Origin of the sequence: Dysgonomonas sp. BGC7 (genome assembly GCF_001261735.1) — a bacterium.
Taxonomy (GTDB): domain Bacteria; phylum Bacteroidota; class Bacteroidia; order Bacteroidales; family Dysgonomonadaceae; genus Dysgonomonas.
In genome coordinates this window covers 1-57,671 of sequence record NZ_CVRP01000009.1, presented here as the reverse complement: position 1 = coordinate 57,671, position 57,671 = coordinate 1, and the positions used below count along the sequence as shown (strand labels likewise).

Genomic DNA, 57,671 nt, shown 5'->3' with positions numbered 1-57,671 from the left:
AGGCAGCTCGGGCTATTCTACAGTTTTCTCTTTCAATCAAAGCACAGGAGACAATCAGGGGTGGAGCGGAACAAATCAGATCTGGCACGAAACCAGAACAACAAACTATGTTCATCAAGGTATTGGTAAAAATTACGGCTTAGGGATCTCTTACAGGCAAAATGGAGGTGCTGCCGCCACAAGAACACAAGCACAATATCACGATGGTATAGCCAGAACGACAGCAATAGCAGCAAACTATTTGGGAGCACAAGGAAATGCTCAGGCTGTAATAGGTAATTCTACTCTAACATCTACAGAGCCTTTCTTTGGTGAAGTGCAGGAAATAATAGTTCTTTCTGCTTCAGGAAACTCTGCTATTGATCTCACAGAGTTAAACAAGGTTCAATCATACTTGGCCATAAAATACGGAATAACCATTGGCAGCACATTCAATTATACCAGTTCTGACGGAAATATTATATGGAACAAAACTGTAACTCCATCATTTAACAATGACATTTTAGGCATCGGGAGAGATGATGCTACAGGGTTGTACCAAAAGCAATCGGTGAGTGCCGATAATAGTCAACTTATAATGTTTGTGGGAGATCAATTGGCTAACTTGAATGCAAATAACACAAGCAATTTATTAAATGATAAAGATTTTCTGCTTCTAGGATCTAATTTAAGTAAGCAGTTTATTCCTTATAAATATGAGCCGGGAGAACCATTCCTAGGGGGGGACCTTCCGGGAAACCTACTAGACAAAGAGATAAATCAAAGAAAAGGATTGACCTACAAGGCTCAGACAGGAGTTTCGAGAACAAATTTCACTAATGTAAAATTAGTAGTAGATGCGATGTACGTATTGGTTTGCGGAGATACTAATTTTTCTCCTTCAAATACAAGGATTTACACTGTAGATCCAACCACACATATTGCGTCTATCGAGGTCAACAATGGAGAATATATTAGTTTCGCCTTTTTTGAAGGTGTTCCGGGTGGATTTAAATCTAATCTGGAATTATGGCTTTCTTCTGATTTCTTAAATGGAAAATCCGCTAGCTTACCCGCTAATGAGAATAATATAACCAGTTGGACAGACTTATCGGGCAATGATCGAAACTTTATACAGAGCGGAACAGTTTCTGTTCCTAAGATAAGCTACGAAGGTCTGAATTTCAATCCTGCTGTAGATTTCTATCAGGATTTATCATCCACAAGCACCAGTGATGATGAGCCCGATCTGGTAACAGCAGACAGACAAAGAAAGCTGATATCCGAAAGTAATTTTACTGTAGACGCATCTAAATCTTATTATACATTTTGGGTTTCGGAGGTTGATCCCGAAATAGCTGGGGCAGGCAGTAACAGCTTACCAAGTAATGGTACAGACCTTAGAGGTGTAGTCTTTACTCTTAATGGAAATGCAGCCGGATCGAATAACCATGGATGGAATCTTACACGTGCTACAGGAAACTCTCCGGTAGTAGCAATGGAGACTTCGACTGCGACAACTTATACAAAGCACTCCGCAGAAGGAATGAAAGCTGCAATTGGCTCTATTATCAGACCCAACAATACATCTGTAATGCAGGAGCAATATATGAATGGGATTAAGAATACTATTGCCGCCCGAGCTATGACCAACGGCTCATTTCCGGCAGTAATAGGTAATTCAAGATCTACAACTTATTCCGACAGTCCATTTTTTGGGCATGTGCAAGAGATTATAGTATATAGTGGAGCTCAAGGGGCAACTATGCAAAGTGAAGATATCCAAAAAATACATACATATCTGGCAGTAAAATATGGTATTTCTTTAGATGGACAAGACTATATAACATCGAAAGGAATAAAGGTATGGAATGGTACAGATAGTAAGAACGATGGTTACAAAAACCACATATTTGGTCTGGGACGGGACAACCCATCGGCTCTCTACGTAAAGCAATCTACAAGTAGCAGCTCACCTGTATTTACAGCCTATGTAGGAGATAATCTGACTGAATTAAATATTGATAATACTGGTACAATCTCAGACGATACATATATCATGTTCGGGTCGAATGGCTTAAGTGGATTAACAGATTATCGTTATAAAGCCGAGGACAATCCTATATTTTTAGAAGGAACCCTAGATGAAGATGTCAATTTTAGAGATAAAAATGTATGGAAAGTGCAATTAACAAATACATCAACTTTTACCCTAAACATAAATGCACCCGGAAAATATGTATTGATCTCTGATAATGACCCGACCTTTCAACCGACAAATACAAGAATCTATAAAATAGACCCCAAAGAAGGCAATATTCAGCTAACTCTCAAAGATGGACAGTATATAAGTTTTGCCTATTTTGCAAAAGGGCCGGGAGGAGTTATTGACGGATTGAGAATGTGGCTTGATGCGGGAGATAAGGATTTTATAAATATCAATAATGGAAATGTAGCTGCATGGAAAGATAAAAGCCAGATTAGTAATACTCAATATTCATTTCAGGCGGTAAATACAGAAAATAAGATACCAGGATATGACACGGCTTCTGTACATACAAACTTCTATCCTGCGGTAGATTACCGTGTACAAGGAGAATATTTGTCAACAAACAAAGGGCCTGCATCTGTTAACTCACCTATGGGTTATACTGTATTTCACGTTATATTCAATGACTTTATCAAAGCCAACAGGTCTTATTTCATGTCCTTTGGCTCCAAGATATCAGGCAGTTCGGCACGTCGTCCGGTATTTGGCATGAGAGGATATGACAATGGTGTACGTGGACGCTTATGGGAAACCGGAGGAGCCGGCTCTGTTCAGGGAGCGTTACCTTTGTTCAAACCCGGTGCCACTTCCATTAATATTCAGGCTGTAAATCGAACAACAAAACAAATTCGCTTCGAATCTAACGGTCTTAGCGAGACCCTCGTAGACAATGCAATAGGTAATGGTTCTAGAATGTCCGGAGTAGGAGTATTAGGAGGAGGTTCCGGTGCTAGTTACCAAATGCAGGGAGTTATGGCACAATCCATTTTCTACGAGAAAGTATTGACAGACACAGAAAAGGATAAAATTTATTCTTATCTGGCATTGAAGTATGCAGTAACCCTTAGAATGCCTACTGTATATAATTATAAATTCTCTGATGGCTCCTCTCTTTGGAATGGAAATATAGCCCCATATAGTAGTTATCACAATAATGTAGCAGCATTGGTTAATGATGAAACTTCAGATCTATATAACAATGTCGCTCGTTCTACAGACGAAGGAACTATTATAACTATGATGCTACGCAATCACAAAGAAGGTACTACAGGACAGGGAGATAAATCTCTATTACCGGAAGACCTGAGTGCATTAATATGGGGAAATAACGGAAACAATAATATATATAGTTTCACTGATGCCGAAAAAGAAGTTCTATGTGGCTCTGTCGATTCAAAAACAGACAAGATATGGATGGTCAAAAAGACCAACAATCTGGACAAAGTAGATGTATCTATTCGTATTCGACAAGGTGATTTTGGATATTATGTATCTCCGGGATATCAGATAATATTATTAGTAGCCGATGATCCAAGCAAACTGACAAGCAACAACTGGGACTTAGCAATTCCATCATCATATCTAAAAGATGAACAACAGCAATCTATAAATTTCACATTCTCGTCAGAGTTCACTTACTTTTCTTTGGGAGTAAAAGCCCTTCCGGGAGCTTGTGAAGCATGCGATTTTGAAGGAACTAAAAAAATATCATTTACCACACAGACATGGAATCCTCGTGGTATGAAAGAAAAACTATTTGATCTTGGAGATGACGGAAGTGGTAATAATACTAATTTTACTGTAAATGTAAAAACAGATGTAAACCCTTCTATTACATGGTATAGCAGATATCCAAGAAATTCATCTCAGTATTCTTTGCGATTGTCACGAAGAAGAGATGCTTTGGCAGAACAAATTACAGAAATAACTCCGAATGTTGCAGCAGCTTCTAAATTCCAGATTTTCAATCTAGACAGAGAAGGACGCAGATACAAACAAATTGAGGTTTATGGGTTATGTGAATCAGGAGTAGTAATGCCAAAATTGACAGAAGCATCCAACAGAAGTTCATTCTCAATTTCAGGCAATGTAGCTCAGGCAAAAAGAACACCTACTTCTTCTTATACTAACAACAGAGGTAAGCTGAATGTAGCATTCGATTTTCCTGTAGAAAAAATAGTTATAAAAGAGAAAGCCATTGGAGCTACAACAGGATCTCAGACCATAGGTATCAGTCCTTTTGAGTTTTCATGTCCCGCTCCTATTCCTCCCTACAATGAAGCAGGAATAGCATTCTCCAAACAAGCTACAGACACGGTTGTGTACTGCGGACCAGCTCCTGTTGTAGATTATGTATTTCGCATATATAGTGCAAACTGTGACCGAAAAGGAGTAGCAATCTCAGATACACTACCAGAGTATTTATATTGGGATCCGGAACTCGTTGCCCTCTCAGATATAGCCAAAGGAGATGCTAACTTTAGTTTGACAGTCTCAGACTATCTCGTAGCCGGAGATAAAAGAATTCTTCAGATTGACAATATGACTGTACCCGGAAGTTCCGAACCATTTATATTTACTGCTCAGGCTAAATTCATTGATGATGAAATAATTGTCGATAAGTCGTATGAAAATCAGGCATGGTTAAGGACTTCAATTATACAAAACAATATACCTGTTGAGATAGATCCTTTACCTAGTGCCGACTTTTATAGAGGTGACGGATTTAAATCTTTGACTTATGTAAAAGATGGAGGAGCAAGACTGAAAGCAGTAACGATTAAAATAGAGAAGAGTAGCGATTGTTATGGGCCATCAAATGAAATTCTTGTTACTTTAAAAGTCAATAATCCGAATCCGGATAACGTAACGGATATGATATTGGATATCGACTATAACGAAGAATTTGAATATATAAACAACAGCCTTTCTTCAAGTATATCGGGAATTGGTAACAATCCTAGTTTCGAAACAGATGGAGGCACAAGGTTACCGGGATTATTCTATATAGAAGGGTTTACGTTACCGGGAGGAAGCGAGTCTACGATAAGCTTCAAGATAAAAGCCCCTCTAAAAAGCGGGCTGATTGGAGAAACAGATGAAAATGGAAATGCTATAGACTGGGATGGAAATATTCTAACACCTCCTTTCGACCCGGAAGAGCAAGCTATAGTTGATTTAACCATCGGATACACATTCGATACGGATATGAATGACTTCTGTATATCATCATCTCTTATCAATGCTAACGGAGATATTATATTACCATTCTGTCGATCTAAAGACTGTATTATAACAAACCGAATGTTGCAGAACCGAATAAGATAAGTTAAGAAATATACTTTTAAGTAAAAGGAGGTGCTTTTTGGCATCTCCTTTTATATTTTCACCACCATAAAAATATTAAGATATCTGTCGGTTTGGCATATTTATCTTATTGGTATGGTCTTTGTTTTAGAACGGGTATGAATGATAAAATTAAAGTATTAGAAAACGATAGGAATCAGCATACTGATGATTTCTATCTGAGATTTAAGCAAAGACTGGAAGAAACACATTCGTTTCCTTCAGACTATATGTTTAAATATATTGTTCCGGCAGAACAGAGTATAATTGCTAAATTACATTCTATATTTAGCAGTGCAAATCCAAGTATTTCCAGCCGCGACAGCAAGAATGGAAAATATACGAGCGTAACAGTAAAAGTTCCGGTAAATGATGCTGATGATATTGTAATCTACTATCGGCAAGCAGCAGCTATCGAAGGAATTGTAATGCTATAAGGTACTATTGTAGAAAATTGTATCTTTTCTAATAATTATAGAAATTAAATAAAGGGGTTGATTGTATCATCATCAATCAACTCTTTTTATTACATTTCTTGCTAACTCTATCTTATACTTTTTACCCTTCATCTTTTCATCTTTTATATTACCGAGAAGGTTTTTCACAACAGATGAGCGAACAGCCACAAAAGAGATAAAATCCTTGACTTCGATTAGCCCTAAATCAAATTTATCGAGTTTTCCTTTTTGCAAAAAGAAACCAACAATATCACTCTTATTCAATTTATTTTTCTTACCTCCGCTTACATATATTGTCTGATATTCGGGACGATTGGGTAATGGCTTTCCTATTGGAACCCGTAAAATATCTAAACCATCTGTAATGTAATCCGGTGCTTTTTCTTCTTTGAATTGTATAATATACGCTGTTCCTGAAGCATGCATACGGGCGGTACGCCCATTACGATGAGTAAATTCACTCTCTTTAGCAGGAAGATGATAATGTATCACATGATTCATTTCAGGAATATCCAAACCTCTTGCCGCCAAATCTGTTGTTACTAAATAGTTTAAACTACCATTTCTAAACTGAACAAGAACCCTTTCTCTGTCATCCTGATCCATGCCTCCATGATAGTAGCCTGTTTGTATTCCTTTCTTATTCAGCAAATCACTGATTCTTTCAGTAACCTCTCTGTGATTACAGAAAATAAGAGCCGGTTCAGAATTTAAAGAGCATATAAGAAAAAATAAAGATTCAATTTTATCTTTTTCGGGAGATAAAACGAGCTTAACAGCAAGAGTGTCATTTCTTTCTTCTTCGATATAATCAAGCGTCACCGGCGATTTCAATTTCACAAAATCAGGTATTTCTACATCGGACGTAGCCGAAAGCAGAACTCTTTTCTGCAAGTTTGGTAATTGACCGATGATAGTATTCATTTCATCCTGGAAGCCCAACTGTAAGGATTTATCAAATTCATCTAACACCAATGTTTTAATGGCACTTGTATCAAATGATTTCCTCTCCAGATGATCGGTCAGTCGTCCGGGCGTTCCGATAAGCAAAGCAGGAGGATTACTTAAATTTTTAAGTTCGGTCTCAATAGCATGCCCGCCATAGCAAACATTTACTTTGAATCCGGTTCCCATCTTTTTCCAAACCTGCTCTATCTGAAGAGCGAGTTCTCTCGATGGCACAACTATCAGACATTGCACTTTTGTTATATTATTATCCAATAGTTGAAGAATAGGAAGAAGAAAAGCAAGTGTCTTCCCTGAACCTGTCGGAGATAATAATAATACATTTTGTTCTTTTGTTATAGCATCCTGAGCCGCTATTTGCATCTCATTCAGGCTATCAATAGCAAGATTCGATAATATTTTTGTTTGTTGGCTTTCTGTTCTCATTTTGCAAAGGTAAGACATTATAGCTCACGGTTTTTCTTTTCCCATATTTTTACAACAATTAAATATCTATATCCGCAAGATATGCAAAGACAGATATTTAGATATACTGTATATTTGTAAATTTGTATTATTATGGATTATAAGGATTTAAGCAAACAGGAATATACAGCTCGCATCAATAGGGTAATGGATTATATCGGTCAGAATCTGGATAAGACTATTGATTTATCTATGATGGCCGATATTGCCTCATTCTCACCATATCACTTTCACAGAATCTTTACATTCATTACAGGTGAGACGCCTAACAATTTTGTATCACGTATCAAGTTGGAAAGGGCAGCTGTATTATTACAGGACAGACCAAAAACATCTATTAGTGAGATTGCCTTCCAATGCGGCTTTATCAACATCTCATCATTCAGCAGAGCATTCAAATCATTCTTTGGAGTAAGTGCAAAAGAATTTCGTCAATTAAGTAAAGCCATATACATCAAAAATGGAATAAGATACAGCAAGAATTGCAAACCGATTAGCAAAATCGGTAAAAATGTACAACACATAAATGATCAAATTTGCAGTGTCGAACTAAATGAAATAATAATTATGGACACAAAAATTGAAATCAAACAAATGCCTGAATTAAAACTTATCTATTGTCGCCATATGGGTGCATTCAATATGATAGGGCAGGCTTACGAAAAACTATTTAGATGGGCTGCACCGAGAGGCCTTGTAACCTCTACTACCAAGACAGTAACTGTCTATCATGACGACCCGGCAATCACAGGAGTTGAGAAGGTACGTCAGGATGCCAGTCTCACGGTAGAAGAAGATGTAAAAGTAGAAGGAGAGATTGGCAAATCAACCATTCCCGCCGGGAAGTATGCTGTCGGACATTTCGAAATAAAAGAAACCGAATTTGAACAAGCATGGAATACTATGTGTCTATGGTTGACCGAAAGCGGTTATCAACCTGGAGATGGCTCCACTTACGAATTGTATCACAACGACTACAACGAGCATCCTGAACACAGATTCATTGTAGATATATGTATTCCGGTAAAGCCGTTGTAAGAGGTAAATAAAAAAGCTGAATAGCATAAGGTTATTCAGCTTTTTATTTATAGAGATATCTCATAAATTCTCGAATGTTCCTCCCAAGGATGATAACCGTCTCCAATATACGACCACCCGTATTTTTCGTAATATCCAATATGGTTTGTACATAAATACAGCTTTTAAATCCTGCATCCGTTGCATCTTCTTTTGCTTTCTCGACAAGCAACTGAGCATACGAATTTCCTCTGAATTGCTCATCAATAAAAAGTGCAGCCAGCCAAGGATACAAATCCATTCGACTGATGAAATCATTTGTTATCAGCCCTGCACAACCAATAAATTGACCATCAGCTTCCAAAACATACCATTGCGGAAGAGGGCTTGTAGCGTCAATACAATGCTCAAGACAGTCTCTATATATTTCAGGAGAGACCTGAGACCAGCTTTTTTGCAAGAAAGCAATGATTTGGTCTTTATATTCAGGTTGTTCTCGTACAGATATTATTTTCATTTCAAAGATAATAATTATAGAAAAAAAGAGAGTTATTCAATTCCTACCCACCACTTAGAAAAAACTTGTGTGTTATCTTTTAGGTTCACTACTTCTCCAATCATTGGAGTAATTGTCTGCTGATTCTTCTCTTCTGCTATTCGGGTAACTTCTATCAAAGGTTCATCCCACGGATGATTAGCCAATTTGAACTTAGAAGAATGCACAGGCAGCAATATTTTCGCATTTAAGTCTTTAACAGCTTGTACTACCTGATCAGGCATCATGTGTATAAACTTCCACCCCGACCCATATTGTCCATTTTCAAGAATTGCCAGATCTATCTCATCAAATTGTGTGCCTATTCGCTCAAAATGCGTATCATATCCACTATCTCCTCCAATATATATTTTCATAGAAGGCGCTTGTAATAAGAATGATGCCCACAAAGATTGATTTGGAGATAACCCTCTTCCCGAAAAGTGGCGCGAAGGCAAACAATAAACCATAAAGTTATCTTCTAACGCAGCATTTTCCTCCCAATCCAACTCTATAATTTTACTTTTATCGAAGCCCCATTTCTCGAAATGCTCACCAACTCCAAGACCACAGACTATTTTACCAACCTTGTCTTTCAACGCCATCACACTTCCGTAATCAAGATGATCCCAATGATCGTGAGAAATGAAAAGATAATCTACATCAGGAATATCTGATGTCTTATACAGATCACTACCCTTGAAAGGCTTATTTACAAACGAAACAGGCGAAGCAGCTCCATCAAGTACAGGGTCTACCAATATTCGTTTACCATCTATCTGTATAAAGTATGATGAATGTCCAAACCAAACAAGCATATCCTGCTTGCGATCAAGGCTTAATAAATCTGTTTTTACAGAAGGAATTTCTCCTATCGGCGTCACTCGCTTATAATCTCCAAAGAGGAAATCATACATCATACCCATCATTCCTTTGTCTCCTGTGAGCTGAGGAGTTTCACTCAGGTTCTGAAACTTTCCATCACGATAATTAGGTGAATTCTGTACTCTTTCTTTTCGCTCTCCGGTAGGTGTACTACCAAAGTTAGCCTGATTCAGAAATACAATTATAGCAATAGCAAGTATACCCAGAATAGATAGTGTAATTATCATTGTCGTCTTCAGTTTCTTTTTTATTTTAGATGTCATATAGATCTTTTAGAGTACTAAAACAAAATCTATGCCAAGAAAATACTCAATATTTAAACATAATTTATCAACACATCATACATTAGGAATAAAGCTATTAAAACATAGTTTTATTTCAAAAACAAAAAAACAAGTCCCTTAAATCTTAAAACACGATAAAGCTAGTCTAAGTTAATAATAAAACATCTTACTTATCACTATAACATATATTTCCAAAATAGCTCCAACTATCAAACATATGCAATACAACTATATTTATTTAGACATTTTGCTATAAAAAATACACAAAAAACTATTAAGTAAGTTTTTTTTATTAATTTCGCAGCAATATATCTCACACCCTATTCATATAGGGAAACACTATATAAAAAAGACAATATAACATATCTGATTATCAGACGTATGAGAAAAAGGAAATCTTATTGCCCACAGCTACATTCAGTCAAGCTTGGAACAACTATTCAAACAACATGAAGATGCATATAAATTACGCTTCATATAGTCCTTCTATAAGGATCGTATTCTCCAAATAATAGCAAAATTCATCCTCCATATATTAATAATATGGGGTAACAGTTAATGAAATAACATCAATGTTTGGGAAGTAGAAAACAACTTTATGAAGACTAATAGGTTAAAAGGCAACTACTGGAATCGGTATAAACTTACAAAGCTTATCCCTACAATAACAAAAAATATAAAACACAAAACATATTAATTTAATTTTTTATCCTCTATGAAAAAAGTCATTTTTTGTTTAATACTTACTGTAATGACTGGATTATTTTCCTATCTTCAAGCACAAGTGACAATAGGATCTGGAATAGCGCCCGATCAAAATGCTTTGTTAGACTTAAAAGAAAATGGTTCTGGTTCATCTTCTAAAGGACTTTTACTTCCTCGCGTAGCACTTTCATCCATAATATCATCGAGCCCTTTATCTGCTCATATAAAAGGTATGACTGTTTATAACACAGCGACTACCTCTGTCGGCAATGGATACGATGTTAGTCCGGGATTTTATTACAACGATGGAGCTAGATGGATTTCTCTTCCTCTGGGTTATACCAAATGGTTTTATATGCCTTCAATATCCATTAACACTGCTACTACAGGAGCCGGAAGAACGCTGGATTTATATGCTTTATATAAAGCACAATTTTCAACACCTAAAATAAAGAGTACAGGTGCGCCCACATCTATACATTTTCTACCTCTTGCCACAGACCTCTACTACTACATAACGGATTATGATGCATCTGTATTCAGCAACCTGAGCATCAATGCCAACGGTTTATTGACATACGATGTAACAGCTACAGCCACAGAGTGTTCGTTTATCAACATTGTATTTGTTATTAGATAAGATCCCTAATATAATCATGCGATATGCGTAAACTTATTCTTATCACTAATATACTACTCCTTTTTATACTATCAGCAAAGGCTCAATTCATTGTCACCGAAAGCTTTAAAGGAGGAACTAGCCCTGGAATCATAACAGGAGGAAGTGCAACTCTGACATCAGGTTATGCAGACCCGATAAATGATGGTTGGTTAAGGCTGACTTCTGCAACAAAAAACCAATCAGGATATGCTTATGTGAATACACCCTTTCCTTCATCTCTGGGAGTAATTATGGAATTCGAATATAAATCATGGAGAGATACTGATGACGCTACTTACTATGGGGCCGACGGTTTTTGTGTTTTCCTATTCGATGCAGCTACAACCTCTTTTAAGATTGGAGGATATGGAGGCTCTCTTGGTTATGCACCAAATTCAGAGCAGGGAGTGACAACCGGGTTATCGGGAGGCTATATTGGAATAGGATTTGATGAATATGGTAATTTTGCTCGTAGTACAGAAGGCCGAATTGAAGGAACTAGCAGCCTAAAACCAAACTCAGTTACACTAAGAGGACCTACTACAGCAAGCGCATCGACAACAAACAAATACCTAAAACACAACCAACTACAACCCGACCCTAAGCTTAACGGAAATTCGATAGATTATAATACTGTTACATCCACTCGTCCAAAAGATGCAGATTTTTATCGTAAAATAAAAATAACAATTGTCCCTACAGGCACCGGTTTTTATAAAATAGACGTTTATTGGCAAACGACCAAATTTGGAGTATATGAATCAATAATATCTTACACGACATCTACTCCTCCACCACCAAATTTAAAATTAGGTTTCGCGGGGGCAACTGGAGGAGGATTCAATTATCATGAAATTAGGAATATATATATTACAACCACAGGAAATGCTCGCGTAAACAAAGAAGTTGACAAAGCAAATATAAATGTGGGCGATCAGCTTACCTATACAGTAGATGTAACTAACGAAAACGATGCGGTGCTAAACGGTATTCTTTTAGGCGATACATTGAAATCTACAAACGGAACAAATTTAGTCTTAGGAACTGATTTTAATATAACATCCATCACATTCAACAATCAAGGTAATAGCGGGACTACAGCAAGCGGATATACTTCGGGTGTAGCCAAAACAACTGGCTTCACAAACCCATGGAGTACGTCTCTGAATATGGCTAAAGGCAGTAAAGCAACCTTTACAGTAGTAGGAACAGTTCGCTCCCGGCCGGAAGGAAATTATATAAAAAACTCTGTTGGCATTAACACTATTCCATCAGGAATTACAGATCTCGATCCCACTAATAATTATGCGACAGTGTCGAATATGGTATTGTCTCCCAATGTAGATTTTGTAGTGAGTAAAACTCTGGACAGCTATTGCGCCGATCCTGTTAAAGGAAATACGTTTACCATTACAGTTTCCAATATAGGAGCTACCGCATCTGAGCAGAATAAACAAGTTACTGTAACAGATGTTATTCCATCAGGCTTAACAATAGATAGTATTAGAGGAGAAGGATGGACTATAAACTCAAACAACAACTCTTACACCATCACACGAAGCACTTCATTGAAGTCGGCCTATTCATATCCTCCTATAAAAATCAGCGTAAAAGCCCCTTCCACAAAGGGACTATCGTGGACAAATACAGCGAATGTTACTTATGCCGGCACCGAAAGTAATACAACTAACAACAGTAGTTCTACTACTTTATATACAACGCCAAATCTAGTTATTACTAACCCTCCTGAGGCATGTAGCCCGGGTACTGTAAATTTAACAGCCTCAGCTGTTACGGCCGGCAGTACCAGTAATCTGAAGTATGCTTATTATACGGATGCGGCGGCTACGACGGTTTTGAGTAACCCCGCAGCAGTAGCAACAAGCGGAACTTATTATATACGAGCAACCAATGTTGTAGGATGTACTTCTGCAATAATGCCGGTTACAGTAAAAATAAACTATTCACTCTCAGGAACGGTATTTAACGACCGAAACGGGATGGCAGACAATATTGTAAATGGGATTGGTACCAATGCAGGCAACACATTACGCATTGTTGTATACAACAATACTACATCAAAAGTAGAAAACGTGGTCAGTGTAGCCAGTGACGGAACATATAGTAGTTGTACCTCAACAATAGGCAATAGCTACACCCTTTATCTTACAACAGCAGCCCTTACAGCAGTAGGGCAAACAGCAGTACCTTTGCTAACACTAGCTACTTTAGCGCGTTACACAGGTGAACATATTGGGATGGGAGCAGGAAGTGACGGCGCTGTTGATGGAAAAGTTCCATTAGGTACTATAAGCAACAATATTTCTGATATAAACTTTGGAATAAGATTTATGAGATCATGCGTTATATCAAACAAAAATGTAACTAAAGAGCTATAAATAGGTAAATAAATTTAAAGAGTAGCTTCTTAATCAAGTAGACAAATCCTTAGTTAAAGATTAACTAAGGATTTGTTGTATAAAGAGGTTAACTTTATTTCAATATATTTTGATTTAACATACCCATTGGGTAACTTTGCAATAAGTTTTGGTGTCATAGATCCGATACGGAAATATGATGAAAAGGGAATCAGGTGAAAATCCTGAACAGACCCGCTGCTGTAAGCTCCACCAAGGTTTTTGAACAATCTCAACACCACTGTTTCTAAAAGAATGGGAAGGACGTTCAAAGATGGAGTAAGTCAGAAGACCTGCCAGAATAATTAGTTTTCAAAGCTTTCGGGAAATAAAGCAAAAGGACAAAAGACATTTCTTATAAACCAATAATTATTTTTGTGTTTTTAGAATTGTATTCTTTATCACACTCGTCTTAACAATCAGTTTCCTGTAAGCTTTTTTGATAATTTAATCATTCAGGCTTAAATGCAATTATTGACTCTAAAAGAGAAATTAACCTTCTCCTCTTCTCAAGAGGACTGCCCCTTATCAACCCTTCTTATAGAATCAGCACCACTATACAGAAATAATCATGTAAATAATCTTAAATACAAAAAGATCAACGACGTTGTGTTTTTGAATAAATCTAAATATTTATACTAATTATGAACTTTTTAAAATGTATTATTTTGTTCGTCCTTTGCCTGTTTATCACAACAAGCTGTTCTGATAGTGACAAAGACGAAGTTATCCCAACTCTGCCATCATCCATTAAAACAATAGATGATGTTAATTCTGCATTAAATTTCTATGCAGTAACATTGAACGGCACCTCTACCAAAGAAATCGTCATTGAAGCAAATGAAGAAATCACTTCCGATGGAGACATAATGATTCCTTCAAAACTATCTACTATGCAAAACCTGACTATTAATTTAAAATTCAAGAAAGGCATAGCCAATAAAAAAACAGTTACGATAAAAGATGATAATAAATCTTCTTATTCAGGTAAAGCAATAATATCATTGCCGGAAGAAAAAACAGAAGGAATACTTAATATATTCCTCTCTAAAGCCGACACAGAGCTGTCAGGAACATATTCTGAAGTAAAATCAGATGTCGGTACAAAAACATTAAAAATAAATAAAGGTGCAATCGTAGACTCACTCAACATTGTAAGCGGCAATATCACTTCGGCAGGCTTATTAAACAATGTAAAAGTTATTTCAGAAACACCTGTAACAATCAAAATTGAACAAGAAGGAGACTTTATTGGAAAATATGAAGATGAAGTAAATAAATCCACTCTTATTATGGGGCGAGAAGTAACAGATCAATCCTCTAAATGGATCAGTAAAATTATTGAATATCGTCCGGCTCCAGGACAGTTCATCAACGAATATTCCTTCAATTCTACAAATAGGGTCAGACAAGAATATGGATGGGGGCTCCAAAGTTCAGGTGAAAATATCGTTGGAGGTAAGTCTGCCAACACATTAGGCACAGGTATATCCTTAGGTGCGTGGGGCGGTTATGTAATCTACTCTTTCGATCATTCTATTGTGAACAAAGAAGGATATGACTTCGTAATATTCCAAAATTCGAGAAATGCAGAACCCGGAATAGTACAGGTATCTTATGATAAGAATGGTAACGGGCTTCCTGATGACGAATGGTATGAAATATATGGAAGCTGGCACAACGATAAGTCTACAATAAAAGATTATAAGATAAGCTATAAGAATCCTAATAATTATACCGATGCCATCAATATAGACTATGTAGGAAATGATAAGACTGGCATATATTATGCAGCACAAGGCACTAATCAGTGGGCTCCTGAATGTGGACACTCAGGACACTCTCATTGGCCGATTTGGATAAAGAATGAAACGATAGAGTTTACAGGAACACTTATCGACTGGACATTCGCGTCAGCCAACCTATCTAACTCATATGGATATGCAAAAGCAGGAGCAGGAGGAACAGATTTTTCTGTAGCCGCAGATGGAGATGTAGACACCGCATCGAGCAACAAGATGGATCTTGATTGGGCTAGAAGACTTGACGGAAGCAGCATAAACCTCAAAAGAGTCGACTTTGTACGTATATATACTGGCATTATAGATTATAGTACGCCTGCCACAGGAGAAAAATCGACAGAGGTTTTAGGCTCTATATCTTTAACTCCTAACTATGTTTTATCAAACAAATAAATATAATCAAATATGAAGATTTCAAGTTTATTAATCATTCCATGTATAGCTTTCGTATATGCATGTACAGACAATTCCTTAGAAGGAATTGATGAATCTAAAAAAACCGAGCCTGATGATATTGCAACAATATCATATACCGACAATCCTTCTCAGTCTTACTTTCTAGTCAAGGCTACCGATGAAACTCTAGATGGAGAAGTTGCAATAATAAATTGGAGCAATCAGGATACGGGGACAAAAGCAACAAGTATCAGCGATGGATTAAGCAATACCTTCGAGCTAAGCAGAGTTGCAAACAGCCGTTGGACATTCCCTGCAGCACAATTTGCTTTAGATCTAAACAAAACAGGAGCTAAAAGTGCCGATGAAGAAGGCTTCGACTGGTATCTTCCTTCCAAAAGCGAATTAATGCTGATTAACATCTATAACGGATGCCTTAATCTGTCAGAGTATGCATATTGGAGTAGTACCGAAAATGTTAATTTCAGCTATTACAGAGATCATGCGTGGCTAATAGTACCCAACACCAGTTTACCGGGACTTTCCACTATGAAGAAAAGTGATGGATTCCATTACGCTGATGCCAAAAAGAAAGGAGCATCTGTCCGTATCGTAAAGAAAAACAATGTGGAAGGAAAAAAATATCCATATGTAAAATCTAAAACAGAACCTATAATTGTCAGCCGAGACAAAGATGGCGGAGTAAAAGAAGAAGCTCTAAGAAAAGAGTTTCCTCTGACAACTACATCTAGCCTGGAAGACAGCAAAGTTTCCCGCAGCTTCGAGGTAGACATGAGTAACTCAGGCTGGGCTTCATTGACAGAAGCTAAGACTTTATGTGCATCGAAAGGAGCCAACTGGCGTGTGCCTACCCTAAAAGAAATGCAACTAATCTGGGCTATGGGTGGTAGTGGAAACCAAGATTGGAAAGTATATGTAGCCAATGAAGGCCTCAATCTCCGTGATGTGGAAGGATTCACTCCTCTTTCTGCTTACGGAGACTATATGATCAGTAATCCTAACTATCAGGATTGTGATCAGGCCGGACATGAACCTCATATCGTTGGGTGGCGTTTTGAGAGTGCCATGGGAACTATTATTGGAGGCAACGACAAGGATGGGAAAGAAACGGTACGCTGTGTAAGGGATGTAGAAGTGAATTAACTCCTTTCTAAAAGGAATATAAATAACAGGAGAGGATATATTGAATATAAAGTCAACATATCCTCTCTTATTTTTAGTATAAAAAGAGGTTGAAAAAGGACTAAGCCAAATTCTTTTTAGTTTCTGTTTTGCGAAATATATCAGTTTAATTTCGGGGGAAATAATAAATGATGCAGACCCCCAACAAAGCGATCAAAGCACCAATAACATCATATTTATCAGGAGAATAATCATCAAATTTCATCGCCCACAATATCGACATAACTATAAAAAAACCACCATAGGTAGCATACACCCGAGCAAAATTAGAAGTTTGCCAAGTAGCTACTACACCATAAAAAGCAAGTATTAGCCCACCAAGGACTCCATACCACCAAGGTTTATCTTCTTTCAGGCAAAGCCAAACCAGATACCCTCCCCCTATTTCGCACAAACCGGCTAGTATAAAAATAGGGATTGATTTTAATATCAACATGCGTTTCTATTCTAATTAAATTAAATCTACTTTAGTTTATGTTTTGGCTTTCTACATTTACCACAATAGCCTTTTATTACCAGGTTTACACTTTCAACCGCCATTCCTTCCGATAGGCTAAAAGCAGGGACAGCTATATTTTCCAGACAAAAAGCCTTTTTGCAGTAATTACAGTAGAAATGCGCATGCAGCTCATCGACACTACAAGTACAGCCTCTACTGCATACCGAATATTTGACTGAACCCGAGCCATCTTCAAAGCTGTGAATAAGCTGATGTTCATGAAATAGATGTATAGTTCTTGATATAGTCGATTTATCAACACTATCCAGAGCTATTTCCAGATCGGACAAGCTAAATGCAGCATCAAAACCGGACATTGTTTTCAGAATGAGGATACGTATTGCAGTAGCTTTAATATTCCGTTCGTTCAGAATTTTTAGATAGTATTCATTCATTTGCGACAACATATCTATGAATATCCGAAGTTATGAATAATTTTTTAATTGCTTACTTAATAAAATTTATTAGTTTTGAAACAGCGTATAATCCTTACTTAAGCGAATAATATTATAAAAAAGTTTTATAACAATTCTTATATTGAAAACTAACAGCTGTCTAGAATTTTTCTTTCTTTATATAAGAAGAAAAGTATATTACGAAATGACGAACAAAATATTAATTCAGCAATAATATAAATATAAAAAAGACTACCTTTGAATGTAATATAATGATATATTTTTTCACAAATTTAGTATAACATTACAATCTTATGCACAGCGAGATTCTGATATCTAAAGACTCTAAAACTCCGATATATAAACAACTGATGCAGTCGATATATTCTCTTATAGATAGCAATATCTATAAGCCTGGAGATAGTCTGCCTTCATTAAACGAACTCGCAAAAGAACTGGATATATCAAAAGAGACTGTAAAGAAAGCATATCTGCATCTGAAAGAAGAAGGAACTATTGAGCCAGTACAGGGTAAAGGATTCTTTTTTGCGAAGAAAGACCGGAAAACTAAGATTCTGATCTTATTCGACAAGATAAGCACCTATAAACAAGTGCTATTCAGCTCATTTGCTTCCAATATAGGCAATAGTGTTGAGATGACTATACGATTACATAATCAGGATATAGCTTTATTTGAACACTTTATAGATGAAAACCTAGACGATTTTGACTATTATATTATAGCACCTCACTTTCCTCTAACACCAAAGATACAGTCGCGTCTGTTACAGAGCTTAAAACGAATATCCAGTAATAAACTGATCATTTTGGACAGACATGTGGACAATCTGAGCGGAAATTTTGGCTGTGTATACCAAGATTTCGAAAATGATGTATACGATGGACTTAGTCAGGGGCTGGCCGAAATAAAAAAGTTTAATAAACTAAATATATTATCTACCAAAGGCAGCTTATATGCTCAGTATATAAAAAAAGGAATCGAACGATTTTGCAAAGAATACCAGATAGATTATAAAATTCACACCAAGCTGAGTTCCGACATTATAGCAAAGCAGGAAATATATCTAATTCTCAACGGCCAATTAGACACTGAACTTATAGATCTTGTAAAAATAGCCCAGGCAAAAAACTGTGAGATAGGAAAAGATATAGGCCTAATCTCATACAATGAGTCTCCAATCAATGAAATAATTTTAAATGGGCTGACAGTTTTATCTACCGATTTTGAGATGATGGGAGCTTTAAGCGCAAAAATGATTGTAGAAAAAGATTTTAAGAAAATAAAATGTGACTTTAATCTAATAAAAAGAAATACTTTTTGAAAAAACATTGTTCTTATTTTTCTCTAAGAATGTTTCAGTCTCTATTAAAGACCAGACTCCAAATCAAAGTCCCGACCGGTAGAATATAATATCAGACAGACAATTTCTTTGTCTCGTTCATTTGATATTTACAAACACCTTCCACACCCTTTATTTCTGCACTATATACCCGCTGTATAAAGCGTTTATATGGTATCTTCCATTCTTACTGCGTATTAATTAATTGTTAAGAACCTAATTTTTAGCGTCAATTATTTGGTACATAGAAATTATTTGAATAAGTTTACACCACACTACAGTACACCACACTTATGTGCTGTAATAAAAATGGATAAAAAGCGCGATATATAAGGATTACAACCAATTTTTTAATTATGAAAATTACTTATTCGTTAATTTACAACTAACTTTAAATGGAAAAGCATCTTACACTATCCAAAAAGACGAAGCAGTTTTCGTGTAAATTTCGAGCTGTTTTGATTCTCATGTTTGTCTTGACAGGCAGCATAAATCTAATTGCCCAAAATCTGAACTTAACTGGAAATGTAAAATTTACTTCAGGAGAAACCGTCATCGGAGCCACCGTCCTACTAAAAGGAACACACAACGGTACAACCACAGACGTTGAAGGAAATTACATATTAAGGAATGTACCTGCTAACGGAACTCTTGAAATTTCTTATGTAGGAATAGAAAAACAAGAAATAAAAATAGAGGGAAGAAGCCGTATTGATATTACTCTGAAAGAAGAATCTATTGTTCTCGACGAATTTGTTGCAGTAGGATATGGAACTATGAAAAAAAGCGATCTTACCGGATCTGTATCTTCCATCTCCGGTGACAAAATGAGAGAAATACCAAGCTCAACAATAAGTCAGGCTCTGCAAGGACGCACAGCCGGAGTCGTTGTACAGCAAAATACAGGAACACCCGGAGGAACTGTTCAAATTCGCATCAGAGGAAACAACTCTATAATGGGAGATAACGAACCTCTATGGGTGGTTGATGGTTTTCCTCTATCAAATGCTAACATGCTCAACCTGGCAGATATTGAAACCATAGACGTCTTAAAAGATGCGTCTGCGACAGCAATCTTTGGAGCACGTGGAGCCAATGGCGTTGTCATTGTAACAACAAAGAAGGGTAAAGCCGGAAGAACAAAGGTCACTTATGAAGGTCGTTTGAGTATTCAAAAAATCATTAAAAAGTTTGATATGCTGAATGCAAGCGAATATATGCAACTGATGAATATTCAACAAGAAAATGACTTTGGTACAAAATATTTTTCCGAAACAGATATAACAAATGCAGGAACAGGAACAGACTGGCAAGATCTGGTATACAGAAGTGCCCCACTGCACGAACACTCTGTAAATATCAGTGGAGGTAATGACAAAACTAAATTTTCGATAGGAGCGAGCTTCTTCGATCAACTAGGAATCTTACGCAATACCGACTACGACAGAATAACACTTCGTACAGGTATAGACCACGAAATAAATAAAATATTCAGCGTATCGGTAAACACTATATTAAGTAGAGCTACTACCAAAACAAAAACTACAGTAGGAGGGCAACGCGGAAATAGCATATTACATTCAGCCATAGCAGCACCACCAACAGTAGGCCCATACAACGATGATGGCTCATATCACAGACTAGATGAAGATTATCCGTTTAGTGCAACCGGGTTTGTAAATCCCGTAGCATATCTGAATGAGAAAAACAGACAGTGGTTTAGAAACAGAGTTATGACCAATCTGAGCCTTACCATCAAACCAATACAGGATATATCTATAGTAACTGCGGCCAATATACAAAACAGTGAATACAGATGGGACAGATATGATACCAGAAAATACCCGGAATCGACAGGCTCTGCTGGTATTGAAGTAAGCAATACTCTCGAGCTAAGTACGAATAATACTATATCTTACAACAAGACGATAGGCTTACATAGTATATCTGCTATGGCAGGAACCACTTACGAACAAATGACCTATAAGCCATTCAGCACAACAGGCGACGGATACATACATGACATACTTGAATCTTACGATATAGGTGCCGCTACAACACCGGGAGTACCATCTTCTGACTATAGTAAATGGCAAATATTATCATTTTTGGGACGCTTCAATTATTCCTATGACAGCAAATATTTAGCAACTTTCAGCATAAGAAGAGATGGCTCTTCCAGATATTCGGAAGGCCAGAAGTGGGGAACATTTCCTTCAGCAGCACTTGCATGGAGAGTTTCGAATGAGAACTTTATGAAAAATCTCAAATTCGTTTCCAATTTGAAACTCAGAGCCGGATATGGAGTAACAGGGAATACTTCAATCTCCCCGTACCAAACTATAAACTATCTGGCTTCGGGAACAGCGGTGCTCAACAAACAACTATATCCCGGTTTTGACCCGAAAGACAATTATCCCGGCAGCCTGAAATGGGAATCGACCGCACAAACGAATGTCGGAATAGACTTAGGCCTATTCGATCACAGAATACAAGTCACAGCCGACTATTATGTAAAGAATACTAAAGACCTATTGAACAATGTTCAGCTTCCTCCGTCTGCGGGTTATGGCAGCACGGTCAAAAATATAGGAAAAATAAAAAATCAAGGATTTGAGTTTCAAATCGATGCATTTGCCATAAATTCTAAAGATTTTAAATGGAACATATCGGGCAACATATCATTCAACAAAAACAAAGTAAAAGAACTTTCAGGACATCAGGACATTCCCGGCACATGGTACTCATTATCGTGGATGGGAGATTATATAAATCTGATAAGAGAAGGCCAACCTTTCGGTATATTTTATGGGTATAAAGAAAATGGATACGATGAAAACGGAAATATATTGTATGTGAATAAAGCCGGCGAAAATGTATTAAAAGCCGGATTAAAAGAAGAGGATAAGACATATATAGGAGATCCAAATCCGGATTTCACTTACAGTTTCAATTCTACCTTAGACTATAAAGATTTTTCTTTCAGTTTCTTCCTTCAAGGAGTGCAAGGAAACGATATCTACAATCTAAGCATGGGAACAACAAACTATGACTACGGATGGGGACTAAACACATTTAAGGAAGTACTTTACAACCATTGGACACCAGAAACACCCAATGCCAAGTATCCTAAAATATCAAATAAGAATACATATGTAGTCTCAGACAGATTTGTATATAATGGATCTTATATCCGACTTAAAAACATCGAGCTAGCTTACTCTATACCAACAAAGAAACTCGGTGCTGCATGGATTAGCAAAGCACAGGTATATGTAAGTGCACAGAACTTGTTCACAATAACAGACTACCCTTGGTACGATCCGGATGTAAATAGTAGAGGAGGCTCTACCTCTGTAAATCAGGGAATAGACCACTATTCATACCCTAGTGCCAAATCATACACTTTCGGTGTCCGGTTAGAATTTTAAAAAAGTATTATCATGAAAAAAATAATATATCTATTACTTGTATTACTAGGTTTTTCATCGTGCGAACTAATAGAAGAGCCTAAAAGAGTCGCTGTAGAGACATTTTATAACAATGCAGAAGAGATCGATGCAGCAATCATGCCTATCTATAGTCAGTTGCAGCAAGGTATGAGACGAAATATACATACAATCCCGGAATCACAGATCGACTATGGATATGCTCAAGGTTCGTATCTAGTAGTCAATCAGTTTCAAGGTTTCGACAATACGAATATAAACAGAATGTCGGATGTATGGAATCGTATCTATCGGGCTATAAGAGATGCGAACCTTGTGATAGAGTATGCGCCAAAGGCAAAAGAAGCAACACAAGACGAAATAAAAGGATTTGTTGCCGAAGCCAAATTTATGAGAGCATTCTGCTACTTCTTCTTAATACGGTATTGGGGAGACGTACCTTTAAGAACAGAAAAAAACATGGAGGAACTAGGAGTATCCAGAGAACCAATAGCAAATATTTACAATTTTATAATCGAAGATTTAGAATATGCCGAAAAGAACTTAATAGATGGAGACCCAAAAATGTGGGGCAGACCGACTGTTGGTTCAGCCAAAACAGTACTGGCCGATGTCTACCTCAACATGGAAAAATGGAAAGAAGCTCGCGATAAAGCTCTGGAAGTAATCAAATCAGGAAAATATTCTTTACTTCCAATTTCCGTATCTGATGATTATTACAAAATTTTTGGCATTGATGCCAACGGAACCAAAGAAGAAATATTTTATCTGAAATATAACATAAACTATGGAAATGAGTATGCTGTAATGGGACATTACAACAAATGTAAATATCTTAATTTCAGAGGAAATAACGGACTTTTCACAGATTCGGTTAAGAACAAGTTCATTAAAGAATGGGACTACAAAGATCTAAGAAAAGACTTTAATCTCTACAGCTATAATAAAGACTTTAACAAGCCTACAACAGTGATTAATGGCTCGAAAACAACTTTATTCTATAAAAAATTCAAGAATGAAGCGGCAATTACTAATTACTGTGGTACAGATAATACTTTCTATCGGTATGCAGACTTGTTACTATTGTATTCTGAGGCTGAGTGCCGCTTAAACAATGGCCCAACGGACGAAGCTGTAGAAAAGCTCAACATGATACACAGAAGGGCCTACGGATATGCAACCAACACGTCTTCTCCTGTCGATTTTAAGAAGGCAAATTATAGCAAAGACACATTCCTTGACCTTATATTGAAAGAACGTGGATACGAAACTTTCTATGAAGGCAAGAGATTCCTTGATCTGAAAAGAATGGGCAAGTACGAACAAGCAATTATGGATGCTCATGGCATTAAAATAGATTCTAAAATATTACTATACCCTATTCCATTGGATGAAATAAATTATAATGAAGCCCTAGACAACTCGGACCAGAATCCGGGATATTAGGAAACTACAGAATTGGGCGGGTAATAGCCAGCCTGCCCAATACTAATTCTCCGCCAAAATCAATTAAATTATGAAAACAATTTTAGTCAATATTTCACTCATTATCTTCATTTTATTAGGTTGTAGCAGTTCCGATGAAGTAGAAACACCTAATAAACCGGGAAATAATGGTGATAACTATACAATAAAGGGATCTGTAAAATCATCTAATACAGGTATTGCCAATGTAGTAGTCACAGATGGGGCAAACTTTACTACAACAGACAAAGATGGTAACTATTCATTCAAAATCAGTGAAACTGCTACTCATGTTTATATTTCCTCTCCTTCGGGATACACTGTTCCTGTACAAAACAGCGTACCGATTTTCTACACAAAATTGACTCCGAGCATAAGAGAAAAAGCTGTAAATTTTGAACTCATAAAACTAAGTTCGGCAGACGAAAAGCATTACTTCATTGCAGTAGGAGATCCACAGGTAAGAAACGAAACCGAACTGAAAAAGCTGAAACCAATTCTTGACTTTATGAAGACTGATATTGCTTCCAGTTCCTTTAACCCCGTACACCTGATGGTGACAGGCGATATTGTTTTCGACACACCCAATATGCATGATTTAAGTAAGCAGTACTTTACTGCTGTAGGGCAGGCTGTTTATTATTCTATCGGAAACCATGACCACTTACAAAGAAAAGATGCTCCTGCAACAGATCAATGGGATGGTCCGTCTGCTAAAACATATATAGAGCATTATGGGCCTACATATTATTCTTTCAACAGAGGAAAAGCTCACTATATAATCTTCGACAATATATTATATGCAGGAGGACCAAACACAGAATATTCTGTATTTATAACACAAGAGCAATTAGACTGGATAAAGAAAGATTTGGAATTTGTACCAAAAGACCATGTGCTAATCTTAATGACACATAGCCCTACAAAATCGAGATATAAAAGTAATTATGGAAACAGTAGTGCTCTATATGCTCTCCTCGATGGGTATAAGAATGTCCATATCATAACAGGACATACACATTACAACTCGGTAATGGCAGATCAGACAAATATAACGGATCACATAATAGGAGCAGCATGTGGTGGCTGGTGGGAAGGACCGGTTTGCCCTGATGGTGCATATCTGGGATATAAGATTTTTGAAATAAACGGCACTAATGTAAAATGGAAATACAGATCTTATGAATTTCCGAAGAAACAGTTCTCTGTCTTTAAACCCGGAAAACGAGAATCTGAGCTCATACGTCCGAGTCAGGAGTTACTGGTAAATGTATGGGATTGGGATATACATTGGAAGGTAGAATGGTCTGAAAACGGAGGGACATTTAAAGAAATGCCACGATATACAAGCAGAACTTACGATCCTATATCATTTGAATATTTCGGTGCAGAAGGAGATACTGCGTTTCCTCCCGGTAGAACCTGGATAGGAGCTAGTCCTACAGATCATATTTTCACAGGAGTGCCATCTGCCACAACCACAACAGTAACAATAAAAGCAACAAATCCTTTTGGAGAAGAATTCATTGAAGATATCCAACTGTAATACATAATTAACAGAAATCATCAAATGACTAAAATTAAGAATTACAAATGGGAAGTACTTGGACTGCTATGGTTTGCATATCTTCTGAATCAAGCAGACAGACAAGTATTCAATGTTGTTTTGCCTCTAATGAAGGAAGACCTGGTTTTATCTGACTTCCAAATAGGTATAATTGCTACCATATTCAATTTTATATATGCACTTTTAGTCCCTGTTGCGGGATACGTAGGCGACAGATTCAGTAAAAAGTGGATACTCACATTGAGTGTTCTTTTTTGGAGCTTAGCAACAATGCTGACAGGGCTAAGTTCAGGTATAATTATGCTAATCGTAACACGAAGTCTGGCGACCGGTGGCGGCGAAGCTTTTTTCGGGCCTGCAAACTATACCATGCTGGCTAACTATCATAAAGAAGACACACGTTCTTTCGCCATGTCTATTCATCAGACTGCATATTATATAGGTATCATCGTCAGCGGCTTGCTAGCCGGCTATATCGGGCAGCACTACGGATGGCAAAAAGCATTCTATGTATTTGGAGCCATTGGCGTGATACATGCTATTGTTATGGTATTCAGGCTAAAGGATAAAAAGGACGAAGCAGATGTGGATACCAAACATCCCAATTTGCCAAAAGAAAAAATCGGATTTTTCGATGGATTTAAGGTGGTTCTTTCCACCCCCAGCGCTTTAGCTCTTACAATAGGATTCAGTGGATTGATATTCGTACTAACAGGATATCTTACATGGATGCCAACATATCTGTATGAAAATTTTGAAATGAGCTTAACCTCTGCCGGATTCAATTCTATGTTCTATACTCATCTGTTTGCCTTTGTAGGGGTACTCGTTGCCGGAAGATTATCCGATAAGCTGGCCCAAAAGAAGGGGGCATCTGTCAGAATACTGATGCAGGGGATAAGCCTTCTAGTTGCAGCACCATTTATTGTACTGATGAGTAATTCTACTGCAATAATAGCCATATATATTGGCTTTGCAGGATTCGGTTTTGCCCGGGCTTTTTTCGATGCCAACACCTATACAGTCCTTTACAGCGTAATTCCTGAAAAATATCGAGCCTCTGCTTCAGGTGTCATGATTATGACAGGCTTTCTGATAGGCTCTCTAGCTCCGGCCGTACTAGGGTATTTGAAACCGATATTGGGACTTTCTACAGGAATATCAATGTTGTCAATTATATGGGTAGCCTGCGGACTGCTGCTGGTTTTGACGTCAAAATATCGTTTCAAAAAAGATTATGCAAAAATACACAGTGCAGAAGGAGTTGAGTAAAAAAAAACAAAAAATCCATCAATAAACTATTCCGAAAGGCTATTACTAAATAAAATGAAAATAAGAAATACATAAGAAACATCAGATTGAGCTTTTAAAAACTCTGACATGATAAGCAAAAACGACAAAAAGCGCTGAAAATAATGGTTGTAAACAAATAGTCGTGTATCAGTCTTGTCAGATCTATATACATATGAAAAAAACGAAAAGAAATAGTAATACCCGATCAGATTAAATGCAAGTATGGTAATTTCCTAGTATCAGGAAGTGGAACCTAAGAGACTCGTTAGCAGACAGATTTTTTTCCTGTTGCAACTTATGAGGGAAAGTAATTTTTTATACTAACAGAGGATCATACTCTAGTAAAGTTCACCCCGCTGAAGGGATCTGTCTATTCTTAGACAGATCCCTTGGTTGGGGAGGGTTGTAAAACATAAATTTAAAATAAAATGAACAGTAAAAAATTTGAAAGAGCTAAAGCCGGACTACTTCTCATTGCTTCTCCCAGATTTAAAGATTTAGGAGCCGGACTTTCACGCGGTACATATCACGAAAGAAAGCTGAAAGACGTAGAAGCAATAGTCGCATCTCTGGAAGGCTCGTTAGACCTTGTTAATAAAGAAATTATATATGACAACAAGGATATGGAGAAGGCAATGCATCTGTTTTTCACCGAAAAAGTGGATTTTATAATTGCTAATTTTCTTTCATGGTCTGAAGATTTTGCATGGATTCGCTTTTTGAGAGACATGCCCGATACTCCTATCCTTTTTGTCAATGTGGCGGTAGACAAAGTATCTTTTCACGACACGTTGGATGAAGATGACTTCATTGATTATCTCTGTGCCGGAACTTTAGTCGGATCATTAGAAGGATCGGGGTCAATTCCCCGAATCGGTCGTGAGAGATTAACCACGGTGATGGGAACCAAGGAAGAGATTCATGAAAAGATACTTCTGTATGCAAAAGCAGCCAGAGTTAGAAGTATTTTACGAAATTCCACAGTTGGCTTATTGGCCAACTATAACGAAGCCATGTGGTCTACCTATATGGATCCGTATAATCTGTTTGTCCGCATAGGCCCCGAGCTCCGATTTATTACATACACAGCATTAGTAGAAGAAACAAACAACGTAACGGACGAAGAAATACAATCGTACAAAAAAGAGTTGGAAAAGAGCCATCCTGTAATGGCTGATGTAGAGGAAGAAAAATTCTATGCCGCTGTACGTGGCTCTATCGCTCTGGCAAAACTTACCGAAAGGCTTGGGATAGACGTTATGGTTTTTAACGATATAGATGTTGCTATGTTCGAACTGATGGGACATCGTCCAAGTTTTTATCCGGCAATATATGAACGTTTAAAATCCGTTTTAGTACCCGAAGCTGATATAGGTGCAGGACTCATCACTTATATATTAAAGTTGATGAGTGGGAAAAGAGTCAACTTTATAGAGCCATTCCATATAGAAGCTGAACAAGGAACGTTTGCCGCAGGTCATGCTGGCCCTAACGACCATACCGATCCCGATTTTCAGAAAAATGTTGTTATCTCCCGTGATGTACGTTTTGCCAAAACCAAATACAAATATGCAGGAGCACCTTTTGCATGGTACAGAATATCAGCAGGACGAAAAACGATGGCACAACTGATAGAAACAAACGGAAAATATAAGATTGTATCTACTTTGGTCGATTCTCTCGAAGGAGAACACCTGTTGGCAACATACTCACATAGCATTTTCAAACCCGTAGTCCCCGTAAAAGAACTATTCGAAAGAATATTGAAAATAGGAACTACACAACATTTTGCTTTAGTAGACGGAGATTACCGTGAAGAACTATCCGTATTCGCAGAAATAATGGGCTTCGAATATTATCAAATAGATTAATTTATCATCGTATTATATATGTAAAGACTATTCAAGACTGAATTTACAACAAGGGTTACCCCCCTACGAAATACGACAATAATTATTACAAATTAGTTAAACTAAAAATAAGAAAAAGATGAGTTTTATGTTCAATCCGTATCCTTTTGATGATACGACAGCTATTAACAGCCCTAAATTAAGTACAGAAACAATAGACTCCATTGTCTGCGGAACAACAGAAACAGCTAAAAGTCTGAGCAAAGCAATTCAGGAGAAGCAAGTGGCGAACCCGAAAGGAAATCTAATTATTGCTTTAGATGGTTATGTAGGAGCACAATTCGACCGGGTAATCAATCTTATATCTCAGAATTTAAGCACTCAGAATGTCCGAGTTACCTCATACGATATTGCAGGCATACTGAAATCGGCAAAAGAATTGGACAAACAATTTGCAGAGAACTTACCAACCGATTTAGAAAAAGATCCAGTAAGCCTTTTTGGGAAATTATATGAAGGAGGCTTCGAAGGTTTGATAGATAGTTCCAAATTAGAAATCTTTGAAAAAACTCTAAATACAGTTAAGAATGAAAACAAGAGTGAAATAATCATTGTATATGGTTGTGGTAGTACAATTAAAACATTACGCCCATTGTACGACCTCATCTGCTACTTCGATGTTACACCAAAAAATGTAATGCTGAGGGCCCGTAAGGGAGAGTTCAAAAATATAGGAGACGTAGAAGCCAAACCTATAAAAGCGATATTGAGACGTTGCTATTATGTAGATTTCGAAATAACACAAGCTCTGAGAAAAGAGCTCTTGGATACAAAAGCAATAGACTTTTACATAGCAAGTAGCGAGCCCGACAAGTTGACTTTAGTACCATCAAAAGCTCTTTTCGAGACGATGGATTCCCTGTCTCAATATCCTATGAGGTGCAAGCCTGTATATCTGGAAGGAGTATGGGGCGGATATTATATCCAGAAGCTACGCAATCTTCCCGATAGTATGAAAAACTGTGCATGGGTTTTCGATCTTATCCCAATGGAGGTAAGTATTGTAGTAGCTGCGGGTGAGAAAAATATAGAATTTCCTTTCTATACTTTTGTCCAAACAAAAGGAACTGCTATAATGGGAAAAGAGTGTGTAGAAAAATTCGGTGGATATTTCCCTATCCGCTTCAATTATGATGACTCTTTCCATAGCAACGGCAACATGTCTATCCAGGTACATTCAGGGCATGAATACAATGTCAAAAATTACAATGAACTTGGACGTCAGGACGAAAGCTACTATGTAGTTTCTACAGGGCACGATGCAAAAACATATCTTGGATTTAAAGAAGATTCAGATCCTGAAGAATTTGTATCACAAATAAAGAAATCGGAAAAAGAAAATACACCTGTCGATTATCAGAAATATGTAGATCATGTAAATTCTATGCCGGGGCTGCAAGTAATGATTCCTGCGGGAACAATACACTCTTCGGGACGCAACCAGCTTGTTCTCGAAATAGGAAGTTTGACTGTCGGATCTTATACATACAAGCTTTATGACTATCTCCGTAAAGATTTGGACGGGAATCCTCGCCCAATTCATACCTATCATGGAGATAAGGTGTTGGCAAAAGACAGGAAAACCAACTGGGTAAAGCAAAACCTGATAAATGAGCCTCAACTGCTAAGAAACGGAGAAGGATGGGCTGAATATAAGATCGGAGAAAATAATATGATGTATTTCTGCACCAGACGTCTTGAATTTGAAAATTCGATAGAAGATGACACACAAGGCAAGTTTCATGTATTAGCTCTTGTCGATGGCAGATCAATCAGAGTAGAATCGCTCGATCACCCCGAAAGGAGTTTTACAGCCAAATATCTTGATCTGGTATTAGTACCATCTAGTATCGGACGATACGTAATCAAAAATCTGGGCGATCAGCCTGTGCGTATTCATAAAACAATGTTAAAAGATAATTTCGTAGATGACAGACCATAAGAATGTATTTTTGATACTCGATGCAGGAGGTACTTTCTTCAAGTCTGCGGTAATGAATAAAGACGGCCTCGTACTTGAGGGGTCGTCTTTTACTACCGAATCTCATTCTGACGGAACGAAAGAAGAAGCTCTCAACGCTCTAAAAAAAACAATAGACAAAGGTCTTTCTTTCATAAAAGATGCAGGTTTAGTGACGAGCGACATCGGAATATGTATTCCGGGGCCTTTCGATTACAACAAGGGTGTATCGCTCATGGAGCATAAATATAAATGTCTGAAAGGAGTGGATCTGAGAAGCTTTATATATCAAGCCACAGATATTCCTTCGAGTACAAATATTATTTTCAGACACGATGTCAATTCCTTAGTAGCAGGAGAGCAATGGAAAGGAAATGCAGCGGGTTATAAAAATATAGCAGTACTTACTCTTGGCACAGGTCTGGGGTTTTCGTTTTCTATAAACAACATTATACAATGTAACGAAATAGGCGGCCCTCTTATTTCGATGTATAAGAAGCCTTATCGAAACGGTATACTCGAAGATTATGTTTCTAAGAGAGGCATCTCAGAGCTATACAATGCTATTAGCGGACTCGAAGCAGATATAGAGATAGTAGAAATAGCCAATCTTGCTCAGGGAGGAAATAAACAGGCTATTGAAACTTTCGAAGAGGTAAGTAGAATTATAGCAGAAAATCTGGAAGAAATATTAACAGAAAAGCAAATAGAATGTCTCCTTTTTGGAGGGCAAATATCTCGCTCTTTCAAATTTATGGAACATATCTTAAGAAACAGATTAGAAAATATCCGTAGCTTAGAGAAGATTTCAACAGTCAGTAGTATAGACCACTCGGCACTGCTCGGAGTACTAAATGCAATTCTGACTAAAGAATAAACACCAATTCTAAAAACGATTGATAATGAAAAACATAACATCACTTTTAGTTGTATTACTATTTTTCGCTATGAATAATATTTCAGTTAGAGGACAATCTTTAAAAATATCGGCATCGCCCAACAGAGTATATACTGCCATTGATATCCCCTTTGACAGGATCGCTACGATTAAGCCAAAATCGACCTCCGAGACCACGAGTAAATACTGGACAATCGGGTGTGAGACCGTAGACAGAGATTACACGATCTATGACGAATACAAAGAATATCTTTCTCCTCTTGGTTTTCGTAAAGCAAGATTTCAAGCAGGATGGGCAAAAACTGAAAAGCAAAAAGGTATTTACAATTTCGACTGGATAGACAAGATTGTAGACGACATGGCTTCACGCAACATGGAGCTTTGGATGGAATTGTCTTATGGTAACCCTATTTACCCTGGAGGAGGAGGCTATGATTTGGGAGCAGGACTCCCTGTTTCCGAAGAAGCTCTAAAGGCATGGGACAAATGGGTCGAAACAATGGTAACCCGCTATAAAGGCAAAATACATGAGTGGGAAATATGGAATGAACCAGACTTGCGATCCGTAAAGCACGAAATTACGGACGATGAACCCGAGCATAGAGCAAAAGCTGATGCCAACTCGCCCGAAGGACTTGCCATGTTTAATTTGCGAACAGCAAAAATAATAAAAAGAATAGATCCGGAAGCAAAAATAGCAGGTTTGGCGATTGTTCGTCTCGAAAAATTAGAATACATCGAAAAGTATCTGCAAGTGTTTAAGGAAAACAATAGTTTAGATTTGCTGGAATGGATCAGCTTTCATGGTTATCCTTACAATCCTGACGATATGTACACTAAGCTTGGTGTTGAAGATAACTTAAAAAAAGCACGGGAATTGGTTGCATCCTATTCGCCTAATCTGAAACTGAGACAAGGTGAAAGCGGATGTCCTTCCGAATATCCTGTAAAGCATCATGCTCTGAGAAATTATAACTGGACAGAGCTAACACAGGCAAAATGGTTTTTACGCAGGATGATGGGTGATATGGGAAATGACATTCCCGATGCGTCAGTGTTCTGTATTATGGATATGACATATTTATACAAGGCCGGAACTCCGGAACAATATAAGTTTTACAATAGGTTCGGGCTACTTCGAGCCGACTCTGTAAAGCAAGTAGAAAAGATAAAACAGTCATATTATGCCGTTCAAAACGTTATTTCGGCTTTCGATCAACCTCTAGTTCGGGTTAAAGATGCCAAATGTAAGGTGAAAGCGGCTAACGAAATCACTTCTTATGTATATAAAAATAAAGAGAACGGAAAGAAAGTGATAGTAATGTGGGATGGAACACAAATTCCCGCCGACTCTTACAAAACACAAAAGGCCACGGTATCGATAGAGAATAGTGGATTCACCGATCCTGTATGGATAGACCTCTTATCGGGACGAGTATATAAAATATCTTCCTCATCATGGAAGAGGGTAGGAAATTCAGAAACATTCGAAGTTCCTGTATATGACAGCCCTGTTCTGATAACAGATCGGAATACAATACTAACTCAAGAATATAAGAAGTGTCAGGATTAGAAATAATCCCTTTGCCAGCCATAAGTCTATACTAAATAGAAATAGGCTTATGGCATGACAAAATACATCAGAGAAATTTCTTCTCTACAAATTTGTTAAAGTTGTCTCTGTATGTATCCGAAACCGGAATATAGACTTTTCCAAATACAACAGTATTTCGTTCTATAGTTTTGACCTTATTGAGGTTGACTATAAATGAACGATGTACCCGCATGAATGTCTGTTCAGGAAGCCTTTCTGCTAATTGCTGTATATTCATCAAAGAACTGACGGGCTCCTTATCTCCTTCCAGAAAAAACTTCACATAATCTTTTTGATTTTCGATATATAAAATATCATCATATTCAAGTTTTTCGACACGATAGCCGGATTTAATAAATATGCTGTCGCCTGATGAAGAATCTTCCCGTCTGAACCAATCCGAAGCCCGTGTTGCCGCTTGTAAGAAGTCACTATAACTTATCGGCTTCAATAGATAATCCAGAGCATTTACTCTAAAACCTTCAATAGCATATTGATCGTATGCTGTAGTAAAAATAACCTTTATAGTTGCAGGCAATGTCTTAGAGAATTCCAATCCATTTATTTTCGGCATATTTATATCCAGAAAAATAACATCTATACCCTGTTCGTTGATAGTTGGAAGGGCATCTATCGCATCATTATATGTACCTATCAATTCGAAAAAGGGGGTCTGAAGAGCATATGATTTAAGCAAATCAGCAGCCAATGGTTCATCGTCAACAATTATACACTTCAACTTCATTCTTCAATATTCTTTTCATTTGCAAAATCAATACACAACAAAACAGAAAAGCGATCATCTTTTTCCTCAACAACAAACTGATGTCTGTGTGGATAAAGCAATTCCAGCCTTTTACGAAGATTGACAAGGCCTATTCCTGAATTTTTAGAATCAATTGTACTTTTCGAATCATTCAGACTATTTTCTATCGTACAAAGTACTCCTTTTTTATTATCTACAAAAATTTTTATATTGATAAAGCTCTCAGCTCCATTATTTATTCCATGCTTAAAAGCATTTTCGATAAGAGTGATAAACATAAGAGAAGCAATCTCATAATGACAATTATCGTTCTTTATCAAGACATCTATCTTTATATCGGGCCTAAGGCGTAAACGCATCAGGTCTATATAGTTTTGCGTAAATTCCAACTCTCGATCTATAGGAACAAACTTCTCGTTGTTCTCATATAATATATAACGTAACAGATTACTCAACCGATGAACCGACTCTTGGGCCTTTTCTGTGTCGATAGCAATAAGTGAATAAATATTATTTAGTGTATTGAACAGAAAATGAGGGTTTAACTGACTTCTTAAATTTTTCAGATCGGCCTCCAACTGTGCAGCTTTCACGGTTTCCAAATTGATGGAATCTTTATACCATCTCATTGTTGCTTTCAGAGCAACACTCATCCCTATAGCAAATACAATAATCACATAATCACCTAATATCCGCATTTCTTGAGGAGGGAGTTTTGGCATATGTTGGCCAAAGTCCTTTCTTGGAGGAGGTCCCATTATTATCTCGAATAATAAGTTTTGTAAAAAGACTGTTCCAAGAATCAGTCCGAGATTAATAATAATGTACATAACAAATTGTTTCTTGAATAACAATTTGTCAATAAGAATAAAATAATTGATATAGAAAAGAGCGATCAAAAGACCTGATCGTATAAAGTATCCCATATAGTGCCAATACTCTACAGTACCGTTACGGGACATAATGACCAAAGGCACAATCAGTATGATTATACAAAACAGAACATGTATGATAGGAATTATCCCCTTTCTTATATTGAATATCATATTATTCGTATCTTAATGCGTCTATAGGATCAAGGTCAGATGCTTTTTTCGCAGGATACCATCCAAAGAAGATACCTGTTGCAGAACAAACCACAAATGACAAAATTATAGTATAAATTTGAATATCAATAGGCCACATCAAAATACTTTTTACAAGATAAGCGCTGCTTATGCCTATAACAACCCCTATTATACCACCTGTAACACTCAGCAAAATAGCCTCGATAAGAAATTGCATCAGAATATCTATTCCTTTGGCACCTATCGACATACGCAACCCTATTTCTCTTGTTCGCTCGGTTACCGACACGTACATAATATTCATAATACCAATACCTCCTACCAGAAGCGAAATGCCGGCAATACAAGCCAGAAGTATTGTCATCATGTCGGTAGTTGAACTCATCATTGAAATCAGCTCTTTCTGCGAACGGACATTAAAATCATCTTCATCCCCCACCCCTATCTTATGACGTTGCCTCAATATTTCTTCTATACCAGCTATAGCATCTTCTGTTGCATCCTCACTAACAGCAGAGGCTGCAATAGACTGAATATATGTAATAGCCAATACACGCTTCTGTATTGTAGTATAAGGTGCCAAAACAAGATCGTCCTGATCCATGCCCATTGTATTATCTCCTTTAGACTCAAGCACCCCGACAACCCGCATCGGTATCTTATTGAACCGTATTGTTTGCCCAACAGGATCTTCTCCGTTCGTGAAAAGGTTTTCCACTACGGTTTGCCCTATCACACAAACTTTAGCTGAGGTTTTCACATCCATCTCGGTAAACATGCTGCCTTGGCTGATATTATATTTTCTTATTTCCAGATAAGAGGGATTTACTCCATATACAGATGTAGGAGAGTTATTAGCACCAAAGATAACCTGCCCGGAAGACGATACCTCGGGCGTAGCAGCAGAAATATATTCTGCCTGCGAAGCTATTGCCTCATAGTCTTCCAGTTTGAGAGTCTGCATACTGCCGGCACTTTGCCTGACTCCTCCAAACTGGCCTGTGCCGGGGCGAATATTTATCATATTAGAACCCATAGTAGATATCTGATCCTGAATACTTTTTTTCGATCCCTGCCCTATTGCCAGCATGGTAATAACGGCTGCAACACCGATAATGATACCTAACATAGTAAGAAACCCTCTGAATTTATTTCCATTGAGTGCTCTTAATGCTATTTTAAATAAATTAATTACATTCATTACTCTTCTTCTTTAGGCAGAGACTCTAAAACCTCTCTTGCCGATCTTATTTCTTTATTGTAAGTGTCGGACTTGATACGACCATCCTGAATTACAATATTACGACTACAAAAATGGGCTAGTTCAGGATTGTGAGTAACAAAAATAATAGTCCGTCGTTCGTCCTGATGCATCTTTTGCATAAGTGTAAGAATCTCGAAAGAGGTGCGGGTATCTAGGTTGCCGGTAGCCTCGTCGGCAAGGATAATAACAGGCTCATTGACCAAAGCACGTGCTATGGCTACACGTTGCTGCTGCCCTCCCGACATCTGGTTCGATTTATGACTCAGGCGATCGCCCAGCCCTACATCTTTCAAGGCCTTTGTAGCCCGTTCATATCTTTCTTTACTCGATATGGCAGGGTTGTACATAAGAGGAAGTTCCACGTTTTCTACAGCAGTAGTCTTTGGCAAAAGATTATACGATTGAAAAATAAATCCTATTTTTCGGTTACGCAAAGTAGCTCTATCATTCTTTCCCATTTTCTTCACAGAAACCCCATCGAGATAATATTCTCCCGCAGTAGGAGTATCGAGACAACCTAAGACATTGAGCAGAGTCGATTTTCCCGATCCGCTTGTTCCCATAATAGTGACAAACTCTCCTTGGTAGATAGTAAAACTTACTCCCCGCAAAGCATGCACTGTCTCTTCTCCGACAATGTAATCCCGTTTGATGTCTTCGAGCCTGATTATTTCTTTTTTCTGATCCATTTCGTTATCTCCTCTCTTATTTCTTTCCGGGAGGTTTCGGCATAAACGGACTGGATTCGCCTCCACTCTCCGAAGCCGCAGTTGGATCTGCTTTTTGTGTAACACCGGTTACAACTTCATCTCCTTCATTGAGCCCGTCCAGAACCTGAATATTGATACCATCGCTTGTGCCTACACTTATATTTTTCTGTTTTATACTATTCCCGCTTTTTATCCATACAGATTTTTTACCTGTCGATATATCTGAGTTTTGCTCTATACCAATGCCTTCAATTTGCCCTATCACATCTTTGTCCGGCGAAAACCGCATTGCTTTGGCAGATATCAACAGCACATTATTTTCTTCAAGTGTATATATATTCACATTTGCAGTCAATCCCGGCTTCAGTTTCAAATCAGGATTAGGAGCATCAATAACCACCTCATAAGTAACAACATTGGATGTCGTGGTTGCCTCTAGCCTTACCTGAACTACTTTACCTTCAAATTCATCATTGGGATAAGCATCTACCGTGAAAACAACCTTTTGCCCTTCTTTAACCTGACCTATATCTGCCTCATCTACATTAGCAATAACTCGCATTTTAGTAAGATCGTTAGCAATAGTAAATAATGTAGGTGTACTGAATGAGGCAGCTACAGTCTGCCCCTCTTCTACTGCACGAGAAACCACCACTCCATCTATTGTTGAATAAATAGTAGCATATCCCAGATTGGTCTGAGACTTAAACACAGCGGCTTTGGAAGAGGTAACAGCCAGTTTAGCGGTTTCATAAGCAGTCTGCACATCTTCCCAATCGGCTTTACTTATAGCCTGCTTCTCCCAAAGTTCTTTGTTTCGGTTATAATTCCGCTGTTGCTGCTGATACTCAACTTCTTTCGCTTTTAGTGTGGCTTGTGCTGTTTCAAGTTCAGAAGATAGCATCCTCTTATCCAATTCGGCAAGAACCTGCCCCGCCTTAACTACAGAATTGAAATCTACGTATATCTTCGATATAACGCCCGACACCTGTGTTCCCACCTCGACCAATGTGATTGGCTCTACTGTTCCTGTTGCAGTAACAGTTGTAGTCAGATTCCCTTTTTTCACTCTCTCTGTAGCAAGAGTCAGTTTCTGCTTATTTCCTTTTGGGAAAAAGACAAAAACTGCTCCTACCAAAAGAAGGAGAAGGAGAGGAATAAGATATTTCTTTTTCTTCATTTTTATATATTTTATAGAGTTATTTCTTTTCCTTGATAGAAGTTCAGCAATTTGAGGCTAAGCAAAGCTGAATATTTGGCTTGAAGAAGCTCCTGTAAGGCATTTGCATAATTATTTTGCTCGGTAGTGAGCTCTACTGTATTGCGCATACCCAAAGCATACTGCTCTTTAACAAGCGCATAGCTCAATTCGCTGGAATTCAGTTTATCTTTGGCCGCACGGTACTTACTCTGTCCCGAAACGGCATCCTGATACAGGCTTTCAACTGTCTTTAATAATGTTTTTTGTGCATCGGTATAATTAAGACGAGCTGTTTCCATCTCAAGATTTGCCTTCTGAACATTCGACTTATTCTTACGATTGTCGAATATAGGGATGCTCACACTCACGCCTACATATTGATTAAATTTATTGCTCAACTGTTTCGTAAACGATCCTCCTTCGTTCCAGATATTGTTGGAACCAATACTACCATTTAGTGAAATGGTAGGTAAATATCCTGCTTTGGCAGACTGCCTTTCTATTTCGGCAATATCCATACCCAGTTTGCTACTCTGTATTTCAGGCATTATATTTAAAGCGGTCTGATATACTTCATATTTTGAAGGTAGAAAGACATGTATATTTTCATCGCCTACTTCCGGGAAATCGGGCTCGAACTGCAAGTCTATATCCAGCTCCAACAATTGCTTAAGTTCTAATAAATAACTGTCGAAAGAGTTCTGAGCCAGAACAAGATTATATTTGTCAGAGCTACACTGTGCTTCTACCTGAGCATATTCTGCCCGTGTAATACTACCTGCATCAAAAAAATCCTTCGTTTGCTTTAATTGAGCCCCTGACGAGGTGACAATATTTTCATTGTTCTTAATAGACTCACGTGCATATAGCAACTGTAAATAAGTCTGGGTTATAGATATTTCAATATCATTTTGCTGAGTTTCAGAATCGAGTTCATAAGCCTCTTTCTGTAGCTTAGCCTGCTTTATATTATTTCTGTTCTTTTTCCCATCATAGATAGTCCAACTTGCATTCAAACCATATTGCCCGCTAAATACTCCATCATCTTTAGAATGAGTATAACCCTGCGATATGCTTCCGCTTAATGAAGGAAAAAGTGCAGCTTTGGCTTGTTTGAAATCTATCTCTGCACTTTGAACTGAAATTCTCGATTTTTTTACTTTTATATTCTCTTGTCGGGCATAATTGATACAATCTTTAAGACTCCATTTATTTTGAGCTGTAAGGCTTAATGAAGAACATAAAAGAACTAAAACAACCGATTTATATTTAATATTCATACTCTCCTCTCTTTTTATTTACACATTAAATGTAGATATGTTAAGAAAGAGGGGCAAGAACAATCGACAGAACAAAGAAATTGATCGACAGATAAAGTTCGGTAAAGGGTCAGTAAAAAAGAAAAAGAGATACAAATTCTAAGATTTGTATCTCTTTCGTATGCTAAAAAAGAGTATCTGCTATAAGTGTATTTAAGTAATGAAAAGAATTAACTATAGTATTTGTATCTGTAGTAGGGGCTGGGCTTGTCCCTACCCTCCCAATTGAGGGTAACCCTTGTGGTTACCCCTACTGAATACGTCAATAATGATTATTTGATTTTAATTTCTATTTTACCAGACTTAAGACCTTTGGCTTTCGCTTCAAAAATTAATGTACCTGCTTTATCCCCTGCTTGCACAATAGAAGTTAGCTGTCCATAAAAAACAGGCATTTGTGGCAGGTGAAACAGATCTAAAGAAGTGGCATCTCCATTAGCTGAAGCACGATATGTTCCAGCCCCTGCAACAGAAAATGTAACCATTCGCTGATCGTCGGGACACAGATTTCCATCTTTATCCACTATTCGCACATTTATATAAGCAAGGTCTTTACCATCAGCATCAATTTGTCCTCTATCTGCAATCAATTCTATATGATGAGGCTTTCCTGCTGTACTAATAGTTTTTTCCTCAACCGCACTCCCTGCCGAATCGTATGCCACTACTTTTACCTCTCCCGGTTCGTAGAGAACATCCATCCACATTAACCGATAACGATTTTCGAGAGAAGAGTTGTTCTTTCTTTGTTTTCCATAGCTTTTTCCATTGATAAACAACTCTGCTGTAGGATAATTGGTATATACAAATATAGGAGTTTTCTGCCCTTCACATCCTTTCCAATTCCAATGGGGCAAGATATGAAGAGTATTTTCATTTTTATTCCACACGCTCCGATAAAGATAATATCTATCTTTAGGGATGCTCGCCAAATCAATTATACCGAACAATGAACTATGGCTTGGCCATGAATCCGTATCGTATGGCGAAGGTTCGCCCAGATAGTCAAAGCCGGTCCATACAAATTGCCCCATTGTCCATTCATAGTCATCAGCCAAAGCAAAATCTTCATCAGGTATATTTGACCAGTAACAACTTTCTAAATCGTAGGAAGAAGACTGATGATCATCGTATTTAAAACTAGCTTTTTTCTCTACAGGGAATTTATATACACCACGAGAGCTGACTGTAGAAGCTGTCTCTGATCCTAACACAAGATTTTGAGGCAATTTTTCGTAAGCTTCAACATATCGGTTTGCTCTATAGTTTAAGCCCGGAACATCGAGCATGGCTGCAAACCCATTGTTCAAGACGCATGTTACCTGATCCATACCGCAAGTAACAGGGCGGGTAGGATCTTCTCGATGGCATATATCCTGCAAAAATGAGGCAACCTTATAGCCTTCAGGACTACATTGAGTAGGTACTTCATTGCCAATACTCCACATCACTACACTGGCATTATTTCGATAATTATGCAACATATTCACCATATCTTTTTCTGCCCATTCTCCGAAAAAGCGATGATACCCATTTTCACATTTTGCAATATCCCATTCGTCGAAAGGTTCTATCATCATCATAAAGCCCAGTTCGTCGCAAAGCTTTACTAATTCGGGAGCAGGCATATTGTGAGCTGTGCGGATAGCGTCGCACCCCATATCTTTGAGAAGCGTCAACTGTCTACGTAGTGCAGCAACATTAATAGCAGCACCTAAAGGTCCTAAATCATGGTGATTGCAGACTCCTTGAAATTTACGCTTTTTCCCGTTTAAGAAAAACCCTTTATCTGCAATCAGTTTTATATCCCTTATACCAAAACGGGTTGTATATTCATCGACCAACTTCCCTTTCAGATAAATTTTAGATATTCCCTTATAGAGATAAGGTGTTTCGGGAGTCCATAACTGAGGTTTATCTACAAGAAAGTTTTGTTCGAAAGGCTTGCCATGATTAATTTTTTGAGTATTATCTTTTGTAGCAACAACCTTTCCATTAGGATCTACAATATTTGTAACCACCCTTACTTCTTCTTCATCGCTACCTTTTATTTCTGTCTTTAACTTTACAGCAGCATACGCATCTTCTACATGAGGGGTAGTGATGAATGTCCCCCAAACAGGTACATGGACACTATTGGTTACAATAACATGAACATTCCTATAAAGCCCGGCACCGGGATACCAGCGAGATGACTGAGGTTTATTTTCCAATCGTACTGAAACGAGATTGTTTTTTCCGTCAGCATTTAGCAAATCAGTAACATCGCAATGAAAAGAGTTATATCCAAAAGGCCAAAAAATAGCCTCTTTGCCATTAACATATACATGAGCCTCGCTCATTGCTCCATCAAACAGAAGGGTAACTCTTTTGCTTGATTTATCAAAATCATCGATATCGAAACTTTTTCTATACCAGCCAATACCTATATATGGAAGCCCTCCGGTACGTCCGGTTTTTTCAGAAGCGACTGTCTCTCCATTTTGAGTTACAGCAACAGTCTGCAAATCATATTTGCGATCGAAAGGTCCATAAATAGCCCAATCGTGTGGAATAGTTACTGTCTCCCAATTTCCGTCATTAAAGTCCCGATTTAGAGCATCTATATGATCTCCTTTTGCAAATTTCCAATTTTTCTCCAACAAAAAATCTTCTCTTACAGACTGAGAATAGCCGGTACTAAAACAGAATAAGAATAGAAAGAGACAACTTATTTTTTCTATGCACTTCATCATTAATCGTTTTATTTTTAATATTAAAGAAAGTAATAACCAAGGGTTACAGAGACTTATGTATGTAAATATAATACTTTTTGTTTGTTTCTCTTATCTCTATCAAGAGTTTTAAAATAGAGTTATTATATAATCTTTTCCATTCTCGCTTTTTAATGGTTTAAACAAGAAGATATCTTTTATTAATACAAAAGTATTCAGAACATTACAAATTATAAAACCTAGAGAAAGGTATGTGAGTCAACAGCAATAGTTATGGCGTATACTCTTATCAACCAATATATTAAGTTAATTTAACAATGATAACGTTTTCGATAACGCTCTCGCTTTTTTATTCAGAATAATCGTGGTTTTTTTTCGAAAGTTCTATTTTCTTTGAGGAATAAACCATTGTTACATTAACCAAAAAATTGTTACGTATGAAAAACCGTTTATCAAACGAATTATTCCTATTCTGTATGGGGATTATGTTTTTCCTCATTCTCCCGACAAGTGTGCAGGCACAGATCGGGAAACTGAAAACCGGTATTGTTATAGATCAAACAACAAAAGAACCTCTGCCCGGAGTACTGGTTATTATAAAAGGGACACATAAAGGAACATCTACAGATGTAGATGGTAAGTATACCATTGAAGCTGAAGACAATCAGTTCTTGGTGTTTACACTACTTGGTTATAAAACGAAGGAGATACAGGCAAACAACTCATTGGAAATGAAAATTGAACTGGAATCTACTTCTCATGATCTGGAAGAGGTTGTTGTTACAGCTTTAGGTATAAGCAGACAGACTAAGACTCTATCTTATTCTACACAGAAGTTATCAGGCAGTGATGTCAACGAAGTAAGAGATAACAGTTCGAACATTCTGAGTAGTTTATCCGGTAAAGTGTCCGGAGCTGTGGTAACTACTGCCGCAACCGGCCCCGGCGCAGCCGCAAGGGTAGTGCTCAGGGGGAACCGTTCAATCAGTGGAAACAATACAGCTTTGATAGTAGTAGACGGAGTAGTATTCGACAACTCATCGCCAGGACAGGCCACAGGTACTACATACAACTATGGAACAAGCGATGGTGCCGTAAATATAAATCCGGACGATGTAGAATCTATAAACGTACTGAAAGGACCTTCTGCCGCTGCATTATATGGCAGCAGGGCAGCTAATGGAGCTATTATTATAACAACAAAACAAGGAAAAGAAGGGCGTTTCACAATAGATTATAATGGAGGAATCTCTTTTGACACACCTAACCTCTTAATGAAGTTCCAGAATACTTACGGTAGAGGTAATGGCGGAGTTGCATCCGCTACCGCAGGAGAGAGCTGGGGAGAAAAAGCAACAACATATCCCGATAATGTCAAAGATTTCTTCGAAAACGCCTTCTCTATGAACAACTCTATAAGTATGTATGGAGGGACAAAACAGCTTCAAGGATTTGTCTCATACACAAATAACCATATTGAAGGAATTGTTCCGGGTAATGAAATGAAAAGAAATACGGTAAACCTAAGAGTAAATACCAATTTTCATCCTAAACTCACTACAGACACAAAAATCACTTATATAAAACAATCTATCGACAACCGTCCAAGATTGGGTGATGCAGGAACTCCCCTCGAAGCATACATTATGCCGAGAGATATGAGCAGAGATGAACTAAACGATTATGAAACAATAAATCCGGCTAACGGACAGCCTATCCGCAAATACTGGACTACATCGTCTATCTACGACAATCCATACTGGAGTACAAACAGGACTTCTGTAAACGAAATGAGGAATAGAATAACCGTATTGGGCAGTGCCAAATATCAGTTGCTAGACTGGTTGAGTATTCAAGGACGAGTGAGCTACGACAGATACGATGACAAAACTGACGGATCATTTTATGACGGAACCGTTTCGCTAGGAGACGTAAAAGCTGGCGGTAAGTATTATGAAACAAGATCAGAATATTGGGAACGAAATTTTGACGCACTATTGTCAGGACAAAATACAATAACAGAAAATTTTAGTATCAATTACAATTTGGGAACAAGTACACTGAAAAGGAAATATTCAACTGTACAAGACATGGCAAATGGATTGTCTATTCCAAATAAGTTTAGCTTAGCTGCTGCTACAACTCCGGCTTTCCTTATTGTCGACGGTTACGAAAGAATGCTGAATTCAGTATATGGAAATATACAATTTGATCTGAATCGTTACTTATTTCTCGATGTAACAGCTCGCAACGACTGGTCTTCAACTCTTCCATCTCCGCACAGCTATTTCTATCCTTCAGTAGGTATATCGGGAGTAATTTCCGATATGATTAAACTACCAGACTGGATTAGCTTTGGTAAGGTTAGAGCATCATATACACAAGTGGGTAACGATCCTGATCCATATCTATTAAAACAGCGTTACAAGTTTGCATTAGGAGCCAACCAAGGATTTATTTTCCGTGATTCTAATAAGTCTATTGCTGATCTTAAACCGGAGAAAACTAAATCGTTCGAAATAGGTCTGGATTGGAGATTCCTGAACAATCGTCTTACATTGGATGCTACAGTATATAAAAGTAATACGATCAACCAGCTGTTATATGTTGGTCTCCCTATGGCCAGTGGATATAGCCGCCGCTACATAAATGCAGGAGACATAGAAAACAAAGGTCTTGAAATACAACTGGGAGGCAGACCGATAGAAACTAAAAACTTTTCTTGGAATACAACAATTAATTTTTCTACCAATAGCAACAAAGTAAAAGAATTAGCACCTAACACTACTCAGACTAATATTACAGACAATACAAAATATGCAACTGTAATAGTAAAAGAAGGTAGTGCATATGGAGATCTGTATGGCACCAAATGGAAAAGAGACCAATCTACAGGCAAATATATAGTAGATAGCAAAGGGTTACCTGTAACCGAAACAAATCAGAAATTAGGAAACTTCAATCCTGATTGCATGCTGAGCTGGTCTAATAGCTTCAATTATAAAAATATTAAGCTTTCGTTCCTTATAGATGCCCGCATAGGAGGTGAAATGGTTTCGGGAACAGATGCATACCTTGCTGCATACGGCTTGGCTGACTATACTGAAAAACACCGCGAAGGAGGTCTCGTCCTCGATGCTGTCTATGCTGATGGAACACCAAATACAACAGCCATAACATCACAACAACTATGGACAACTGTATCACAAAATGGACGCGATGCATGGGGCGAATTTTTTACATACGATATGACAAATGTAAGACTTCGTGAAGTTATGGTAAGCTACGATTTCAAACTAAAGCCATCTTTCCTCATCAGATCGGCACAAGTATCATTGAATGCCCGCAATCTCTTTTTCTTTTATCGTGGAAAATCTAAATTGGATATTCCCGGTATAGGAAAGAAAGACAACCCTGTCGATCCTGACGCTTCATTAGGTGCTGGAAATTATCAGGGTGTTGAGTTAGGATTACCTCCTGTAAATCGCACATTTGGCCTCAATGTAAAATTAACTTTCTAATACAAAATGATTATGAAAAAACATATAATACTTTTCTTGTCGATATTCGCCTTCATAGGCTGTACAGGAAACTTTGACGAGATCAATACAGACCGTAACAATCTGACAGAAGTAGGACAACGGGAAATGCCATTCATGTTTGCCAAAGCCCAATCTTCATCTGCTATGAACAGAAGTTTTTATCAGACAGTTCAGAATCTGGGAGCCGACCTTTACTCACAGTATTTTGCTCTTGCCAGTACCTCTTTTTCTACCGACAGATATGTACTCGTTCCCGATTGGCAGCGTCGATTCTGGACAGTGGTATATGTAGATACCGCTCCTCAATTAAAAGCAATACAAGATGCTTCTGCCGAAAACTCAGGAGAACGTGCTCTTGCCGACATCCTTTGGGTATATACTTTCCATCGTCTTACAGACCATTTCGGGCCAATTCCATATTTTGATGCAGCAAAGGCTCAAGATGTAATAGCATATAATCCTATGAAAGATATATATGATGATTTTTTCAAGAAGTTGGATAATGCGGTCAACATACTCAATTCTCTCGAAAGCGGTACTACCGTATTTAAAGGATATGAATTAATGTACAACGGAGACATCGCCAAATGGAAAGCATTCGCTAATACACTAAGATTGAGGCTCGCTTTACGTATTTCGAAAGTGGATGCAAATAGAGCTAAAACAGAAGCAGAAGCAGCAGTTGCATCGGGAGTATTGACAGCGAATGCCCAAAACGCATTCATTACAAAAGCTCAGGCGGGTAATGACACAAATGGTTTGTCGCAAGTAGCTGCATGGAACGAGTTTGCAATGAGTTCAACTATGGCTTCTTATCTGAAAGGGTATCAGGATCCACGCCTTGCTGTATATTTTCAGCCTAATGTAACAGACGGAACATATACGAGCCTACGCAATGGACTTTCTACAACTGCTCTAGGTCTTGCCAGAAACAAACCGGCTCAAAATTCTAATGTAGGAACATACTGGGCAGTACAAAATGCAGATAAGACATTCAGCCCCAACCTTACTGCATCATTTCACATAATGTGTTGTGCAGAAGCATATTTTCTTCGTGCAGAAGGTGCTCTGAATGGATGGAGCATGCAGGGGACAGCACAAAGCCTATATGAAGAAGGAATAAAACAAAGTATGCAACAATGGGGCATAGGCTTGGAAAGTAACTCTACCGTTATCGCTAATTATATTGCATCAACAAATACTCCTGTAGCTCCCGGAGACAGTGAAAACTCTCCGGCTGTAGCAACAACTTCTATCAAATGGGCATCGACAGTTGCCGAGCAAAGAAAACAAATAGGTACACAAAAGTGGTTGGCAATATATCCTAACGGAATGGAAGCTTGGGCTGAATTCAGACGAACAGGTTATCCTACCATGTACCCTATTGTTCAGGCTGACAATTCTCTACTCCCTGCCGGAACATTTATAAAAAGGCTACCATTCCCTCTAACAGAAGCAGCAAACAATGCAGCAGAATTGGCAAAAGGACAAGCTCTACTAGGCGGAGCGGATAATGTAGCCACACCTCTATGGTGGGATGTAGACTAACCGATAGGAGAACTTATAAAACAACGGTAAAATTAAAATAAGAATGAAAAAGCAATTGAGAAATATCATTTTGTGTACACTATCTCTATTAATAACAGGGGCAGTAAAAAGTCAGCATGCTTATCCAAAAGTTTTTTCATCAAAATCATCAGACAAAGTAGCACTTAGTCTTCGCGAACTAGCGAAGACTAAGTCTTGCTGTCACCTGATTACAGATACTAACAAATTTGAGCAAAATAGAGATTCTCTTTTACAATCTATCAAAAGCTATACAGGAGTTACCTTCAACAGAGATTTAGATTTGGATATGCAAATCACAGGCACAACTTCGATGAATGGCTTCCGTATAGAAAACATTATATTCCAATCTCAACCCGGAATATATGTAACAGCAAATCTGTATATTCCCGAAGGTAAAGGCCCTTTTCCGGCAGTAGTGAATATGCACGGACATTGGCCAGATGCCAAACGAACAGAAATAACACAAACAACAGCACAACTCTTAGCTATGAATGGCTATGTATGTATTAATCTTGATGCATGGGGTGCAGGAGAAAGAGGAACAAACCATGAGCACGAATATCATGGATCAAGTTTAGGAGCATCCCTTCTCAATATAGGAAAAACTTTGCTAGGACTGCAACTTACCGATAACATAAGAGCTGTCGATCTACTATGCTCTTTACCATATGTACAAAAACAAAATATAGGGGCAACAGGTGCAAGCGGAGGCGGAAACCAAACCATGTGGCTGAGTGCCGTCGATAATAGGATAAAAGCTGCCGTTCCGGTAGTAAGCGTGGGCAGTTTCGAATCGTATATAATGAATAGTAATTGTGTTTGCGAACTTCTACCTCATGGACTTACTTTTACAGAAGAAGACGCTGTTCTATCATTAATTGCACCTCGGGCATTAAAAATATTGAACGGAATGAATGATGCGAACCCCTCTTTTTCGCATATACAAATGCTTAAAAGCTATTCAGGAGCTAAAAAAGTTTATGAGTCGCAGAACAAAAGCGAAAATATCGACTATCAGCTATTCAACACCGGACACGGATACTGGCCCGAAATGCAACTTGCAATGCTGAATTGGTTCAATAAAAACCTTAAAGAAGCCCCTTCTAAAAATATTCGCGGTTTGGAAGAAGTAAAAATATTACCTATAGAGACTTTAGCGACAATAAACGAAAAGAACAAAGACAGAATCGTTACAACAGAAGAATATTGCAAGCAAAGAGGACGCGAACTAAAAGAAAAGTTTAAGAAAGAGAAAAAGATAAATGCACCCAGCAAAAGAGACCAACTTAGAAACATACTTGGAGTAAAGGATAAAGAAATACGCAAATTACATACCTTATCACCTGAACTATCGTGGAATAAAGCAATTATAGAAACAACCGAAGGAAAACTAATTCCTATTTTATACAAACAACCTTCAGAAGGGAAAGAATATACCATTTTCTGCCATCCGGCAGGAAAGGATAGCATACCTCAATCGCTATTAGACTCGAACGGAAGCCGAGGGGCTATTCTTGTAGACTTGTGGGGAACAGGAGAAAATTCATCGGAAGAAGCATCCCGCATAGATGGTGCTTTACCTGCATTTCATACACTATCTCGATCTTACTTGTGGCTCGGTGAAACAATCATAGGCACATGGGTAGAAGAATTGCAGCTAGTTACAGAATTTGCTACAGAGACTCTGAATGCCAAAACTATACAGATAAATGCTGAAAAAGAAGGTGCAATCGCAGCATTACTTTGTGCGACTCTCAATCTTAATAGCTATAGCCTTATACTTAGACATGTACCAGTGAGCTATATTTTCGATAACAGGCAACATGTCGATTTTTATAATATGTCGGTACATATTCCCAGATTTTTAAAATGGGGAGATATATCTCTAGCTGTAGCTCTTTCTAATTCTTCGGTGCAAATATCAAACCCGTTATCCATGTCGGGGAGGGCATTAAGTTCAACAGAGAAAGAACAATACGCGGCAGAATATAAATCGATAATCGCAAAAACAAATAGTACAACCAAGTACTCAATAGAATAGAAAGAATTAAGCCTGCATAAATTACAGGAATAAAACAATAAATAGCTCATAGAGCTTAAAACAAATAGAAGGATGGCAATAAGTAGAAGAAACTTTTTAAAGGCGGCAGGCTTTACAGGAGCAGCCCTTGTTACCGGATGCACCCCAACGGGAAAGACATCTGGTACAGACCCAAAAGCTCAGAGCGAAGCATTGGGCAATATCCTTAGCGAGGCACAGAAAACGCACGCTCAAATATTCAATATGTCGGGCTATTGCGCGCCTAAAATAGAAAATGTCCGCATCGGATTTATAGGTACGGGCAACAGAGGATCGGCTGCCGTAGAACGCATGAGCTACATAGAAGGGGTAAACATAAAAGCGATATGCGATGTGCGTCCCGAAAAGGCTCAAGCTGCTAAAGAGCGAATTAAGACAACCGGGCATGAAGCCATCTTGTACACCGATGGCGACGAAGACTGGATGAATGTGTGTAAAAGAGACGATATTGATCTCATCTATCTCTGTACTCACTGGGAACTGCACGCCCCTATTGCCATATACGCAATGGAGCAAGGCAAGCATGTGGCCTTGGAGGTTCCTGCCGCCACAACTGTAGAAGACTGCTGGAAACTGGTGGAAACATCAGAAAAAACAAAGAAGCATTGTGTAATACTCGAAAACTGCTGCTATGACTTCTTCGAACTACTAACCCTGAATATGGCAAGACAAGGATTTTTCGGAGAACTGATACACTGCGAAGGCGCATACATTCACGATATACTCGAAAGTTTTGTGAATAAAGAAAAAAGATATGACTACTGGCGCTTAAAAGAGAATGCTGTACGAAACGGAAACCTATATCCTACTCACGGACTTGGTCCTGTATGCCAGATAATGAATATCAACAGGGGGGATAAAATGGAGTATTTGACCTCTATGGCTTCGAACGATTTCAACACCAACAATCTGGTAAAGGAAGCAGCAAAGAAAGATCCATACTTCAATCAATATATAGACAAACCGTTCAGGGGGAATATGAATACTACGACTATTCGTACCAAATTGGGGCGTACAATCCTGCTCCAGCACGATGTTACCTCTCCCCGCCCCTATTCACGCCTGCATACGGTAAGCGGAACTAAAGCTTTTGCACAGAAGTACCCATTGCCCGGTAAAATATCTATCGGACACGGAGGCTTTTTGCCGGAAGACGAATACGAAAAACTAAATAAACAATATACTCCGGCTATTATAAACAAAATAGGCGACCTCGCCCAAAAAGTAGGGGGACATGGAGGTATGGACTTTATGATGGACTGGCGTCTTATAGACTGTCTGCGCAACGGGCTACCTGTTGATATGGATGTATATGATGCCGCACTGTGGAGTGTGATGGGACCATTGAGCGAATGGTCGATAGCAAATCGCTCAAACTCTATCGAAATTCCCGATTTCACAAACGGATCGTGGGCAACAAACAAACCTGTCGACATATCTCTTGCTGTAGGCGGAACAACAGGCGTGCAGGAAAGCGCAATAAAAGGAAATACAAATCAAATAAACATTTAAAAAACATAAATATCGTGGACATAAGAATACTTAAAGACAAGTACGAGTTGGGAAAAGAAGCCGGCAAAGAGGCCGCAGCTATAATCCGTAAAACTATTGCCGACAATGGTTGTGCAAACGTTATATTAGCTACAGGCGCCAGCCAGTTCGAAATGCTGGAACAATTAGTTTCTGAAAAAGACATTGATTGGAGCAAGGTCAGAATATTTCACTTAGATGAATATATCGGACTGCCCGAAAGCCATAAAGCCAGTTTCAGAAAGTACCTGAAAGAGCGCTTTATAAACAAAGTAGGAAAACTACTCGAAGTGTATTTGATAAACGGAGATGCTGCCAATCCGCAAGAAGAATGTGACAAGCTGGGAGCTATCATTAAACAATATCCTATTGATATTGCCTTTGTAGGAATAGGCGAAAACGGACATCTGGCATTCAACGATCCTCCTGCCAACTTCGAAATCGAAGATCCATATCTGGTTGTCGACCTAGACGAGGTATGCCGAGCACAACAGATGGGAGAAGGCTGGTTTGCATCTATAAACGATGTGCCTAAACAAGCGATAAGCATGTCTATAAAACAAATGATGAAAGCTAAACGCATTATCTGTGCTGTACCAGACAAGAGAAAAGCACAGGCTGTAAGCGATTGTCTTACTTTACCTGTAAGCAACTTACACCCTTCCAGTATATTACAAAATCATCCTAATTGTATATTTTTTCTGGATTCGTCTTCAGCAGCATTATTGGACAAAAGATAAGGCTTATATTTACCTGATATAATTAAATAATAGAAAATTATTAATGAAACGAGAAATAGAGAAAGTAGACGTAGCATCGCTAAGTAAGAAAAACACATACATATCCATAGGGATAATCGGTATGATGTTTTTTATCTTCGGTTTCGTATCGTGGGTAAATGCAATACTTATTCCATATTTCAAGATAAGTTGCGAACTGACTAATTTTCAGTCCTATCTGGTAGCATTTGCATTTTACATATCTTATTTCGTAATGTCTATACCATCGTCAATTATACTCAAGAAAGTAGGATTCAAGAAAGGAATGATGATCGGATTCTGGATAATGGCTTTAGGCGCATTTATATTTGTACCTGCGGCATATACACGAACCTACTATATCTTTCTTGCCGGACTGTTTACTTTAGGTACAGGGCTGGCGATATTGCAAACGGCGGCAAACCCTTATATTACCATATTGGGGCCAATAGAAAGAGCTGCTCAGCGAATAAGTATAATGGGAATCTGCAACAAGGGTGCGGGAATATTAGCTCCTTTGGCTTTTTCGGCAGCTATATTACGTCCTACCGACGACTCCATGTTTGCGCAAATACCACTGATGGACGAGGTAACAAGAGCTGCGGCATTAGACGAACTGATACTCCGTGTTGTAATACCTTACACTGTTGTAGGTATAGTTCTGTTCCTTATAGGAGCTTTCATTCGCTTTTCGCCACTTCCCGAAATTGATACCGAACACGAAAGCGAAGAGGTGAGCAAAGCCAATTCGGGCAAACACAGTATTCTGCAATTTCCACATCTCATATTAGGTGCTATAGCTATATTCTTACATGTAGGTACACAGGTTATAGCCATTGATACTATCATAGGATATGCCTCATCAATGAATATGAATCTGCTCGAAGCGAAAGTATTTCCGTCCTATACGCTTACCTCGGCTATCATAGGATATATTGCAGGGATATTGCTTATTCCTAAAGTAATAACACAGAAGAAGATGCTAAAATTGTGTACCATACTTGGCCTATGCTTCACTTTACTCATATTATTTGCACACGGCCACGTAGGGTGGCTAAATCATGATGCTGATATATCTATCTGGTTTATAGTATGCCTGGGAGCACCTAACGCTTTGGTATGGGCAGGCATATGGCCTCTGGCTCTCGACGGGCTGGGAAGATATACCAAAGAAGGCTCGGCTCTCCTTATAATGGGGCTGTGCGGCAACGCTATACTTCCCCTTATCTACGGAGCATTGGCTGACCATTTTGATGTAAGAAGTGCATACTGGGTGCTATTCCCTTGTTATCTGTATCTTGTGTTTTACGCATTCAAAGGGCACAGCATAAAGAACTGGAAATTAAGAATATCTTAAAAAAAGTCTTATATGGAAAGGATTAAAATATATAATGGAAAGATTATAACACCGTATCGTCTCATCTCAAACGGAACGATAATAGTAGAGGATAGTAAAATAATCTCCATAACAGAGGGAAATATAGATACACAGGCGTCTTTGGAAATAGACGCTTGTGGAAACTACATCTCGCCGGGCTTTATAGATCTACATGTACATGGTGGAGGCGGAGCCGACTTTATGGATGGTGATGTAGATTCATTTCTTCAGGTTGCCAATACGCATGCACAGTACGGAACTACTGCTCTATCGCCGACAACCCTGACCAGCGAGGCATCGGATCTTATAACCACTTTCGAGAACTATGAAAAAGCTCTTAAACTGAATACAAAAGGAGCTCAATTTCTGGGAATACACCTCGAAGGACCTTATTTTGCAATGAACCAAAGAGGTGCGCAAGACCCGAGATATATACGAAATCCCGATCCCGAAGAATATTTAGAAATACTAAGTTCGTACAGCCACCTGATAAGCAGATGGAGTTCTGCTCCCGAACTACCGGGAACAACAGCCTTTGCAAAGGCTCTGGCACAATACAATGTATTACCTGCTATTGCCCATAGCGATGCCGTGTATGAAGATGTAGTAAAAGCTTTCGAAAATGGTTTTTCGCTGGTCACTCATCTCTATTCAGGCATGTCTGGGGTTACGCGGCGCAATGCACACCGATATGCAGGAGTAATAGAAAGCGCCTTTATAATAGATGAAATGGATGTAGAAGTGATTGCAGACGGGGTACATCTTCCGGCTCCTTTTCTCCAACTGATATATAAGATAAAAGGAGCCGAACATATTGCACTGGTAACAGATGCTATGCGTGGAGCTGGCATGGGAGAAGGAAAAAGTATACTCGGAGGCATTAAAAACGGTCTCGATGTAATAATTGAAGAGGGAGTTGCAAAACTTCCCGACAAGAGTTCCTTCGCAGGAAGTGTAGCCACTGCCGACCGACTGATAAGATCTATGACGAGATTGGGACAAGTACCTTTGCAGGAAGCTATAAAGATGATGACAGCAACTCCTGCCCGTATATTGGGGATAGATAAAACGAAGGGAAGCCTTGCCGAAGGGAAGGATGCGGACATTATCATTTTCGATGATAATATCACGATACAAAAAACAATAATAAAAGGAAATATTGTATTTGAGCGCTAAACAGCGGTTTAACGTTTTGTGGAATCTCTGACAATAAGGGTTCCGGGAAGTATTATTTGCCGGGGGAGCATCTTCTTATTTCGAATATGCTTAATAAGAAGATCGCAACTCTGTTTGCCGATGTCGAACGCAGGTTCTTCGATTGTAGACAATGACGGATCAACTATAGACGCCATAGGATCGTTGGTGAAACCTATTATACCAATGTCTTTTCCCACGTTCAAATGATTGCGCTTAGCCGCTACAATAGCCCCTACAGCCTTACGGTCATTTACAGCAAAGACAGCATCGGGACGATCGGTGAAAGCCAATAGTTTTTCCATATCGTCTTCTCCGCATTGCTGAGAAAAACCCGAATAGATAATCCAATCCTCACGCATCGGCATAGAATATTTTTTAAGAGCTTCTATGTACCCCTGCAACCTATTTTGAGTAAAGACTAAATGTTCGTTTCCTGCGATATGAGCTATTTTTTTATAGCCTCTTTCTATCAGATGTTCTGTAGCTTGAAATGCACCCTGAAAATCGTCTTGTAGCACCTTGGTACTATCTATTTCTTTAGGCACTCTATCGAAAAAGACAACAGGCACACCTTCATCTATCAGCGATTGGAAATGATCGGACATCACCGAATTGGAAGATATAGAAACCAGCAGTCCATCAAGACTTGTAACGGCTAGATCCTCTACCATATTCTGCTCTCGTTCAGCACTGTCGTTCGTTACCAGAAGAATAAGATTGAAGCCATTCTCATATGCTGTTTCCTGAATACCCGAAATAACTGTAGAGAAATAATAGTTGGTTATAAAAGGAATAACCACGGCAATGTTTTTAGAATTACCCGATGCCAAAGCAGATGCATGAACATTCGGCTTATAGTTAAGCTGCGAAACCAGATCGAGAACTTTTTTTCTTGTTTCGGGATTGATGTCATAGGTATCTCGCAAAGCCCGCGACACAGTGGCCACAGAGATATTCAACATTTGGGCAATGTCTTTTATTCTAACTGCTGTTTTTTTTCTCATGGGGGTCAACAAAATTGAAAAACTAGAAGTCTTGGCAACGTTACAATTACAAATATAATATATATAAACGTTTTTTTGCTATGCTACATTGTTTTACTAACAACAAAATTGTATTAAAATCTTAGTAACAACTTAGGCTAATCAATAAAATATCTTTCCACTTTTTAAATACTAAAAAAAATGATAAAAGAATTAAACAAACAAACCATAGAGAGAATAAAATATCCTGCAAAAATTCTTCAGTTTGGGGAAGGAAATTTCCTTCGCGCTTTTGTAGACTGGATGATAGATAAAGCTAACAATGCAGGCGTAATGAATCATGGGATAGTAGCCGTTCAGCCTATTGCACAAGGGCTTGCCAATAGTATGAAACAGCAAGACTGCCTGTATCACGTATATCTGGAAGGCATTAAAGAGAAAACTCCTATTAGAGAAATATCTCTAATACAATCTATACAAGATGCGATGAACCCATATGAGGAATACACTAAGTATAAGGAACTTTTCCTCAGCGAGGAATTAGAAATGATAATATCCAATACTACCGAGGCAGGCATACGCTACGAAGAAGGCGATGACCTGACAGCAGAACCGCCGAAATCATTTCCGGCAAAGATGACCGCATTATTATACGAGAGATTCAAAAAGTATCAGGGTGCAAAAGACAAAGGATTATTGATTATCTGCTGCGAACTGATAGAGAATAATGGCTCTACACTTCGCCAATATGTACTGCAACACGCAAAACACAATAAGCTCGAAGAAGGTTTTATAAATTGGGTTAATACCGCATGCCATTTCTATGATACGTTGGTAGACCGCATTGTAACAGGATTCCCTAAAGCAACCATAAATGAAGTAAAAGACGAGTTAGGTTACAATGACAATCTAGTGGTAAAAGGCGAATATTTCCATGTGTGGGCTATTGGCGGCGATCCTATTATAAAAGAAAAACTGCCTCTTGACAAGGCGGGATTGAATGTATTGTTTATGGACGACATCACGGCTTTCAGAAAGAAAAAGGTACGTATTCTTAATGGAGCACATACTGCAATGGTTCCTGTCGCCCTACAACTAGGTTGCAATACCGTACTGGATGCGTTCAGCGTTCCTCTTGTCGAAAAATATATAAACAAGATGATAGACACGGAAGTACTATCAGCAATAGAAGGAGACAAAGAAGAGTTAAGTTCTTTTGCCTCACAAATATTGGAAAGGTTCTATAATCCTTATATCGAGCATTTTTTGAAAGATATCTCTCTCAATTCGCTATCGAAATGGGAAACCAGAAATTTTCCTGCTCTGAAAGATAATTACGAACTCAATAATAAATTGTCCGAACTTACAGCTTTTTCCTTTGCAGCTCTACTTGTATTATATAGTGGTAGTAGCGAAATAGAATTTCAGCCATCTGACAATACGGAATTTATCAATTTCATTCAATCTTCATTCGACAGAAACAATCTCACCGAATGGGTAATCGGTATTGTCAATAACCGACAAATGTGGACAGAAAATTTATCGGAAATAGAGGGCTTCATTCCGTTTGTCTCGGCACAAGTGCAATTTATTTTAGATAATGGAATGCAACAAGCATTGCAGAAAGTTACAGAATAGGGAACCAGAACAATATCAAATATTTATCTATATAGAGCAAGTGTTTTATCAATAGATAAACGCAAAAAAAGAAAACAGAAGAAAAAGTGTACAACTTTGTCAGGTTTTAGTTAAAATCACACTTTATTTAAGAACTAATTCAGTAAAAAGCAATGAACAAATACATCAAGATATCGCCAACAGACAATGTCTGTGTGGCAATACAGGACCTCGCTAGCGGGGAAAAAATAAACATCGGAGATCAGCAGATAAACATACTAAACGATATACCAACAGGACATAAATTTGCTATAGAAGAGATAGCCGAAGGGCAGGATGTCATCAAGTACGGATATCCCATAGGACATGCAACCGCTGCAATACATACAGGTGAGCACGTACACACCCAGAACGTGAA

At 38.1% G+C, this 57,671-nt stretch carries 37 protein-coding genes, 1 pseudogene and 1 riboswitch (1 of these 39 running past the window's edge); of the genes and pseudogenes, 25 read left to right on the top strand and 13 right to left on the bottom strand.

Features of this window, described 5'->3' with window-relative positions; all coding sequences use genetic code 11:
• A protein-coding gene (locus tag BGC7_RS08865; RefSeq protein WP_050701227.1) for a DUF8202 domain-containing protein crosses the window boundary here: on the top strand, window positions 1–5,356 show its 3' portion. The gene continues 368 nt to the left of window position 1, outside the view; 5,356 of the gene's 5,724 nt are visible here — the last part of the coding sequence; the start codon falls outside the window, past its left edge; the stop codon is at window positions 5,354–5,356.
• Between the two features lie 137 nt (window positions 5,357–5,493).
• Window positions 5,494–5,811 (top strand): DUF493 domain-containing protein, encoded by a 318-nt coding sequence (locus tag BGC7_RS08860; protein WP_050701226.1) that lies wholly within the window; start codon window positions 5,494–5,496, stop codon window positions 5,809–5,811.
• A 72-nt stretch (window positions 5,812–5,883) separates the two neighbouring features.
• Here the strand turns inward: BGC7_RS08860 and BGC7_RS08855 are convergent, their stop codons facing one another.
• Entirely contained in the window at window positions 5,884–7,224 is a 1,341-nt protein-coding gene (locus tag BGC7_RS08855) for a DEAD/DEAH box helicase (protein WP_050701225.1), read from the bottom strand.
• A gap of 132 nt (window positions 7,225–7,356) precedes the next feature.
• Here BGC7_RS08855 and BGC7_RS08850 point away from each other — a divergent pair, with 132 nt between their 5' ends.
• On the top strand, window positions 7,357–8,301 hold the full coding sequence (locus tag BGC7_RS08850) for an AraC family transcriptional regulator (protein ID WP_050701224.1): 945 nt from the start codon (window positions 7,357–7,359) through the stop codon (window positions 8,299–8,301).
• Between the two features lie 47 nt (window positions 8,302–8,348).
• Here BGC7_RS08850 and BGC7_RS08845 read toward each other — a convergent pair.
• Window positions 8,349–8,797 (bottom strand): annotated as a pseudogene (locus tag BGC7_RS08845) (GNAT family N-acetyltransferase).
• Window positions 8,798–8,829: 32 nt separating this feature from the next.
• The gene (locus BGC7_RS08840) at window positions 8,830–9,963 is read right to left on the bottom strand and encodes an MBL fold metallo-hydrolase (RefSeq protein ID WP_242034331.1); all 1,134 of its coding nucleotides are present in this window, start codon (window positions 9,961–9,963) and stop codon (window positions 8,830–8,832) included.
• A 772-nt stretch (window positions 9,964–10,735) separates the two neighbouring features.
• Here BGC7_RS08840 and BGC7_RS08835 point away from each other — a divergent pair.
• The 4 genes from BGC7_RS08835 to BGC7_RS08820 all read left to right on the top strand — a co-directional run bounded on the left by BGC7_RS08835 (window position 10,736) and on the right by BGC7_RS08820 (window position 17,129).
• A complete protein-coding gene (locus BGC7_RS08835; RefSeq protein WP_050701223.1) occupies window positions 10,736–11,329 on the top strand; it encodes a hypothetical protein in 594 nt (197 codons plus the stop codon).
• Window positions 11,330–11,352: 23 nt separating this feature from the next.
• Window positions 11,353–13,749 (top strand): DUF11 domain-containing protein, encoded by a 2,397-nt coding sequence (locus tag BGC7_RS08830; protein WP_050701222.1) that lies wholly within the window; start codon window positions 11,353–11,355, stop codon window positions 13,747–13,749.
• A 132-nt stretch (window positions 13,750–13,881) separates the two neighbouring features.
• Window positions 13,882–14,083: riboswitch (cobalamin riboswitch) on the top strand.
• A 328-nt stretch (window positions 14,084–14,411) separates the two neighbouring features.
• A complete protein-coding gene (locus BGC7_RS08825; protein WP_050701221.1) occupies window positions 14,412–15,962 on the top strand; it encodes a hypothetical protein in 1,551 nt (516 codons plus the stop codon).
• Window positions 15,963–15,974: 12 nt separating this feature from the next.
• Window positions 15,975–17,129, top strand: a complete 1,155-nt coding sequence (locus BGC7_RS08820) for a hypothetical protein (protein ID WP_050701220.1) — start codon at window positions 15,975–15,977, stop codon at window positions 17,127–17,129.
• Between the two features lie 145 nt (window positions 17,130–17,274).
• On the opposite strand, the gene BGC7_RS08815 is transcribed toward BGC7_RS08820, so the two are convergent.
• Both BGC7_RS08815 and BGC7_RS08810 read right to left on the bottom strand, forming a co-directional pair.
• On the bottom strand, window positions 17,275–17,604 hold the full coding sequence (locus BGC7_RS08815) for a YnfA family protein (RefSeq protein WP_050701219.1): 330 nt from the start codon (window positions 17,602–17,604) through the stop codon (window positions 17,275–17,277).
• Between the two features lie 26 nt (window positions 17,605–17,630).
• Window positions 17,631–18,062 carry a Fur family transcriptional regulator gene (locus tag BGC7_RS08810; protein WP_050701425.1) on the bottom strand — a complete coding sequence of 144 codons (432 nt, stop codon included), beginning with the start codon at window positions 18,060–18,062 and terminating at the stop codon, window positions 17,631–17,633.
• A 314-nt stretch (window positions 18,063–18,376) separates the two neighbouring features.
• Between BGC7_RS08810 and BGC7_RS08805 the strand changes: the two genes are divergently transcribed.
• The 9 genes from BGC7_RS08805 (at window position 18,377) to BGC7_RS08765 (ending at window position 33,537) form a co-directional block, all read left to right on the top strand.
• The gene (locus BGC7_RS08805) at window positions 18,377–19,405 is read left to right on the top strand and encodes a GntR family transcriptional regulator (protein ID WP_050701218.1); all 1,029 of its coding nucleotides are present in this window, start codon (window positions 18,377–18,379) and stop codon (window positions 19,403–19,405) included.
• Window positions 19,406–19,818: 413 nt separating this feature from the next.
• Window positions 19,819–22,854, top strand: a complete 3,036-nt coding sequence (locus tag BGC7_RS08800) for a SusC/RagA family TonB-linked outer membrane protein (protein WP_050701217.1) — start codon at window positions 19,819–19,821, stop codon at window positions 22,852–22,854.
• A 12-nt stretch (window positions 22,855–22,866) separates the two neighbouring features.
• On the top strand, window positions 22,867–24,318 hold the full coding sequence (locus BGC7_RS08795; protein ID WP_050701216.1) for a RagB/SusD family nutrient uptake outer membrane protein: 1,452 nt from the start codon (window positions 22,867–22,869) through the stop codon (window positions 24,316–24,318).
• A 70-nt stretch (window positions 24,319–24,388) separates the two neighbouring features.
• Complete coding sequence (locus BGC7_RS08790) at window positions 24,389–25,882, top strand: calcineurin-like phosphoesterase C-terminal domain-containing protein (protein WP_050701215.1); 1,494 nt, start codon at window positions 24,389–24,391, stop codon at window positions 25,880–25,882.
• A gap of 24 nt (window positions 25,883–25,906) precedes the next feature.
• Complete coding sequence (locus BGC7_RS08785) at window positions 25,907–27,175, top strand: MFS transporter (protein WP_050701214.1); 1,269 nt, start codon at window positions 25,907–25,909, stop codon at window positions 27,173–27,175.
• Window positions 27,176–27,624: 449 nt separating this feature from the next.
• A complete protein-coding gene (locus tag BGC7_RS08780) occupies window positions 27,625–29,067 on the top strand; it encodes a hypothetical protein (protein ID WP_050701213.1) in 1,443 nt (480 codons plus the stop codon).
• 118 nt (window positions 29,068–29,185) lie between these two features.
• A complete protein-coding gene (locus tag BGC7_RS08775) occupies window positions 29,186–31,048 on the top strand; it encodes a class I mannose-6-phosphate isomerase (RefSeq protein ID WP_050701212.1) in 1,863 nt (620 codons plus the stop codon).
• On the top strand, window positions 31,035–31,943 hold the full coding sequence (locus BGC7_RS08770; RefSeq protein WP_050701211.1) for an ROK family protein: 909 nt from the start codon (window positions 31,035–31,037) through the stop codon (window positions 31,941–31,943). The genes BGC7_RS08775 and BGC7_RS08770 overlap by 14 nt, the downstream gene beginning before the upstream one ends.
• Before the next feature lie 25 nt (window positions 31,944–31,968).
• The gene (locus tag BGC7_RS08765) at window positions 31,969–33,537 is read left to right on the top strand and encodes a GH39 family glycosyl hydrolase (protein ID WP_157258688.1); all 1,569 of its coding nucleotides are present in this window, start codon (window positions 31,969–31,971) and stop codon (window positions 33,535–33,537) included.
• 67 nt (window positions 33,538–33,604) lie between these two features.
• On the opposite strand, the gene BGC7_RS08760 is transcribed toward BGC7_RS08765, so the two are convergent.
• The 7 genes from BGC7_RS08760 to BGC7_RS08730 all read right to left on the bottom strand — a co-directional run bounded on the left by BGC7_RS08760 (window position 33,605) and on the right by BGC7_RS08730 (window position 42,620).
• Window positions 33,605–34,303, bottom strand: coding sequence for a LytR/AlgR family response regulator transcription factor (locus BGC7_RS08760; protein WP_050701209.1), 699 nt, complete (start codon window positions 34,301–34,303; stop codon window positions 33,605–33,607).
• Window positions 34,300–35,370 (bottom strand): sensor histidine kinase, encoded by a 1,071-nt coding sequence (locus BGC7_RS08755; RefSeq protein WP_050701208.1) that lies wholly within the window; start codon window positions 35,368–35,370, stop codon window positions 34,300–34,302. Before BGC7_RS08755 ends, BGC7_RS08760 begins: the two co-directional genes overlap by 4 nt.
• A 1-nt stretch (window position 35,371) precedes the next feature.
• A complete protein-coding gene (locus BGC7_RS08750) occupies window positions 35,372–36,592 on the bottom strand; it encodes an ABC transporter permease (RefSeq protein WP_050701207.1) in 1,221 nt (406 codons plus the stop codon).
• Window positions 36,592–37,344, bottom strand: coding sequence for an ABC transporter ATP-binding protein (locus BGC7_RS08745; protein WP_050701206.1), 753 nt, complete (start codon window positions 37,342–37,344; stop codon window positions 36,592–36,594). Before BGC7_RS08745 ends, BGC7_RS08750 begins: the two co-directional genes overlap by 1 nt.
• A 16-nt stretch (window positions 37,345–37,360) precedes the next feature.
• Window positions 37,361–38,545, bottom strand: coding sequence for an efflux RND transporter periplasmic adaptor subunit (locus BGC7_RS08740; protein WP_050701205.1), 1,185 nt, complete (start codon window positions 38,543–38,545; stop codon window positions 37,361–37,363).
• Window positions 38,546–38,556: 11 nt separating this feature from the next.
• On the bottom strand, window positions 38,557–39,846 hold the full coding sequence (locus BGC7_RS08735) for a TolC family protein (RefSeq protein ID WP_050701204.1): 1,290 nt from the start codon (window positions 39,844–39,846) through the stop codon (window positions 38,557–38,559).
• A 311-nt stretch (window positions 39,847–40,157) separates the two neighbouring features.
• Entirely contained in the window at window positions 40,158–42,620 is a 2,463-nt protein-coding gene (locus BGC7_RS08730; protein ID WP_082206591.1) for a glycoside hydrolase family 2 TIM barrel-domain containing protein, read from the bottom strand.
• Between the two features lie 416 nt (window positions 42,621–43,036).
• Here BGC7_RS08730 and BGC7_RS08725 point away from each other — a divergent pair, with 416 nt between their 5' ends.
• The 7 genes from BGC7_RS08725 (at window position 43,037) to nagA (ending at window position 54,632) form a co-directional block, all read left to right on the top strand.
• Window positions 43,037–46,120 carry a SusC/RagA family TonB-linked outer membrane protein gene (locus tag BGC7_RS08725; protein ID WP_050701203.1) on the top strand — a complete coding sequence of 1,028 codons (3,084 nt, stop codon included), beginning with the start codon at window positions 43,037–43,039 and terminating at the stop codon, window positions 46,118–46,120.
• Window positions 46,121–46,132: 12 nt separating this feature from the next.
• Window positions 46,133–47,689 (top strand): SusD/RagB family nutrient-binding outer membrane lipoprotein, encoded by a 1,557-nt coding sequence (locus tag BGC7_RS08720; protein ID WP_199318936.1) that lies wholly within the window; start codon window positions 46,133–46,135, stop codon window positions 47,687–47,689.
• Between the two features lie 43 nt (window positions 47,690–47,732).
• Entirely contained in the window at window positions 47,733–49,751 is a 2,019-nt protein-coding gene (locus tag BGC7_RS08715; protein ID WP_050701201.1) for an alpha/beta hydrolase family protein, read from the top strand.
• Between the two features lie 72 nt (window positions 49,752–49,823).
• A complete protein-coding gene (locus tag BGC7_RS08710) occupies window positions 49,824–51,302 on the top strand; it encodes a Gfo/Idh/MocA family oxidoreductase (protein WP_050701200.1) in 1,479 nt (492 codons plus the stop codon).
• A 14-nt stretch (window positions 51,303–51,316) separates the two neighbouring features.
• On the top strand, window positions 51,317–52,060 hold the full coding sequence (locus BGC7_RS08705; protein WP_050701199.1) for a glucosamine-6-phosphate deaminase: 744 nt from the start codon (window positions 51,317–51,319) through the stop codon (window positions 52,058–52,060).
• 43 nt (window positions 52,061–52,103) lie between these two features.
• On the top strand, window positions 52,104–53,435 hold the full coding sequence (locus BGC7_RS08700; protein ID WP_050701198.1) for a sugar MFS transporter: 1,332 nt from the start codon (window positions 52,104–52,106) through the stop codon (window positions 53,433–53,435).
• A gap of 12 nt (window positions 53,436–53,447) precedes the next feature.
• The gene (nagA, locus tag BGC7_RS08695) at window positions 53,448–54,632 is read left to right on the top strand and encodes an N-acetylglucosamine-6-phosphate deacetylase (protein ID WP_050701197.1); all 1,185 of its coding nucleotides are present in this window, start codon (window positions 53,448–53,450) and stop codon (window positions 54,630–54,632) included.
• 8 nt (window positions 54,633–54,640) lie between these two features.
• On the opposite strand, the gene BGC7_RS08690 is transcribed toward nagA, so the two are convergent.
• The gene (locus BGC7_RS08690; protein ID WP_050701196.1) at window positions 54,641–55,657 is read right to left on the bottom strand and encodes a LacI family DNA-binding transcriptional regulator; all 1,017 of its coding nucleotides are present in this window, start codon (window positions 55,655–55,657) and stop codon (window positions 54,641–54,643) included.
• 180 nt (window positions 55,658–55,837) lie between these two features.
• On the opposite strand from BGC7_RS08690, the gene BGC7_RS08685 reads away from it, so the two are divergent.
• The gene (locus tag BGC7_RS08685) at window positions 55,838–57,274 is read left to right on the top strand and encodes a tagaturonate reductase (RefSeq protein WP_050701195.1); all 1,437 of its coding nucleotides are present in this window, start codon (window positions 55,838–55,840) and stop codon (window positions 57,272–57,274) included.
• 194 nt (window positions 57,275–57,468) lie between these two features.
• Window positions 57,469–57,671, top strand: a 203-nt coding sequence (locus tag BGC7_RS08680) for a UxaA family hydrolase (RefSeq protein ID WP_255351462.1), incomplete at its 3' end; no start/stop codon positions are given.

Bases quoted from the DNA above. Each gene is read 5' to 3' on its own strand.
- BGC7_RS08860 (WP_050701226.1), top strand. From the start codon at position 5,494: ATGAATGATAAAATTAAAGTATTAGAAAACGATAGGAATCAGCATACT.
- BGC7_RS08855 (WP_050701225.1), bottom strand. From the start codon at position 7,224: ATGAGAACAGAAAGCCAACAAACAAAAATATTATCGAATCTTGCTATT.
- BGC7_RS08850 (WP_050701224.1), top strand. From the start codon at position 7,357: ATGGATTATAAGGATTTAAGCAAACAGGAATATACAGCTCGCATCAAT.
- BGC7_RS08840 (WP_242034331.1), bottom strand. From the start codon at position 9,963: ATGACATCTAAAATAAAAAAGAAACTGAAGACGACAATGATAATTACA.
- BGC7_RS08835 (WP_050701223.1), top strand. From the start codon at position 10,736: ATGACTGGATTATTTTCCTATCTTCAAGCACAAGTGACAATAGGATCT.
- BGC7_RS08830 (WP_050701222.1), top strand. From the start codon at position 11,353: ATGCGTAAACTTATTCTTATCACTAATATACTACTCCTTTTTATACTA.
- BGC7_RS08825 (WP_050701221.1), top strand. From the start codon at position 14,412: ATGAACTTTTTAAAATGTATTATTTTGTTCGTCCTTTGCCTGTTTATC.
- BGC7_RS08820 (WP_050701220.1), top strand. From the start codon at position 15,975: ATGAAGATTTCAAGTTTATTAATCATTCCATGTATAGCTTTCGTATAT.
- BGC7_RS08815 (WP_050701219.1), bottom strand. From the start codon at position 17,604: ATGTTGATATTAAAATCAATCCCTATTTTTATACTAGCCGGTTTGTGC.
- BGC7_RS08810 (WP_050701425.1), bottom strand. From the start codon at position 18,062: ATGAATGAATACTATCTAAAAATTCTGAACGAACGGAATATTAAAGCT.
- BGC7_RS08805 (WP_050701218.1), top strand. From the start codon at position 18,377: ATGCACAGCGAGATTCTGATATCTAAAGACTCTAAAACTCCGATATAT.
- BGC7_RS08800 (WP_050701217.1), top strand. From the start codon at position 19,819: ATGGAAAAGCATCTTACACTATCCAAAAAGACGAAGCAGTTTTCGTGT.
- BGC7_RS08795 (WP_050701216.1), top strand. From the start codon at position 22,867: ATGAAAAAAATAATATATCTATTACTTGTATTACTAGGTTTTTCATCG.
- BGC7_RS08790 (WP_050701215.1), top strand. From the start codon at position 24,389: ATGAAAACAATTTTAGTCAATATTTCACTCATTATCTTCATTTTATTA.
- BGC7_RS08785 (WP_050701214.1), top strand. From the start codon at position 25,907: ATGACTAAAATTAAGAATTACAAATGGGAAGTACTTGGACTGCTATGG.
- BGC7_RS08780 (WP_050701213.1), top strand. From the start codon at position 27,625: ATGAACAGTAAAAAATTTGAAAGAGCTAAAGCCGGACTACTTCTCATT.
- BGC7_RS08775 (WP_050701212.1), top strand. From the start codon at position 29,186: ATGAGTTTTATGTTCAATCCGTATCCTTTTGATGATACGACAGCTATT.
- BGC7_RS08770 (WP_050701211.1), top strand. From the start codon at position 31,035: ATGACAGACCATAAGAATGTATTTTTGATACTCGATGCAGGAGGTACT.
- BGC7_RS08765 (WP_157258688.1), top strand. From the start codon at position 31,969: ATGAAAAACATAACATCACTTTTAGTTGTATTACTATTTTTCGCTATG.
- BGC7_RS08760 (WP_050701209.1), bottom strand. From the start codon at position 34,303: ATGAAGTTGAAGTGTATAATTGTTGACGATGAACCATTGGCTGCTGAT.
- BGC7_RS08755 (WP_050701208.1), bottom strand. From the start codon at position 35,370: ATGATATTCAATATAAGAAAGGGGATAATTCCTATCATACATGTTCTG.
- BGC7_RS08750 (WP_050701207.1), bottom strand. From the start codon at position 36,592: ATGAATGTAATTAATTTATTTAAAATAGCATTAAGAGCACTCAATGGA.
- BGC7_RS08745 (WP_050701206.1), bottom strand. From the start codon at position 37,344: ATGGATCAGAAAAAAGAAATAATCAGGCTCGAAGACATCAAACGGGAT.
- BGC7_RS08740 (WP_050701205.1), bottom strand. From the start codon at position 38,545: ATGAAGAAAAAGAAATATCTTATTCCTCTCCTTCTCCTTCTTTTGGTA.
- BGC7_RS08735 (WP_050701204.1), bottom strand. From the start codon at position 39,846: ATGAATATTAAATATAAATCGGTTGTTTTAGTTCTTTTATGTTCTTCA.
- BGC7_RS08730 (WP_082206591.1), bottom strand. From the start codon at position 42,620: ATGATGAAGTGCATAGAAAAAATAAGTTGTCTCTTTCTATTCTTATTC.
- BGC7_RS08725 (WP_050701203.1), top strand. From the start codon at position 43,037: ATGAAAAACCGTTTATCAAACGAATTATTCCTATTCTGTATGGGGATT.
- BGC7_RS08720 (WP_199318936.1), top strand. From the start codon at position 46,133: ATGAAAAAACATATAATACTTTTCTTGTCGATATTCGCCTTCATAGGC.
- BGC7_RS08715 (WP_050701201.1), top strand. From the start codon at position 47,733: ATGAAAAAGCAATTGAGAAATATCATTTTGTGTACACTATCTCTATTA.
- BGC7_RS08710 (WP_050701200.1), top strand. From the start codon at position 49,824: ATGGCAATAAGTAGAAGAAACTTTTTAAAGGCGGCAGGCTTTACAGGA.
- BGC7_RS08700 (WP_050701198.1), top strand. From the start codon at position 52,104: ATGAAACGAGAAATAGAGAAAGTAGACGTAGCATCGCTAAGTAAGAAA.
- nagA (WP_050701197.1), top strand. From the start codon at position 53,448: ATGGAAAGGATTAAAATATATAATGGAAAGATTATAACACCGTATCGT.
- BGC7_RS08690 (WP_050701196.1), bottom strand. From the start codon at position 55,657: ATGAGAAAAAAAACAGCAGTTAGAATAAAAGACATTGCCCAAATGTTG.
- BGC7_RS08685 (WP_050701195.1), top strand. From the start codon at position 55,838: ATGATAAAAGAATTAAACAAACAAACCATAGAGAGAATAAAATATCCT.